Origin of the sequence: Brevibacterium sp. H602 (genome assembly GCF_051172395.1) — a bacterium.
Taxonomy (GTDB): domain Bacteria; phylum Actinomycetota; class Actinomycetes; order Actinomycetales; family Brevibacteriaceae; genus Brevibacterium.
This window is the reverse complement of the sequence record NZ_JBPIZD010000006.1, coordinates 115,343-171,717: the sequence shown is the minus strand read 5'-3', so window position 1 is coordinate 171,717 and position 56,375 is coordinate 115,343. Positions and strand designations below refer to the sequence as shown.

Below are 56,375 nucleotides of genomic sequence, written 5' to 3'. Positions count from 1 at the left end.
TGTCGATGTCGGGTCCAGCGAGCCGGCAAATCCCTCGCCCAGCCCTTCGGATGACCTAGTCCAACCGACGGAGAGTCCGGAAGACCAGCTCGACGCCTATACGAAGGCAGGCACCGAGAAAGCCGCTGACCTCGAAGGTGAGTGGGTGACTCAGGTGAGCGCGAAGAACGTCGGCCTCAAGGCCGACGGTAAGACCTGGTCAGCGCAGGACATCCTCAACGAGTACGAGGCCAACAAGGTCAAGTATCCGGGCGCTATCCTCATCCACAGCGGCGACTGGGCCTCGTACAAGGAGGGCAGCTACTGGGTCACGGTCGTCGACACCGGCTACAGCGATCCGGAGCAGGCCCTGGACCAGTGCCGCTCGTGGGGTCTCGACCGCAACCACTGCATCGCCAAACGACTCGTCAAAGACGGCAGCCCCAAAGACAACAGCGCCTACCTCGACCAATAGAGCGGGCAGTCGGGCCGGCCCTGTGGCAGGCGCGTCTGCTCGTTGACGAGCATCCCGCTCAGTGCTTCAACTGCATCGTCAGCAGGTGGTAGCTCAGCGTCTTCCCATGTCCGTCGAGGTGGCCGACCCCTGTGACACCGCTACCCAGCATTCCCTTGAGCTCGAAGCTCATGGCGTTCAGCCGCGGCAATAGGCTGCGGCGGACTCGCGAGACCGGCAGCCCGAAGTGATTCGCCACTGCCTCCTCGGTGACCGCGCGCCTCAGCTCGGAGAATTGGGCCCCTTCACGAGCGACGACACCGAGGATGAGCGTATCCCCTTTGTCTCCGGTCCTGACTGTGGCCAGGTCATCGACGGTGAGCATCTGCTCAGACTTCGCGGTCATCAGACATCTCCTCATGGTCAATGAGTTCGTCGGCGTGAATGACGGAGACCTTCGTGAGTGCACGCGGCAGCGAACATGACTTGACGCTGAGGCTCTCCCGAACGAATGTCCTTGCGCCGCCTCCTCCCGCTGGTCCGTTGGTATAGAGCGCCTCGACCTCGGCTCCGATCGCGGAGGCGCGTCTGCGGCTCTGAGCAGCTCCTGCCACCCGCAGTCGCACTTCGGGCGGATCTGTCACTTCGCTGAGACCTCTGAAGCTGGCTCCGGCGCCGATGAACTCTACCGAGAGTTCGGATTCTTCATATCCGTGTATGCGCTCCAACCGACGTACGACAATGTCTGCCGCGAGCTGGGCACGCAGCATGGCCCGCGGGCCGGCATAGGTGATCTGTCCTTCTGCTTCCCACCCCCCGAGGTAGCCCAATGTCACCTTGAGATCGACTGGTGCGGCATCTCCTTTTCCACCCGTCACAGCGATCCGATCGGTCCCGTCCTCCCGGAGCACCGTTCCATTGAAGTCTGCGACCACGTCAGGGGTGATGTAAGCGCCTGGGTCGGCCACCTCGTAGAGCAGCTGCTCCGTACAGGTCCGGACAGTGACGGCTCCCCCGGTACCCGCAAGCTTCCCGATCACGGCGTCGCCGTTGCGTGAGACATCGGCGTAGGGGAACCCTAGACGGTCCAGCCCTGCCACGGGCTTCGTCGTCGGGTCAGCGAAGTATCCGCCCGTGACCTGGCCTCCGCATTCGAGGAGGTGGCCGATGACCGTGGCCTGCCCGATGAGGTCGGTGTCCTCGTCCGACCAGGAAAAACTGTGGCTCAGCGGCCCGACATACAGCGAGGGGTCGGCGACTCTGCCGGTGATGACGATGTGGGCACCTTCATCGAGCGCACGTCGGATGCCGGATGCGCCGAGGTAGGCGTTGGCAGAAGCGAGCCGGGGCTCCGAGCTGGCAGCCGGTTGGGAGTCTTCCCACGTAAGGGGATTCGTCGCAAGCACCTGGTCGAGCACCTCGTCACCGGTGACAACTGCCACCGGCATGTCAACACCCATGTCGTCGATAAGCGCAGCGACGGCGCGCCCTGCCGCAAGCGGATTGGCTGCTCCGCCATTGGTGATGATGCGAGTTCCGTTGGCTGAGCAATGCGGTGCGGTGAGCCGGATCCTATCGAGCAGAGTCGGATCGTAGCCCACAGATGGGTCATTCAGCCGGGCCTTCTGAGCGTTCGCGACTGTCCGTTCACCGAGGAGCTCGAAGACGAGGAAATCGAGATGACCGAGCTGTGCAAGCTCAAGGGCCGGGTCGAGACGGTCTCCGGCGAACCCTGCCCCCGACCCGATGCGCACCGCCCCGGGCGGTGGCGGGTCAGCCTCTCTGGCCGTTGAACCCAGATCCTGTGCTTTTACGATACCCACAGCGGAATCACTCCTAGTGCGATGGCGACGATGGTGACGACGATGCTGACAAGCCACAGCCAGCCGGTCGCGCGGATGATGTGCTTGCCGATTGGGACCCCGGCCAAGCCGACAAGCAGATAGAAGGAACCAGTCAACGGGCTGATGGGGAAGCCCAAAGTCTCCTGCCCGATGATCGATGCCTGTCCGAGGACCACGGGATCGATGCCGTAGGTGCTGCCGACGCTCGCCAGCACGGGCAAGAGCCCGAAATAGTAAGCGTCCGGGCCGAACAGCAGACTCATAGGCACGCCGAGCACAGCGACGATGATCGGCAACATCGGCATCACGCCGGCAGGAAGCACAGCGGTCGCCGACTTGGCCATCGCCTCGATCATTCCGCTTTCGTCGAGCACTCCCAAGAGCACACCTGCTGCCAACAGAGTGCTGGCCATGAGCATGCATGATTTGGCGTTGAGGTCGAACTGTTCGGACTGCCCCGCCATTCCGCGATGGTTGATCAGCAGAGCGAGGATCGTTGCAGCCATAAAGGTCAGTGCGGGAGAGATCACGCCAGTCATCATCGTCGCCAAGGCAGCGACGAGCACGACGCCGTTGAGGATGAGAGACAGCACTTTCGGACCCGCCTCCGCTGGACCACGGATGGAGTCCGAATCACCCGAAGCATCGATTCCGTCGGGTGAGCCCGATCCCGGCTTCTGTTCGGTTCCGGCCGGTTCCTCCGAACCCTGTGCCGATCGGATTGTGCTGGATGCCTCCGCCGAACGGCCAGCTTCTGCGGCCGACGTCGCTGCGACCATCACCGAATCGGCAGAGTCATCGGCAGACACTCGGTCGAGCCGCTTTGCTTCACGGTGCCCGAGGTACCAAGCCACTGCCAGAGCCGCAATGATCCCAGCGATCTGGGCCGGAATGAGAGGGACCCACAAATCGTTCGCATCGACCTTGATCGTTGCCGCAGCACGGGCCGTCGGACCTCCCCAGGGCAGCATGTTCATGACGCCGGCGCCCAGCGCCACGCAGGTCGACAGAGTCAACCGGCTCATCCCGAGACGCTGGTAGAGCGGCAGCATGGCCGGGATCGTGACCAGGAACGTCGTCGCACCTGCACCGTCAAGGTGAACGACACATGCCAGAAGTGTGGTCGCAACGGCTACGTTGCGCGGTGAGGATCCGCCGAACTTGATGATCCGATCGATGATCGGGTCGAAGAACTTCGCATGGCGCAGGATTCCGAAGAAGACGATGGCGAAGATGAACATGACGACGACGTCGGCTACTCCGGCGATTCCGGCTGAGACGAATTCGCTGATGTCGGTCGGCGACTGTCCGGCGATCAGCGCCGCGACGAGCGGCACTCCGGCCAATGCGACGACCGGAGAGACCTTCTGCGTGAGCAACAACGCCAGAATGATGAGCATGGTGACATAGCCGATAAGTGAAAGCACCTTTGATTCCCTTCTCGATGAACGTATTCATCCTCGACGAACATGAGTAGGGTCGTCCAATATCCATTACGGCTAGACTCATGATTCATGGTTATCAATCTGTCAATGCACCACTTGCGAGCGATCGAAGCGGTGCAGCGCACGGAGAGTTTCACCCGCGCGGCCGAGGAGATCGAAGTCAGCCAGCCGGCCCTCAGCCGTACCGTCGCGGAGGCAGAACGACGCATCGGCACGCGATTGTTCGAGCGCACCACCCGGAAGGTCACCGCAACGGTCACCGGCACCGAAGTGGCCCTGTACGCCGCACACGCAGTTCGCTCGTTCGACTCGGCACTGGAACGGATCTCCAGCTTCGTCACCGGCAGTTCGGGGCAGGTGAGAATCGCCTGCCTGCCTTCATTGGCGGCAACCGGTCTGCCCGAGGTCGTTCACGCGTTTCGCCGGGATTTCCCGGAGGTCGAACTCGTCATCCGTGATGCGGCTCAGGATCAGGTCGTGCCGATGGTGACCGACGGGACGGTGGACATCGGCCTCGTCGCCTTCACGGACTCCCTCCCTGCCGATCTGGCAGTGACTCCGTTCCTGTCCGATCCCTTCGTCGCAATCGTTCCACGCGGTCATCGATTGGCCGCACGCGCATCGGTGCGGTGGGAGGACTTCCACGGCGAAGAGTTCGTCGGCTTCAATTCCGTGACGAGCATCGCGCCGATGGTGCGGCGAGCTCTGCTCAAGGCAGCAGCAGAACCCCATGAAGTGCAGACGGCGGATACGATTCCCGCGGTCGGCGGCATGGTGGCAGCAGGTATGGGCATCACCGCAGTGCCGAGGCTGGTCGTCCCGCTGATGAACTTCAGCGATCTCGTCAGCATTCCGATCACGCCCGCGACCGAACGCAGGTTGGTACTGACCTATCTTGCCGAGGCCCCGCTTCCTCGCCCGGTCTTCAACTTCAAACAGCGGCTGATTGCCGCAGCCGCCGACTGACTGGCGAAATGCTCTCGCACCCCACGCCCGCTGCCGGGCCAGCCCTGCCATCCGCGCACGGCCCAGTCGGAGGCAGATAGCCCCGATTTGAACAGGTGCTGTCTGCCTTGGACTGGGCCGCGACCATCCAAGAGAACAGAACGCCCCGGCCTCGCACTGTGCGAAACCGGGGCGTTCAAGCTTCCAGAGCCGGTCAGAAGCCGGCGCCAGGGCGTGAATCAGGCCAACATCAGGGTCGGGTCCTCCAGGCCCCGTCCGACGTCGGCGAGGAACTTCGAGATGATCTCGCCGTCGACGACACGATGGTCGGCGCTGACCGACAGCGTAGTGATCTCGCGCGGAACGATCTCGTCGTCCACCACCCACGGCTTCTTCCGGACCTGCCCGAACGCGAGGATCGCGGCCTCACCCGGATTGATGATCGGCGTACCGGCATCCACTCCGAAGACGCCGACATTCGTGATCGTGATCGTGCCCCCGGCCTGATCGGCCGGCGGCGTCTTGCCCGACCGCGCCAGAGCAGTGAGATCCTGAATGCCCTGCGCCAGTTCGCCCAGACCCATGGCCTGCGCGTTCTTGATGTTCGGCACGATCAGTCCGCGCGGAGTAGCGGCCGCGATGCCGAGGTTGACGTACTTCTTCACGACGATCTCGTCGCCGGAGAGGCACGAGTTGATCCGCGGATTGCGTCCCACGGCCCACGCCACGGCCTTGGCGACGATGAGCAGCGGCGAGACCTTGACGTCCTCGCCCAGGAACTTCGTCGACTTCAACCGGCGGACCATCGCCATCGTCTCGGTGACATCGACATCGAGGAACTCGGTGACGTGCGGCATCGTGAATGCCGAATCGACCATGGCCTTGGCCATCATCTTCGTCACGCCCTTGAACGGGATCCGCTCTTCGAGCGCTCCCTGATCACTCGCCGAGGCGGCCGCCGGTGCCGTCGCACCCGACGTGGGAGCGGCGGTCTGATTGGCGGCGGCGTGCACATCGTCGCGCGTGACGTCCCCGCGGGGACCGGTCGGTGTCACTTGGGAGAGGTCAACGCCCAGATCCTTCGCGAGCTTCCGCACAGGCGGCTTCGCCAGCGGTTTGCTCGGCGAGGCGGGAGCCGAAGCGGACTGCGACTGCGCTGCCGAAGCGGACTGTGCTTGAGCCGCCGGAGCTGTTGCCGGTGCAGGTGCGGCCGCCTCCGCAGCTGGGGCAACCGACGCTGCCGGAGCAACCGATGCTGCGGGAGCCGGGACAGGAGCACCCTTGCGCGGACGCCGCTTCGACGACGACTCCTTCGCACCATAACCGACGAGAGTGGCCCCTCCGTCGGCATCACCGGACGCATCGGTCGACTTCTCAGCCGAACCGGGAGCCGGCGCACCAGCAGGGGCGGGGGCCTCCTCGGCGTTGGAATCATCTCCGCCGAACCGGATGATCGGGGTGCCGACCTCGATGGTCTGGCCCTCCTCGACAAGGAGCGCACCGACGGTGCCGGCCTGCGGACTGGGCAGCTCGACGAGCGATTTCGCGGTCTCGATCTCGACGAGGATCTGGTTGACGGTGACAGTGTCGCCGGGGGCGACCTTCCACGCGACGATGTCGGCCTCGGTCAGGCCCTCACCGACGTCGGGAAGAGGAAATTCGAAAGACATTCTTGACTCTCCTCGAAATCAGTAGGACAGGGCCCGATCGACACCATCGAAGATGCGATCGAGGTCGGGCAGGTAGTGCTCTTCCATCCGCGAACCGGGGTACGGGGTGTGGTACCCGCCGACCCGGATGACCGGGGCTTCGAGATTGAAGAAACAGCGTTCGGTGATGCGCGCGGCGATCTCCGAACCCAGCCCCAGGAAGGTCGGAGCCTCGTGGGCAACAACCAGACGGCCGGTCTTCGTCACGGACTTCTCGATCGTGGTGAAGTCGATCGGATTGAGGCTGCGCAGGTCGATGAGTTCGACGCTCTTGCCTTCCTCGGCGGCCGCGGTGACCACGTCCTGCGCCGTCGGCACCAGCGGGCCGTAGGCGACGAGGGTGACATCGGTGCCTTCGGACACGACGCGGGCGTCGTTCATGCCCAGCTCGCCTCGGGCCGACGTGTCGACATCCCCGCGCATCCAATAGCGACGCTTGGGTTCGAAGAACATCACCGGATCCTCGCTCTTGATCGCGTCCTGGATCATCCAGTACGCGTCATGAGCGTTCGACGGAGAGATGAGTCGCAGTCCCGCATGGTGGGCGAACACGGTCTCGGGGCTCTCCGAATGGTGCTCGGGTGAGCCGATGCCGCCGCCGTAGGGCACGCGGATGACCAACGGGATGTTCTCTTTGCCCAGGGTGCGGTTGTACAGCTTCGCCACCTGGGTGACGATCTGGTCGTAGGCCGGGAAGATGAACGCGTCGAACTGTATCTCGATGACGGGACGGTAGCCGCGGATGGCCATGCCGATCGAGGTGCCGACGATGCCGGACTCGGCCAGCGGGGCATCGATGACGCGCTGCGGACCGAAGTCCTTCTGGAGACCCTCGGTGACGCGGAAGACGCCGCCGAGTTTGCCGATGTCCTCACCGATGAGGACGACCTTCGGGTCGTCCTCCATGGCCTTGCGCATTCCGGCGGTGATCGCCTTAGAAAGGGGGAGTTTCTCCATCAGGCCTCACCCGCATCGGCGAACGAGGCCTGGTATGCCAGGAATTCGGCACGTTCCTCGTCGACGAGGGAGTGGGGTTCCGCGGTGACATGGGCGAACATCTCGACCGCGTCGGGGTTCTCCATGGTCATGCAGTTGTGGCGGATGCGTGCGGCGAGGGTGTCGGCCTCGGCGTCCACCTCGGCGAAGAATTCGTCGCTGGTCTCGGTGTGCTTGTCCAGGTAGGCCTTGAGGCGGGCGATCGGGTCGCGATCCTCCCAGATCTCCTCTTCAGCTTTGTCGCGGTACTTCGTCGGATCGTCGGCGGTGGTGTGGGCGCCGCGACGGTAGGTGAAGGCTTCGATGAGCATCGGGCCGTGGCCGGCGCGCACGGAGTCGAGGCTGGCACGGGCGACGGAGTACATCGCGATGATGTCGTTGCCGTCGACGCGGATGCCCGGGACTCCGAATCCTTCGCCGCGGGTCGACAGCGGGGCTGCGGTCTGGACGTGAGTGGGTTCGGAGATGGCCCACTGGTTGTTCTGGCAGAAGAACAGGACCGGGGCGTGGAATGCTCCGGCGAAGGTCAGCGCCTCGGAGACATCGCCCTGCGAGGTCGCGCCGTCGCCGAAGCAGGCGATGGCGACCGTATCGCGTTCGATGTCGCCGGTGCCGACGTCGCCGTCCATGGAGATGCCCATGGCGTAGCCGGTGGCGTGCAGAGTCTGCGAGCCGATGACGATGGTGTAGGTGTGGAACCGGTGCTCCTGCGGATCCCAGCCGCCGTGGTTCTGACCGCGGAAGATGCTGAGCAGGGTTTCGGGTTCGACACCGCGGGTGTAGGCGAGGCCGTGTTCGCGGTACGTGGGGAAGACGAAGTCTTGGGGGCGAGCGGCCCGTCCCATGCCGATCTGGGCTGCTTCCTGTCCGAACAGAGGTGCCCACAGGCCCAACTGTCCCTGACGCTGCAGGGCAGCTCCTTCGGCGTCGATGCGGCGGACCAGGACCATGTCCCGGTAGAAGCCGCGCAGATCCTCATCGGTGAGTTCTGCTGCGAAGGCATCGTACTCACCGGATTCGACGCGGTTTCCGTCTTCGGTGAGCATCTGGATCATTCTGGGCTCCGAGGACTGACTGTGGGCAGCGCCGGTTCCCACTGAAATGTTGGAGGTCATTTCAGTTCTCCTTTGTTCGAGGTCCATCTTCACCGGAGGTGACCAGTGGTGGACCGTGTCCGTCGGGCAGGCCCTCGGATGTGAGAACTCGCCCTCGAGTGATCTGATTCACAGGTGATATCACAATACCGAATCCACTCACTGCTTGCCACTCTCCCCATGCGGTTCGAGTATCAAAAGTGCAGGTCAGGAACAGACTATGGCCCGAGCTCGACACATGTGGCCGAGTTCCAAAGCCTTCCGTGGACAATTGTCGATCACGGCAGAGATGCTCCATCGTCCGACCAATGCACATCCGAGCACCGAGGCGGCCCATTCGTTTCGATGCCGAGGGCCGTTCCGCGCGACCGAGTTCAGTGACGTTTGCGCTTGCCCTGGTAGTCGCGCGTCTTCGCGAGGTCTCCGGTGAAGAAGCCTGAGTTCTTCGAGGTGAAGCGGTCGATTGCGGGGTTCCCTCCCTTCAGAAGCAGACCGATCGAGGCCGCGTAGGCGACGGAGGAGTGCGCCGCCCCGGCCGAGGCGAACATCTCATCGAGTTCGGCATCGGTCTTGTCCGCCAGTTCGGGAACTTTGCGCAGTTCGTCGGGGTCGTAGTCGACGGTGATCGTCGACCAGTTCTTCGTCGCCGGGTTCTCATTGCCGTCGAGATCGGGGACGAGGTCCTGTTCGTGCTCGATCGAGAGCACGTCGATTCCCGAATCGATGGCGAAGTCGGAGATCGGAGCACCGACCGTCATCAGGGCCGTGACATTGACATCGTCGAGGAACGCCGGGTCCGCGGCCAGAGAGCCTGCGGTGATTCCTCCCTGCGAATAGCCGACGAGCATGACCTCGTCGCCGCGGCCAATCCCGGCATCGGCGATCGCCTGGCGCACCATTTCGCGCATCACGGTGTCATTGCCGGCCATGCCCTGCACGTTCGTCGTCAGGTCCGTCGTATTGTCACCCGACTTCGGAGACCAGTCGGTGGTGGCGGGGACGTAGACGACATAGCGGGTCGTCCCATCGGGTCCGACGACCTCCTCGATGCGAACCTGCCCGGAATCGGCTCCGCGATGGCAGTTCGCTTCGCGGATGAAGAGGTCTTCGACGTCACGCGGCGGCTCTTTGTGCGGAGCAGTCAGGCCCTTCGCCCTCCAGACTTCGACATCGGAGGGCAGCAGCAGTCCGAACGCGTTCGCACCTGCCAGGACCCAGATTGTCATCGACGTCGAATCGTGCGGCCAGAACGCGTGATCGCCTTCGGAGTCGAGGATGAACGGAGGCAGCCCGAGGAATCCGACGACGAAGCCCGGCAGCACATGCTCGATGACGGCCCCGGTGACGTCGGACTGTTCGAACGCGAACGTGATCAGCGCTTCCTTCGCTTTCGCCTTCGTCTTGCCCAGGTCGATGCCGAACTGCTTGGTGATGACATCGTCGAGACCGGTGACGTCGAGGATCTTCGTGACCACGACGACCTGGGCGCCGACGACGAGCGCTGCGGGAATGATGACGGGCAGGCTGAGCGCGATGATGCGGCCGGTCGCGTACCCGAGTGCGTCGAGCAGTCCGCCGAAGACTTCGCTGATGCCCTTCTCCGCCTGCCGGTAGGCGAAGGCAGCGGCTCGAACGGCGAGCAATGTGGCCTCGAGCTCGAGCAACGAGGCGGTCAGCTGGGCGTGGAACCGGATCCGGCAGGCATCGAGGTTGAGCGCCGTCACCGGGGCGGGGACCTGAGTGAGCAGCGTCGCGAGGTCGAAGTCTCCGACAGCGGCTTCGATGGACAGTTCGCCGATGTCGGCGATGACGGTCTGCAGTGCGTCTCCGCTGCCGTCGGCGCGTTCGTCGACGGTGATCCGCCCGCCTCCGCGGGTGGTCGCACCGATCATCGCGGGTCTCCTCTCATGTCTCGCTCCCGGCCGGCCTCAGTCCTGGGTCCCCGCCGGCTAGGAAGGCCACGAGTTCCCAACGGTCAGAAGCTGCCGCCGTCAACTCGGAGCTCCTGCCGTCAGCGTCCGTGTGAGCACGGCGCCCAGCAGCTTTCGCACCGCTGATTCGCCGGCGACGACGTCATCGTCGACGGTGACGGAATCGCCGGCGCGCTCGATGACCGGCCGGAACCATGTCCCGCCCTCTCGGCGGAGGAACTCCAGTCCGGTCGCATCCCTTCCGGACGCCCAGCTGAGTGTGAGCACACAGTCCCGGTCGACGAGTTCGGTGAGATCCTCGACGACGTGCCCGATCCGTCCGGGTTCGATCCGGCGCAGCAGCTGGTGCCGCGCGAAGTCCTCAAGCCCCTCCCCTTGCAGCGCGAGGATCGCATGCCCGACGCCCGGCCCCAGGCACAGTGCCAAGTGGACGGTTTCGACTCCCGACGACACGACGACGCTGATGCGCGTTCTCACCCGGTTGAGTTCGGAGGCGAAGCCGCGCAGCCATGCGGTGAGCACATCGAGGTCCCGCTTCGCGCCCCCGTCGCCCTCGCCCAATCCCGAAGGTACGGCCACGGTCGCCGAGGGTGCGGCCGCGGGCGCCGAGCCTGCGCTGGATCTCTCCTCCTCCGCCGAGGCGGCTCGGGAGTCCCGGTCGGCCCGGCGAGGGAGCAGATCGGGCGGCCAGAGACGACGCAGCCGTTCGGGCAGTCTGCTGATCCGGTCGAGGTCGACGACGATCCAACTCTCGATGCCGGCGCCCTCACGTTCGGCGGGGTGAGTGTTCACAGCTGGATCCGCCCGCCCACCGACACGACCTGCAGGTGGAGGTCATACGCCTCGGCGAGCTTCTCCGCCCTCTCACCCAACTTGTCGATCGATTCTGCGCACGAGGCCACCCGGTCATCGAGCAGCGCTCCCGCCGGGGAATCCCATCCGTCGATCTGTCGGCAGTTCTGTGCCAGGGAGTGCAGCACCTCCGCTCGCCGTCTCCACTGTTCGCGATTGCGCTCCAATTCGTCAGTGATCATGCCTCTGCCCTCCGCCTGCCTGTTCGGCATCCGTGCCCGAATCACTCGACCGTAGGAGGCAGCGGTTCGAGCACGGAAGCCTCGATTTCAGGGCTGGGGAAGAGACCTGAGCGTCCACAGCGCACAGATGTCGAAGTCGCCACCGAATCCACAAGGTGGGGTGCTTGAGTCCCGTCCGCCGCCGGCGTCTGGCGATCGGTCGGCGCGGACGGGTGCCGCCCCAATGTGCCGCTCATGAGAAAATAAGGGCATGCCGACTGTTTCCCTTGCCGAAATCTCGCCCGCCATCGCTCTCGGACCTCTTGATGGTCGCTACCGCAAAGACACCGCTGACCTCGTCGATCACCTCTCCGAGGCGGCCCTCAACCGCAATCGCATCATCGTTGAGATCGAATGGTTCATCCACCTCGCACAGAACTCGGTGATCGAGGGCGTTCGCACTCTCACCCCCGATGAGGTCGACGGACTGCGTACCTTCGCCGCCGACTTCGACGCCGACACCATCGCCACGCTGGCCGCTCATGAAGCCGTCACCGTCCATGACGTCAAGGCCGTCGAATACACAATCAAAGAAGCCCTAGTGACGATCGGCGCCGAGGACCTCGGCGAGCTCGTCCACTTCTGCTGCACGTCCGAAGACATCAACAACCTGTCCTGGGCGCTGGGCATCAAGGGTGCCACCGAACAGGTGTGGCTGCCGCGAGCGAAGGCCCTCATCGACGCTCTCGCCGAGTCCGCCGCGGAACTGGCCGACGTTCCGATGCTCGCCCACACGCACGGGCAGCCGGCCACCCCGACGACGATGGGCAAGGAGCTCGCGGTCTTCATCCACCGCCTGCGCCGTCAGTACGAACGCATCGCCGCCACAGAGTTCCTCGGCAAGATCAACGGCGCCACGGGCACCTATTCGGCCCATCTGGCTGCTGTGCCGGGAGCGGATTGGCCGCAGATCGCCCGCACCTTCGTCGAAGATCGTCTCGGGCTGACCTTCAACTCGCTGACCACGCAGATCGAATCCCACGACTGGAACTCCGAGCTGTTCGCCGATGTCGCTCGGTTCAACCGGATCGCACACAACCTGGCCACCGATATGTGGACCTACATCTCGATGAACTACTTCAAGCAGATCCCCGTCGCCGGTGCGACCGGTTCGTCGACGATGCCGCACAAGGTCAATCCGATCCGCTTCGAGAACGCCGAAGCGAACCTCGAACTCTCCTGCGCCCTGCTCGATTCCCTCGGCTCGACGCTGATCACCTCGCGGATGCAGCGCGACCTCACCGACTCGACCTCGCAGCGCAACATCGGTGTCGCCTACGGCCATTCGGTGCTCGCACTCAACAACCTGGTCAAGGGCCTCGGTGCCCTTGCCATCAACGAGGAGGCTCTGGCCGCCGACCTCGACGGCAACTGGGAGGTCCTAGGTGAAGCCGTCCAGTCGGTCATGCGTGCCGCCGGACTGCAGGGCGTGCCGGGAATGGACAACCCGTACGAAACGCTCAAGGAACTCACGCGCGGCAAGCGCATCAACCAGGCCGATCTGCAGACGTTCGTCGACGGTCTCGGGCTGCCCGAGGAGCGTGCCGAACTGCTCAAGGCTCTGACACCTGCCACCTACACCGGTGTCGCGGCTCAGCTCGCCGAGTCCGAGGTCTCGGACTGGAAGGCCCTCAGCGAAGGCTGATCACCGACCCTGACAACGCATCGAGGCCGGTCTCCGAATTCGGAGACCGGCCTCGATGTGCAATTCCCTGGTCGGCTGATGGCGTCCAGCGGCAGACCTTGCTGATCGGTTGACACCTCCCCGCTGCCGACCTCGCGGGTCGCAGGCACGTGACTCGCGGTTCGCAGTCGCCGCCCGCGCGAGTCAGCCTCGGGAGTCAGACGGAGGGGATGTCGAAGGTCGTCGTGAACTCCGGGACCTTCTCGTCGGTTCCCAGCACCTTGCCGGGTCCGCGTTCGTAGCGGATCGTGTAGGCATCCTGCTTCTCGTTCGGAACATACGCGAGCCAGCCCTGGTGGGTTCCGCCGTCACGGCGTCTGACGTCCTCGAAGGGTTCATAGCCGGCAGCTCGCATCTCGGCTTCGAGGCCGTCCGTCTGGTCGTATCGGTAGTCCGCCCCGCCGCCTTCGGAGATCTTGAAGGCTCCGGACTGGATGAGTCCGCTGTATTTCTGCCCCGGGGTGATCTTGACTTCGAGGAGGACGACTTCGCCGCCGAGTTCGATCGCCGATGCCCTCTTGGACGACTCGAAGTTCCGCACCGCAGAGAGCACCTCGATCTTGTCCTGCATCTCCGGATCCTCGAAGCTTTCGCCGATGCTGACCTGCCCCTGGCTGCCGGACGACGCGCCCGAACCCGAACCGGTGGCCCCGTCAGAAGACGAGGTCGACGACGAGGAGCCCGACGTCGACTGATCGGAACTCGAATCCTGACCACCGGTCTGGTCCTGTCCGGTCTGGTCCTGGCCGTTCTGGTCGGCGTTCGACTCTTGGCCGTTCTGGTCGCCCTGATCCTGACCGTTCTGATCCTGGCTGCCCTGATCCTGAGCGTCGGCGTTCGACTGTTCTCCGGTCTGGCCCTGTTCGGGCTGGACGGCCTGGCTGATGAGCGAGCAGCCCGAGAAGGCGAGTGTGCAGCTGAGCACGGCCGCAGCGGTGAAGGTGGCACGCTTCATGCGTTTCATGATGACTCCTTGATCGGTCTCTCGCACTCGGGAGCAGGTCGCCCGAATGCGTGTTCTGAAACCAACTTATGAGTTCATCGCGCTCGAGATGTGCGCAGAGTGTGGCAGAACGGCAACGTCTGTCACCGATCGGCCGCAGCCCTCGAACGGGCACCGCGCCACAGCGAACAGACAGCGCCGACCCCGCCCGAATGCCCCGAACCAGTGCTCTCACGCAGGCACGAGATGCTTGTCCGCGTCCACCTCGGCGAGAGTCTTCTTGCCCATGCTGCGGGCGAGGATGAGGGTCGGGACTCCGGCGACGACGATGACGACGGTGGCGTAGATCGCCGGCGCCAGAGTGATTCCCGTCGACGACATGAGTGCCGTGGCGATGAGCGGCGAGAGCCCGCCGAAGAGGACGGTGGCGACGTTGTAGCCGATCGCCATGCCGGAGAAGCGGCTCGTGCCGGTGAACTGCTCGGGCACCATGGCGGCGGCCACGGCGCTCCACCCGGCCGCGGGAATTGCGAGGAACGCAACACCGAAGACCGCCCCACTCGAGGAGCTGCCGCCAAGCAGAGCGTATGCGGGAATGATCGTGAACACGAAGACAGCCATGAGAACGGCCAGGGCGGGCTTGCGCCCGAATCTGTCGGAGGCGAGGCCGAAGAAGGGCGTGACGACGATGGCGACGACGGCAGCGACCGTGCCCAGGGCCAGGGAACCGGAGTTCGGGACCTTCGCCACCTCTTCGATGTACGTGGGCACATAGGTGATGTTGAGGAAGTAGCTGACCGAACCGATCGAGGAGATGAGGAAGGCCACGAGGATCGCCCGCGGCTGTTCGAGGATCGCAGTGATGAGCGGCGAGCGCTCGAGGGCAGTGTCCTTCGTGCCCTTCTTCTCCTTCTCCGCCTGCTGCAGCCGTTTGAAGGTCTCGGTCTCCTCCATCATCGACCGCAGCGGAACCATGAGGATGGCGAGCACGGCACCGAGGACGAACAGCAGCCGCCAACCCCAGGAATCCATCGCCTCGGGACTGAGCGTATTCGCCAGCAGCGCACCGGATCCCACGGCCAGAAGCGCGCCGACCTCGCTGTTGGCCGCGGCCCAGCTGGCAGCCAATCCGCGCTTTCCCGGTCCCGCCGATTCCATGAGGAAGACCATGATGCCGGTGTACTCGGCACCGACGGAGAATCCGGACAGGCAGCGAAGGGCGACCATGAGGACGCCGGCCCAGATGCCGATCGTGTCGTAGTTCGGAATCACCGCGATCCCGAGCATGGAGATCGCCATGAGGACCGCGGAGATGATGAGCGTCGAACGACGCCCGATCCGATCACCGAGGTGACCGAAGACCATCGCGCCCAAGGGCCGGAAGAGGAATCCCGCCGCACCGACCCCGAGGGTGAGCAGCAGGGAATCCGTCTGGTCGCCGAAGAATTCCTTGGTCAGGGTCGTGGCGACATAGAAGAAGATCGAGAAGTCGTACCATTCGACGACGGTGCCGAAGGCGGCGACGAACATCGACCTGCGCCGGCCTCTCTCCCGCTCTCGACTGCCTGCTTGGGCGGGTGATACGGGATGGTTCCGATCCGACGCTGTCATTCCCCGAGCGTACCAGCACGTTCGGACATGGGATACCGCCGAGGATGTCGGCAGTGATTGCGCCGCACATGTCGGCAGTCGACGCCAACCGGAATTATATTACTGACTGGTAGCATATTGGGGCAGTGATGATTACCCTGAAAAATATGGACTCACTTCTCAAGCAGGACGTGCGCATCCCGGTGTCGAGCCGGTCCGGTTCCAGCGATCTCGAGGGACATCTCTTCCTCCCCTCGGCCGACCCGCACGCGGTGCTGACGATCCACCCGGCCACCGCGACTCCCGAACGCTTCTACTTCTCCTTCGCCGAGGCGGCGGCTGCCCGTGGGTTCGCCGTGGTCACCTACGGCTTCCGCGGTGTCGGTGACCGGAGGGCGGCTCGCACCCATCGGCATCTGCGCATGCGCGACTGGATCTGCGAAGATGTGGCGGCCGCGGGCGCCTGGGCCGAGAAGAGGTTCCCTGATCTGCCGCATACGGCGTTGGGCCACAGCCTCGGCGGGCACGCTCTGCTCCTGGGCAGCGGCGGACAGCGGCTGTGCGGAATCGTCACAATCGCCACAGCGATGGTGGCGGCCCGCAGCATCGCACCCCGCAGCGAGCGCTTGCGAGTGGAAGTCGGCCTCGGAGTCTTCGGCAGGGTGGCCACACGTGTGTTCGGATATATGCCCGGCAGCCGAGTGGGACTCGGCGAGGACATCCCCGCCGCCGCCCTCTACGAATGGACGGACTGGCTGCGCCGCCCCCACTTCTTCTTCGACGACCCGAGTTTCGACGCCGAGGCCCGCGCCGCCCGACTGCGCACACCTGTCCTCGCCGTCGGCACCTCGGACGATCCCTGGGCGACCGGTGCGTTCATCGATGCGCTCACCGACCGCCTGCGGCTGGCTCCGGTGACGCGGCGCACCTTCGTCCCGGAGGAGCTCGGGGTGAAGAGCATCGGACATCACGGCCTCATGCGCCGATCCATCGCCGACGACGCCTGGCCGGAGATCCTCGACTGGCTCGAGACAAGAGCAGCGGAAGAATAGGTCACTATCGGAGATTCGCCGCGCCCAGAAGTATCCGTTTGCGACCACTTCTCGACCGCCGCGCGGCCAAAAGTGTCTGTTTGCGACCACTTCTCGGCTGACGCTGCGCCCTCAGATACGGCTGAGACCGAACAGCGAGTCGGTGAAGCGGTTGCCGAACATGGCAGCCGGGTCCAGACGGGCCCGCAGCTCGCAGAAGTCCGCGAATCGCGGATAGAGCTCGTTCAGGTCGGCGGCCGTGCGGGTGTGGATCTTGCCCCAGTGCGGTCGGCCGCCGTGCCGGCTCAGGATCTCCTCGACCACGCGGAAGTACTCGGCGAAGTCCTCCTTGATGAAGCGGTGGACGGCGATGTACATCGTCTCCCGCCCCGTCGCCGTCGACAGCGGCACATCATCGGCGGCGGCGCACCTGACCTCGAGGGGGAATGAGATCGCCCACCCCTTGGCCTCGATGACGTCTCTGATCTCCCGAATCGCCTCGGACCCGGAGTCGAAGGGCAGCGCGTACTCCATCTCGTTGAACCGCACCCGCCGTGGGGTGACGAACACATCGTGACCCGGCGCCCGGTACGTCCGGTCTGCCACGACGGACTGAGCGATGCGATTGATCGAGGGCACCACGAACGGGACCTTGGCACCGAGCTCGACGGCCAGCCGCAGCGCCCCGTTCTCCACCACCTCTTTGTCGAGGAGGTTGAGCCACCGGTTGCGCACCCCCGCCTCGGCGAGGTGACCCGGCCCGGCCTGCCCGGGCTCGACCCGGGTGTTCGTCTTCGTCAGCACCGAATCGGTGTGCGGGAACCAGTAGAACTCGAAATGGTCGGCCCCGCGCATCCGCTCGGTCAGTCCGTCGAGGAGTTCGTCGAATCCGGCGACCTTCTCCTCGGCGATGAGGTCGAAGGCCGGCACGCACTGGAGTTCGACCTCGGTGATGATGCCGAGGACGCCGAGGCTGACCCGAGCGAGGTCGAAGATCTCCGGTTCCGCTGCGGCCGACAGTTCCCGCACGTTGCCGTCGGGGCCCATCAGGCTCAACCCCGTGACGGTCCCGGCGAACCCGGTGAACCCGATCCCCGTGCCGTGCGTGCTCGTCGAGATCGCCCCGGCCAGTGCCTGCGGATTGACGTCCCCCTGGTTCTCCAGGGCCAGACCGAAGGGTGCGAGGAGTGCGGGAATGTCCCGCAGCCGGGTGCCGGCGTGGAAGCGGACCCGGCCGGCCGCCTCGTCGACGGCGACGATCCCCGACAGTCCGTCGAGGCTGACCATGACGTCATCGCCAGCGGCCACGGGAGTGAAGGAATGCCCGGCTCCGACGACCCGCAGACGGTCCCCGGCCGCTGCTGCGGTCGTGACGATTCCCGACAGCTCCTCCGCCGAGGCGGGGCCCGAGAATGTGTGCGGATGTGCGTGGACGTGACCGGCCCAGTTCCGGAACGCATGCCGGCCATTCACTGCAGATCGGCCCGATGCACGGCCCGCAACCGTCTCCGCCACACGTTTCGCACCGCGACCGATCCGTTCGCCGCGCCCTGACTGCACTTCTCTCACAGCACCAGTCCCTCTCCCCGGTATGTCGACCAGGTGTCGATGATCGTCGACCCCGAGACGACAAGGAATTCGTTGAAATGTTCGGCCAGTTCGCCTGCTTTGGCGTGCCGGAACCACACGAGATCGCCGATGCGCAGCGATTCCGTGCCGGGCCCGGTCAGCGGAGTCTGCACCTCCCCGGGACCCTCGAGACCGGAGTATTCGAGACTCGGCGGCCAGGCGATGGTCGGCAGCCGGTCGGCACCAGGGACTCCCGAGGCGATGAATCCGCCCTTGAAGACCGTCACCCAACCAGGTGCAGGGCGTCTGACGACAGGGGTGACGAAGTACGCGGCGGGCCGATGCCGGAAGTGCGTATAGCCGTCGAAGAGTCCTGGGGAGAAGAGGCCGGATCCGGCAGCGAGTTCGGTCAGAGTGCCTTCGACGGAGCTGGATTCGAACGAGCCGGTTCCGCCGCCGTTGATGAATTCGAGGTCGGCGACCTCACGGACCGCGGCGATGACGGCAGCTCGTCGTTCGGCGAGTTCGGCGATCGAGGCCTTCTGCATGGCGCGCACGATCGTCTGCCGCACGGTTCGTCCGGCATCGGCGGTGCCGGCGATCTGCCCTTCGTAGAACATCAACCCGACGAGGTCGATACCGAACCGCGCGGCGACCTGCCGTGCGAGCGCGACGGCCGATCGCCCGTCACGGATCGGTGAGCGCCTGGCTCCGATATGGACGCGGTCGCCCAACCAGGATTCGGCCGGTCGATAGGAGGAGTCGACGTCGATGCACACCCGCACCGAGGCGGCTTCCGCCTCGGCGAGGTTCGTCGCGTCCTCCCCCGGAGCGGTCACGTCCGGGACAGTGCCGTCTGGAACGGTCACTTCCGGGGCGGAGCCCGGCCCCGCCTCGGCGAGGGATCTCCGGACGTCGTCGATGATGTCGAGGTGGTCCACGGAATCGATCATCACGGTGATGTTCGAGAGCGCATCCGCCTCGGCGATCATCCGCGCCAGGGCGGGACGGTCGAGGCTGGGATAGCCGATGACGATATCGCGGATGCCGCGGGCGTGGAGGAACAGTGCCTCGGGGACGGAATACGCGAGCACACCGGAATAGCCGGGATGGGCGAGCGCCCGGTCGATGGCGGCGGGCACGCGCAGGGACTTCGTGGCCAGGCGGATCGGCAGTCCGCGAGCGCGCTCGGTAAGGGCGTCGAGGTTCGCATCGAAGGCGTCGAGATCGAGGACGGCGGTGGGTGCACAGGTTCCTTTCAGCGCACCCCGGAGACCACTCGACACCATATTGGGTAGTCTAGCCTGCGATGACCTACGTCACATGAATTAGGAAGCCGATGACCACAGACACCACCGCCCACGTCTCCGAAGCAGGCACCGCCGGGACCGCATCCTCGCATGTCACCGCGGCGCTGCGGGACTTCCTCGACACCGATCCGTACGCGGATGCCTCCGGTTCGGGCGAGGTGATGCGCGGCGTCGAACCGTTCACCGGCCGAGAGGTCGACCGGTTCACTCGGAACACTCCTGCCGACATCGAAGCCGCCTACGCCACGGCCCGCATCGCCGGCCCCACGTGGGCTGCCCAGTCGGTGGAGCACCGGGCGAAGGTGCTCACTCGACTGCACGCCGCACTGGCTCGGAACGAGGATCTGCTCCTCGACATCATCCAGTACGAGACCGGCAAGGCTCGCATCCACGCCTATGACGAGATCCTCGATACCTTCAATGTGCTCCGCCACTATGGGGTGATGGCCGCCCGCTATCTGCGGCCCGAACGTCGACGCGGAGCCATCCCCGTGCTCACCCGCACCGAGATCACGCACACCCCGCTGGGTGTGATCGGTTTCATCACGCCGTGGAACTACCCGCTGACCCTGGGTGCGACCGACCTGTTCGCGGCCCTGACCGCCGGCAACGCCGTTGTCCACAAACCCGATTCGACGACGACGCTGACCTCGGTGTTCATGCGCAGGCTGGCGATCGCCGCCGGCCTGCCCGCCGAGGTCTGGCAGCTCGTGCCCGGACCCTCGTCCGAGGTCGGGCCTGCGCTCATGGCCGGTGCCGACGGAATCTCATTCACCGGGTCGACGGCCGCTGGGCGGTCGATCGCCGCCGAGGCGGGGCAGCGTCTGCTCCCAGCCGCACTCGAGCTCGGAGGCAAGAATCCCCTGATCGTCGCCGCCGATGCGGATCTGGAGAAGGCCGTCGAGGGTGCCGTGCGCGGATCGTTCTCCTCGGCCGGGCAGCTGTGCATCTCCATCGAGCGCATCTACGTCCACGAGGACCTCTATGAGACCTTCTGCGCCCATTTCGCCGAGGCGGCCCGCGCCTACCGCCTCAGCGCCGCGTTCGAGTACGGCCCGGACATGGGCACCCTGGCGGGACCGAAGCAGCTCGAGACGATCACCAACCATGTCGAGCAGGCACGCAGCGCCGGTGCCACGGTCCTCGCCGGCGGACGCCCGGTGCCCGATCTCGGCCCCTACTTCTACGCCCCGACAGTGCTCACGGATGTTCCTCCTGAAGCGGAGCTGCATCGGGAGGAGACCTTCGGCCCCGTCGTCTCCGTCTATTCGGTGCCGTCGGATGCCGCGGCGATCGCTGCCGCCAATGACAGCGACTACGGACTCTCGGCATCGGTGTACTCGCGCTCCCACGGGCGTGAGATCGCGCGGCAGGTCGAGGCCGGAATGGTCAACGTCAATGAGGTCTACCCGGCCAGCTGGGGATCCATCGACGCTCCGGCCGGCGGAGTCAAGGCCTCGGGCATGGGCCACCGGCACGGCCCCGAGGGCCTCCACCAGTTCATGCACTCGCACACGATTGCGGAGCAGCGCCTCCACCCGATCGCGCCGGCCGGCCCCCTTGATCAGGCGAAGTTCGCGAAGGCGATGACCGGGGCTCTGCAGGCCATGCGGTCCCTGCGCATGAAGTAGGGAGCGCGGCACCGTCGGGCACGGCCCAGTTGATGGGTGAAACTGAATTGGGCGTTGGTGGGTCTCAGTTGACGTTGTCGAAGAATTCGTGCGCCACCGGCACGGCCGCCTCGGCGCCGAATCCGCCGTCTTCGATGAGCACGGCCACGGCCAGGTCGCCCTGGAAGCCGGCGAACCACGAATGGGTTCGCGGCGGGGAGTCATTGCCGTATTCGGCCGTGCCGGTCTTGCCGTGGACCGGGTCGCCTGGAACATCTTTGAGGTCGGTCGCGGTGCCCTCGGTGACGACTGCGCGCATCATCACCGAGATCTCCTTCGCTGCGTCCGCGTCGAGCGTCGGGGCATCGCCCTGGCCGGTGCCCTGACCTGCAGCCTGGCTGCCGTCGCCGCTCTTCGCCTCGTCGAGCGCCTCACCGACAACGAGCTGCGGGGTGACGGTCTCCCCCGCCTCCACCGAGGCGGCCATCGTCGCCACGGCCAGCGGGCTCGACTGCACCTTGCCCTGACCGATCATCTGAGCTGCGTGGGTGACCTCGTCATCGTCGGTCGGCACCGAGGCCATCTTCGCGCCGATGGCCGAGGCGTCGCCGAGCATGCCGAGTTGGGCGGCGGCATCGGCCACCTCGCTGCCTGAGACCTTGTCGCCGGAGGAGACGAATGCGGTGTTGCAGGAGTGGGCGAAGTCGTCGGCGAAGCTGACGGTGCCGAGCACTTCGTCTTCGGCGTTCTTGAAGCTCTTGCCGCCGATGTTCGCGGTCTTCGGGCAGTCGATGTCGTCGTCGGGACTCACCCCGGCGTCGAGCAGCGCCAGCCCCGAGGCGATCTTGAACACCGAGCCGGGAGCGTACTGGCCGCTCAGCGCTCGGTCCCAGGCCGCTCCTTCCGGGTCCTGGTTGGCCACGGCGAGCACGTGGCCGTCGCTGGGGCGGATCGCGACGACGGCGGCCGGCTTCTTCGCCGTCGCTGCCGCCTTGTCGGCGGCGGTCTGGATATCGACGTCGAGGGTGGTCTCGACGTCTTCGCCGTCTTTCGCTTCGAAGGCATGCAGGCTCGTCAGCTTCGTCTTTCCGCCTTTGTCGTTCGTCGAATCGCCCTTGGCGAAGACTTCGACGCTGCCCGGTCCGCTGAGACGGGAGTTGAAGGTCTTCTGCAGACCGGTGCGACCGACGATGTCGCCGGCGATGATCTCACCCTTGGACTTCTCGATGTCATCGGCGCTGGCAGGACCGGCCGAACCGAGGGTGGCCTGAGCGAACCCGCGGGAGCGTGTCAGGGTCTGGGTATCCTCGGTGAAGAGGATTCCCGGCAGATCGTGGATGGCGCTCTTGACCTCTTTGTAGTCGTCTTCGCGCAGTGTCACGACGGGGACGAGCTGGTTGCCTTCGGCGTCATCGACCGACTTCTCGAGGTCATCGGCGTCGAGGTCGAGGGAGTCGACACCGTCGTTGAGTCCGCTGACGAGTCGGCCGATGGTGTCGGGTTCGAGCCGGTTCGGGTGGACGCCGATGTCGACGACCTTCCCCTCCTCCATAAGCACTTCATCATCGGCGCCGAGGATCTTCCCTCGCCCGCCGGGATTCGCGCGCAGAGCGAAGCTGCCGCCCTTGCCGAGCTTCGGGTGGATGGCCTTCTCAGTGAGATCCGCCCACCAGAAGAGCCCGTTCTTCTCCAGCGGCAGCTGGGAACTGTACTCCCAGGACTCTCCGTCGTTGTTCGCCCACGTCCAATCGAGGGTGGCCACGGTCCGACCGTCCGCCTCGGTGATGTCGTCGACGGTGACCGACCGCAGGTCGACTCTCGTGCCCAATGCCTTCGTGACCCGGTCGAACAGGCCCTGAGCGAGGTCCTTCTCATGCCAGATGTCCGAGCTCAGCTGTTCTTCGGCGAGGTCGTGGGCGGCCGCCTTCGCAGCGGAGGACTTCGTCATCGGCAGACGGAAGAGAGCGAAGACTCCGGCTCCGGCGAGCAGCACGAGGACGAGAGCGACGGCCAGCCAGACCCGGGACTTCTTCGACATGGGACCATCCTCTAACGAGGCCCCCTCGATGTCCATTGCTCTGTGCCGAGACCGGCGTTACGTCGGTCCATGGCCGATTGCTGGGTCGGTCACGGGCGCTGCCACAGCACGATCAGCCCGCGGCGTCGGTCGCGGGCGGCTGCTCGCGCACGTAATCCGCGGTCAGCCTGCGTCGGGGACGACGGTGTATTCGAGGACGGGACGACCGGCCGAACCGTATCGGGGACGACGTTCGAGCATCCCGGCGTCGGCCATGGATTCGAGGTAGCGGCGAGCGGTGACTCGCGAGACCCCGAGCCCTTCGGCCAGCTCTGCGGCGGACTGGCCCGGATTCTCATTGAGCAGGCTCTTCACCTCGGCCTGGACCGCATCGGGCACGCCCTTCGCGGTCGCCGCCACGGTGTGCGTGCGCAGAGCCGAAATCGCCTTGTCGACCTCGGTCTGGGTGACCTCGCCGTCGTTCGAATCCCCGCCGAGGCGGTTGCGGAAGGACGAATACGCCTCGAGTTTGGATTTGAAGACGGGGAAGGTGAAGGGCTTGATGATGTACTGGGCGACCCCGTAGGACAGGGCCTCCTGCACGATCTGCATGTCCCGGGCGGCGGTGACGGCGATGATGTCGACGTCGACGCGTTGGCCGCGGATGGCGCGGCAGACCTGGAGTCCGTGCCCGTCGGGCAGGTTCATGTCGAGGAGGACGAGGTGGACGCCGGAGGGATCGAGGCCGTAGATCTGACCCGTGAGAGCAGCCATCGCCTGAGTGGCGTTCTTCGCCACTCCCGCGACGTGATAGCCGTCGATGCGGTCGATGTACTTCGCGTGAGCACGGGCGGCGACCACCTCATCCTCGACGACGAGCACACCGATGCTCGATTCAGGCGCAGTTGTGTCCGACATGCCGCCAGTCTATCTTCACCCGTTTGACAGCGTCCCGGATCGTGTTGCAGTCCCGACACATCGAGCCGAGCCCGCACCTACCGGCACCGAGCCCGCCGGCGACGGTCCAGCCCTATCCGGTCTGACCCGCCCCGGTCTGACCGGCCCCATTTTGCCCCGCACCGTTCGGGTCGGGCAGCCACACCGTGAGCACTGCACCCTTGAACCGGTCGCAGTCCTCCCCGTGGCCCTGCACATCGACGGCTCCCCCGAGTCGGCGGATCGCCTGCACGACCAAGGACAGCCCGACCCCGCGGGTGCCCGTCTGCTGGCGCCCCTGCCCCTGGTCGGTCTCGACACCGTCGTGCTTCGTCGACCACCCGCGTTCGAAGATCGCGTCGAGGTATTCCTCGTCGATGCCCGGACCGTCGTCGCTGACCTCGATCGTGAATCCGCCGGGACCGCCTGAACCGGAGAGTTCGACGTGGACCCTCTTGTCCTCGGCCAGAACGTCCTGCCTGCTCAGGGCGTCGAAGGCATTGTCGACGAGGTTGCCGAGGATCGTTGCGAGGTCGCGATCATCCCCGCCGAGGTTGCCCGTGAGGTCCGCGGTGTCCACCGTCATCTCGATGCCCACCTCGGCGGCTTGGGCGATCTTCGACAGCAGCAGCGCCGAGAGGACGGGGTGGTCGAAGGTCATCGACCCGTCCCCGTTGACCCGGTTGAGATCGTCGATGTCCTTGGCCGCGAAGTCGATGGCCTCGTCGACGTGCCCGGTCTCGAGCAGGGACACGACCATGTGCAGCCGGTTCGCGTATTCGTGGGTCTGCGCGCGCAGGGAATCGGAGAAGGACCGCACGGAGACGAGTTCGCCGGAGAGCTCGGCCAGCTCCGTGTGATCGCGCATGGTCACGACCCAGGTGTCACTGGCCGCCTCGGTGGGCTGCTGATTGACGACGAGGACGCGGTCGTCGGTGTAGTGGATCTCGTCACGAGCCCACCGGCCGGAGGCGAGCAGATCGTGCAGCGCCTCGGGCAGGTCGAGTTCGCGCAGCGGCATCTCCTCCGCCGAGGTGGGGCCCGGGTCCGCATCGTCACCGGCGGGCGGCATGCCCAACAGTTCCCGGGCCTCGGTGTTGATGAGCACGATTCCGCGGGCACGGTCAACGAGCAGCAGTCCTTCGGAGACGGCCGTGAGCACGGAGGAGTAGAAGTCGAGCATGCTGCGCAGCTCGTCGGCACCGTAGTCACCGGTGACCCTGCGCAGTCCCCGCGATGTCACCCAGGACGAGCCGATGCCGAGGATGAGGGTGAGGACAGCGATGCCGATGAGCCATTTGCCCTGTGCCAGGAAGCCTTCGCGGACCGAATCGGCGGAGCTGCCGACGATGACGGCGCCGACGACGGTGTCCGATCTCAGTCCGTCGACGCCGACGTGTTCGGCATAGACCGGGGTGACGACGTACATGGTGCCGTCGGCCGGGCCGCCGTCGTTGATGAAGCGCACGGTCGACCTGCCCTCCTGCAGGGCCTGTCCGTCGACGGCCTGGGCCAGCTGGTCGATGGAGTCCTCGGGAATCTTCCCGGAATCCGCCGAGGCGGTCTTCGCTTCCAGCGCCTGTTGGCGTCCGGGTGAGCCCAGGGTCGGCGGGGTGAGGAGGAAGTCGATGGGCACGACCGCGGCGATGTCGAAGCCGTATTGGCTGATGACGTTGTCCAGCAGCGTCTGGACGTCGTCGCGGGACTCGGAGTCGAGATAGTCGTCTTGGCCGACGTCACCGGTGCCGACGAGGCCCAGCGACATCGAGATGTTGTCCGCGGCCGACCGCAGCAGGTCCTGTTCGCGCTTCGTGTTGAGCTGGGAGAGCTGGAGGTAGAGCAGACTCGTCGTGAGCACCATGATTCCCACGAGCATGATCGAGTTCGCGAACATGATCCGACCGGCTGCGGAGAGGCGGACCCACCGACTCAGGCGACCCACCGGTCCGGCGGGCCCCTTCGACAGCACGGTGCGCTTCTTCTTCGGCATGGAATCCATTGTGCCACCCACGCTGAGGCCGTCTGCCTGGTCAGGCGGGCAGGCCATGCGGCCGGTTCAGAGGGCCTGCCGAGTCAGTCAGACGGATCAGTCCGGCAGGGTCAGTCAGCCGAGTCAGTCAGGCAGGGTCAGCCTGCCTGTGTTCAGAGCGCCAGACTGATGGGCCCGGCGGGTACCGCGGAGCACACGAGCACTTCGTCGCCCTCGACTCGGGCAGCCGGTTCGATCGGGTAGAGCACGGACCCGGCGGCCAGGGACACCGAGCAGGTTCCGCAGGATCCGCCTCGGCAGGAGCTCGGTGACCGGAATCCGCGCGCTTCCAAGGATTCGAGCAGGGTGCCTTCCTGCGGCTGCCAGACGAAGCTCGTGCCCGATTCCTCCAGGGTCACCTCGGCGGGCGAGCATGCGGCGATGGCCTCGCTCATTCCCGTGTTCGGAGAGGCGAAGGTCTCCTGGTGGACGGCGGGAACGCCGGCCTCGTCAGCGGCGGCGAGCACGGCCGCCGTGAAGTCGCGGGGTCCGCAGACCATGACGTTGTCGCAGCCGGCCACCCAGTCGACGAGTTCCCGGTGGCCGGGTCGGCCGACCGTCGCGGTGTCGCGGTGGTGAGTCTCGACGGGCACGGCTCCCGAGTGGGCGCGGTCCTGCAGCCGGTTCCACAGGCAGGCGGTGCGGTGGTCGCGGTCGACGTGGAAGAGCCGGATCCGGTCGGTGGCGGGCAGGTCGGCCAGCCCATCGCTGCGCAGCAGTCCGAGGCTCGGGGTGATGCCGATTCCCGCGGTGATCAGGGACGTTGTGCCGCCGAAGACGCGGGAGGCGGTCATAGTTCCGTGCGGGCCGGAGGTGAGGATCCGCTGTCCTTCGTCCAGCGACGCCACCGCGCGGGAGCCCTTGCCCTGGGTGCGCACGGCGATGCGGACGATGTCGTCGTCGACGTCGGTGATCGTATAGGTCCGCCAGAACGGTGCACCGAGGTCGAGGTGGACGCGCAGGTTCGTGCCAGGTTCGTCGAGTTCGCGGATCCAGCCGAGATCGTCGCGCAGAGCCACCTCGACGATGTCGTTGCAGATCTGCTGACGGCCAACGACGGTCATGAACCGCGGAGTCCGCGCGACCTTGACCAGTTCGCGCGGTGCCGGACCTTCGACGGTGATCTCGTCGCCGGCCATGACAACGCCGGTCTCGAGGATCTGCCCGTAGATTCCGCAGTGCAGATGCCCGCAGGCGGAGTTGAGCAGACGCGGGACGTTGACGTCGACCTCGGTAGTCGTCGGGTTGACGGTCGTCGCCGGGCAGCGTTCGATCGTCGAGCGGATCGCCAGGCGCACGCCGCCGAGGCGGATGATCGAACCGATGAGCGCGAACTCTTCGAACGGGGCGAGCCCGTCGACGAGGATGTTGCCGCGGAACCGCAGCGGGTCGAGCTCGGCTGCGGGAGTGGCCGGGTCGCCGTTGCCGGACCCTGTGCGTTCCGCCTCCTGCGCGCTCAGCCCGAGGGCGGCGCGGCCCTCGTCGGTATCGGCGATCGCGGCGACCGTGGCGGGATTGATGAGCGAGATTCCCGAGCGCTGCGAGTCGAACATCCCCTGATCCGCGACGGCGAGGCAGCGCGGGAATGTACCCTGAGGGGGTATCCGTTCGGAGAGGAATCTCGCCGAGGCGGCCCTGCCCTCTTCGTCGTCCGTGGAGAAGGTCGTCGATTCCCCCGTCGGGGCCGTGAGGGTCACGGTCGCGGAATCATCGTCGGCCGCCTCGGCGGGGGCACTCCGCTCGTCAGGATCGGTCTCGGTCGCGGAATCGGCATCGGCGTCGGCGCCGACCGCCTCGGGGAGGGTCGCTGCGACCTGCCATTTCTGCAGGTCGGTGTCGTTCTTGAGCACGGTGAAGGCGGAGTACGAGTGCCACGCGTCGGCGGGAACGTCGAGGCTGCCGTTCGTGAACGCCGCGATCCGGTCGCCGCGGATTCCGCGGTCCTTGACCACTCGGGCCTCGGTGAGCTCCTCGGCGGGGAATCCCTTGACCGGGAACCGGAACAGTCTGGCAGCACGCATAATTCGATTGTAGGAGCCGGAGAACACGTCAGGGTCAGGGTGAGAGCAAACGCACAGCCGCCTCGGCGAGGATCGATCTTGATTTATACCCTGTAGGGGTATACGGTGTGAGTATGACTGAGCAACATGGATACACCCCGCAGAAGGACGCTCTCGCACGGAGGATGAAGCGGATCGAAGGTCAGGTCCGCGGAATCGGGAAGATGATCGATGAGGACAAGTACTGCATCGACATCCTCACCCAGGTCTCCGCCGCGACAGCCGCGCTGCACGCGGTCTCCATCAACCTCCTCGAAGAGCACATCGCTCACTGCGTGGTCGACGCCGCCTCATCGGGCGACGACGAAGAAGCGCGGAAGAAGGTCGAAGAGGCATCAGCCGCCATCTCCCGACTCATCAAGAGCTGAGCGGAGGGCTGCGTCCACCCGGTCGGGGTGCGACGACGCCCGAGGCTCTGACATCGGGAAACACTCACCGCTGATTGGAGAACACAATGACGACCACCACCATCACCGTTTCGGGAATGACCTGCGGACACTGCGAAGCCGCGGTGAAGGAAGAGCTCGGGTCACTCGCGGGCGTCTCGGACGTCGCGGTCGACCTCAACGCCGGGGGCGATTCCCCGGTCACGATCACCTCGTCGGACGCACTCGACGATGCGGCGATCCGTGCCGCCGTCGATGAGGCCGGCTACGAGGTGAAGTGATGCCTCGCGAGCTCGAGCTCGACATCACGGGCATGACCTGCGCGTCGTGCTCGGCACGGATCGAGAAGAAGCTCACCCGCCTCGACGGGGTCACGGCGGAGGTCAACCTGCCGCTGGAGACCGCGCACGTGGTCATCGACTCCGAACTCAGCGACGACGACATCACCGCCGCCGTCGAGAAGGCCGGCTACGGTGCCACGGTGCGCAGCCCCGGCGCGGGCGGCGCCGGTCCGGAGATCGTCGACTACGATCCCCGCCATCTGCGGCCGCGCTTCGCAGGCGCCCTCATCCTGGCCGTGCCGATCGTTGCGATCTCGATGGTCATGAGCTGGCACTTCACCGGGTGGCAGTGGATCGTCGCGATCCTCGCCCTGCCCGTCGTCACCTGGGGTGCGTGGCCGTTCCACTCGGCGGCGTACAAGGCCGCCCGCGGTGGATCGACGACCATGGACACCCTGGTCAGCGTCGGCATCACCGTCGCGAGCCTGTACTCGTACTTCACGCTGGGTCGGGCCGTCGCCGACGGTCACGGCTGGGCGATTCCCGCCGAGTACCACGTGTGGTTCGAAGCGGCCGCGGCGATCACGGTGTTCCTGCTCATCGGCAAGCTCACCGAGGACCGGGCGAAGAACCGGGCGACGGCTGCGCTCAAGGCGCTGCTCGACCTCGGCGCGAAGTCCGCGACCGTGCTGCGCGAGGGCGCCTCCCCGAATGGTGCCGCCGCTTCGGACGGTGCCGCCGCGAATGACGGCCGTGTCGAGGTGCAGGTGCCGATCGATGAGCTGACCATCGGCGATGTCTTCCTCGTCCGTCCCGGCGAGAAGATCGCCACCGACGGTGAGGTGCTGAACGGTCATTCGGCCATCGATGAGGCAATGCTCACCGGCGAATCCGTTCCGGTCGAGGTCGGCCCCGGAGATTCCGTCACCGGCGCCACGATCAACACCTCCGGTGTGCTCGAGGTCCGTGCCACCCGTGTGGGTGCGGACACGACGCTGGCAGCCATGGCCGATCTCGTCTCCCGTGCGCAGAACGGCAAACCTGCCGTGCAGCGACTGGCCGATCGGATCTCGGCGGTGTTCGTGCCGATCGTCTTCGGCATCGCCATCCTCACCCTGCTCGTCTGGGGCTTCGCCACCGGCGACTGGGCGGCGGGACTGCATGCGGCACTCACCGTGCTCATCATCGCCTGCCCCTGCGCCCTTGGCCTGGCCACGCCCACGGCTCTCGCAGTCTCGTCGGGGCGCGGATTCCAGCTGGGCATCCTCGTCTCCGGTCCCGAGGCGCTGGAGTCGACGCGGTCGATCGATACGGTCGTCCTCGACAAGACCGGCACCCTGACCACCGGCGTGATGAGCCTGACCGGAACCGAGCTCTCGCCCGCTGACTTCGATGTCCTGGCCCGATTGGAATCGCGCAGCGAACACCCGATCGCCCGCGCCATCGTCGACGCCGCGCCCGAGATCGTCGGGACGGGGTCAGCTGGAGCCGCCTCGGCGAGGTCGGTCAAAACCGCGGCCGGGTCATCGGTCACGGATTTCGAGAACATCGCCGGCGGCGGACTGCGGGCCACGATCGACGGCGCCGAGGTTCTCGCCGGTCGTCCTGATCTGCTCCGCGAGCGCGGAATCGCGGTCAACTACCCGACCGATTCGGTTCCGCGTGGGGCCACGATCGTCGCACTGGCGATCGACGGTCAGTTCCGCGGGCTTGGCTTCGTCTCCGATGAAGCCAAGCCGACGGCCAAGGCAGCGATCGACGAACTGCATTCGCTGGGACTGAGCACCGTGCTGCTGACCGGGGACAACGCCCAAGCCGCCGAGGTGGTCGCCGAGGCTCTCGGAATCACCGAAGTCCGTGCGGATGTCCGTCCGGAAGGCAAGGTCTCCGTGGTCAGCGAACTGCAGGGGCAGGGCCGGGCCGTGGCCATGGTGGGCGACGGGGTCAACGACGCCGCCGCTCTGGCCGGTGCCGACCTCGGCATCGCGATGGGGTCGGGCACGGACGCGGCGATGGCGGCTTCGGATGTCACCATGGTCAAGTCCGATCCTCAGCAGATCCCGCAGGCGATCAGGCTCTCGCGCCGGACCTTGGGGCTCATCAAGGGCAACCTGTTCTGGGCCTTCGCCTACAACACGGCAGCGATCCCGATCGCGGCGTTCGGTCTGCTCGACCCGATGATCGCCGGGGCTGCGATGGCGTTCTCGTCGGTGTTCGTCATCCTCAACAGCCTCCGCCTACTGCGGTTCAAGTAGGCGCGGCGGGGCGGACGAGCATCCACCCCCGACCTCGAGCATCCCCCACTGAAAGCGCCATAACCCCCTGCTCCTGCAGGGCGTTATGGCGCTTTCGGTGTCTGATGCCTCAGCAGGTGTAGGAAGGGACATTCCCGCGAGGGTGTGCCGCAAACGGTGAGGTCGGCCGATGGTGGCTCGACAGCGGCAGGAGTTGTCTTACCGCATGACCGGGTAAGACTGGTTCTGGTTCTGCGTATCCTTGCGCATCACCCAGTTGAGGTAGCTCGTGAAGCCCGACACCAGCACAAATGCCGCTCCGGCGTAGATGAATGCGTAGCCGAAGGCGCGGCCGTCCTGCCATGCTCGGGTGACGATGATCGCGAGGACGAGAGTGACGATTCCGCAGACGGCGCCGACTTTGATCGCGTCCTTGTAGGACACCGTGCTGGTGGGCTTGCCGCCTGTGGACTTCTTCTTCGGGGTGTTCGTGGGCGCCATGCCGCTCATTCTACCGGTCCGACCTGAGAGCCGACTCGCCCCCACACGCACACCGAGGCGGCCGCAAGCCCCCTTGTGGCCGAACTCTGACGCCGGAACCTTTGACCGGTGCGGGCGGATTCTGCTCACCTGAACTGATGATCAGGTGGACTACAGGCTCGGAACAGGCAAAAATGAGGGTGTGCCCGTCACTGTCAGACGCGCCTCCGGGGAGGCGCTGTGCTCATTTCACTCCAGCCAGGCCCCGCCTGGCCGTGAATCATGTGCGGACACCACTGCACCGACGACCACCGCCGCAGACATCGCAGCCGTCGGCCCCGGCCCCCTCGACATTCCCCACTCGTCATCCCCCCGTCACACCCTCCGTACTGTCACTGCACTCATCCTCGCGGCGGTCATGACTCTCACCGTCACGGCATGCGGACCCGATCGCGGGCTCAAGGTCTCCCCCGAGGGCAACCCCTCCCCCTCTCTCTTCGCCCCCAATACCGAGGCGGCCGGCCAGGCGAACGAACCGTTCTCGCTCGACGAGGTCCGCAAGGCCATCGAATCGTCCTCGGGAATCGCCGTCACCGGCAGCGCCACGGAGACCGCCAAGGTCGTCGCCGACTGCGAGGACTGCCTGAAGTTCGCGTCGCCGTTCCTCAGCGGTGAACAGAAGTTCCAGCTGGTCACGGTGGCCAACCCCAAACAGCGGAATGAGATCATCGCCGGCGCCGTCATCAGCGAACAGAGGGGCGAGCCCCGCCTCGAGCTCATCGCCACAGGCAATCAGCTCAAGGTCAGTCCCGGCAGAAATGGGACACTGGTGGTGCAGGAGGCCATGTTCGCTGACGGGGACAAAGCATGCTGCCCCTCCGGCTGGTCGGTGCAGGTGTTCCGCCTGCACGACGGTAGGTTTGAACCAGGTCAACGCTTCACGCGGCTTAATGGAGAAACGTAATGCACATAGTTCTGGTCGAGGATGACGAGGTCATCCGCGAAACGACGCAGATCGGACTCGAACGCTTCGATTACACAGTCTCGGCCTTTGCCGACGGCCGCGAGGGGTACGAGTTCGTCTCCGCCAACGGCGCCGACGTCCTGCTTCTGGATCTCATGCTGCCGACGATGAACGGCGCGTCCATCTGCCGTGCCGTGCGGGAGCGTTCGACGATCCCGATCATCATCATCTCCGCCCGCTCGGACGCCATCGACATCGTCCAGGCGCTCGAGGCGGGAGCCGATGACTACCTCACCAAGCCCTTCGACATGCAGGTGCTCAACGCCCGCATCCGTGCGGTCGTCCGCCGCTTCATCACCACCGGCACCGACCGGTTCGGCTACTCCCCCGCCCCCGAAGCGGATGAGCATCACGAAACCGTCATCGGTCCCGGCGGCATGGTCACCGGCGACGGCATTCCCGAGGTCCTCGGCGCCAGCCCCGGAATGGACACCCGGGATCGACTGCGAGCGCAGCTCGAATCCGATGACACCTACCTCGGTGCCGGTGGGAAATTCACCACCGCCCCCGAGGCGGACGACGACGAAGAGGCGATCGGCGGCACCGGGGTTCCCCCTCGCCCGAACGGCTCGCCCACGGTGGCCCAGGAATCGTCCGGCTCCGACGGCGGGTTGGGTCCGTTCCGCACACGACTGGGCTCCCTCGTCCTCGACACCGGCCGACTGACCGTCGAGGTCGACGGAGAGGAAGTCCATCTCACCCCGACCGAACTGCGCGTCCTCCTGCTGCTGACCGAGCAGCCCGAGCACGTGTACTCGCGGGAGAAGATCGCGTTCACGGTATGGGGATACGAATGGGCCGGCGACTCCCGCGTCGTCGACGTCCACATCCAGCGCCTGCGGAAGAAGATCGGGGCGAACATGATCGAAACCGTTCGCGGATTCGGTTACCGCTTCGCAGGCTGATCGCATGTCGCTGCGCTGGAAGATCTCTCTGCTCATCGTCGCCTCGGTGATCATCGCCGTGCTGTCGTGCTCGATCGTGCTGCGCCAATCCGCGGCACGGGCCGAGGACGACCGGATGCGTTCGACCGTGACGGAGCAGCTGACGAACGCAACGGCCATCTTCTCCGAAACCGGGGTGCTCACCCTCAACGCCCGCATCGACGATCCCGAACTGCCCAAGGAAGCGCGCAAGTCCGCGCTCAAGGGGCAGAGCGTGACGATCCGGTCCGAGGTCGACGGCGAGGAGATCGTGTGGGCAGCCGCCCCGATCGAGGTCGGTTCGCACACCCAGGTGATCTCCGTGCGCGCTTCGACGAAGGACAGCCAGGAGCTCATCGGCCAGATCGACCAGGCGCTGCTGGTGGGCATGATCGGCTCCGCCCTCGTCGTCGGCGGTGTCGGATCGATCGTCGCCGGCCGCATCTCCCGCAGGCTCACCCTCGGCGCTCAGGCCGCCAGGAAGATCGCCGCCGGGGACACGACCACGCGCATCGCCGATGTCATCGACGAATCCGATCAGGAGGTGTGGGCCTTCGCCACGGCCGTCGACACCGCGGTGGCCCGCCTGACCGAACGGATCGACTCCGAGCAGCGCTTCACCGCCGACCTCGCGCACGAGATGCGCACACCGCTGACCGGTCTGGTCAACGCCGCGAACCTGCTCGAAGAGGATTCCCGCCCCGCCGAACTCGTCAAGGACCGGGTCGTGCGCATGCAGGTCCTCGTCGAGGATCTCCTCGAGGTCTCCCGCCTCGACGCCGGCCGCGCCAACCCCGAGTTCACCCGCGTCGACGTCGATCAGGCGATCCGGTCCCTGCTGGGCACGATGGAAGCTTCGGGCGCCCTCGCCGGCCATCAGATCGACACGCATCTGGCGGCGCTGAATTCGACGCTGGTCACCGATGTCCGCCGTTTCGAGCGCATCGTGTCGAACCTGCTCGTCAACGCGATCAAACACGGCGGAGATCCCATCCGTTTGGAGACGAGCACGCGCAGCATCGTCGTCACCGACTCCGGTTCCGGCTATCCGCCGGACATCGTCAACACCGGCCCGACCCGCTTCGTCTCCGCAGGCGGCGGCGGAATGGGCCTCGGTCTCGTCATCGCGCAGGGGCAGGCTCGCCTGCTCGGCATCACGCTGATCTTCAGTAACGACCCCGTAACGGGAGGCGCCCGAACCGAGGTGATCTTCCCCGACGAGGAAGCCCAGGAACGCGCGCTCCGACAGTACATCGAGAGCCGATCCGAATAATTTCGCCGAGGCGGCCCCTGAACGTCGTCCACGGCGCTGACCTGGCCTGATACCGGGATTCCGGGGTTTCGCTGAACCCGGCCTGAACATCGGCTGACCGCCCGCGGGTGCGACTCGTCACCAAAATATGACAGGTTCTATATATTCCCGTTACACTTTTGTGATGTTGTATTGAAGTCGTCGAAACCTCGGCGGTCTTCGACGAGTCACAGTCACACGGAGAGTTATGTCAGAGTCATCATCGACCACAGAACCAACGGTGCGTCGACGGGATCTGCACAGGCGTCGCTCATCGTCCCCGTTCTCACGCGCACGCACTTCGTCGCGCAGCACCGGGACACCGGCCGCGCCTGCATCCACTGCATCCGCTGACTCCTCTGCCGAGTCACTGTCGCCGAGGCGCGCAGCGATGGCCGCCGAGGCGCAGGCGGCTCAGCCGTCTCCACGCCGGGCCGCAATGGCTCGTGAAGCCGCTGCGGTCCCGACGACCTTCGGCTCACCGCCTGCCTCGTCGGCCCGTCGGGTCAGCGCAGGAGCCGCCGAGAGCCGCGGGTCCGATGGCGCGCTGCTCAAGTCCGTGCGCAAAAGGAAGGTGCGGACCGTATCGACTCTGGCTGCCGTCTCAGTGGCCGGTGCCGCAACTGCAGTGACCATGCTGGTCAACAACCTCAGCGGCGGTGCCGAGGTCAAGACCGACCCGACCGCCGCCGGTGAGCCCGCCGCCATCAATGCCGAGAAGGTCAATGCCGACGTCCCCGAGGTCAAGGGGAAGTCGTCGATGGAGATCGGCGTGCCGAGCGCCAAGCAGAAGAAGGTCGAAGCCGCGTCCCGCGCGGTTGAGAAGAGCGCCCTGCCCGGCTGCGATGAGAAGCAGAACTTCGACCAGTCCGCCGGCAACGGCGAGCTGCCCGATGAGTGGCTGTGCGATCTCGGCAAGGAAGATCACCGACTCCGTGCCGACGCCGCTGTCTCCTTCGCGAAGATGAACGCCGCCTACAAGAAGGACACCGGCAAGGAACTCGAGATCACGGATTCCTATCGTGACATGGCCGGACAGCTCTCGGTCGCCGGCCGGAAGCCGGGCCTGGCCGCCAAGCCGGGCACGTCCCTGCACGGTTGGGGCATCGCCCTCGACCTCGGTGGCGGAGTCGCCAACAAGACTGGAGCCTGGAACTGGCTCGTCGAGCACGGAGACGAATACGGCTGGGAGAACCCCGACTGGGCCAAGGCCAGCATGTACGAGCCGTGGCACTGGGAATACACTCCCGCCCGCGACTCGATTCCCGGCAAGTGATCGATCAGCTGCGCAGCGCCCGTCCGTAGCGGCGGCGGTAGATGATCTGAGCGAGCCGGACGAACGGTTCGCCGAGTCTCCAGTTGCCCAGCCCCGCCCGCGAGACCGACCTCAGGAGGAGGAAGACCCGGTCATCGACGGTGCGGATGAGGATGAATGACTCCTCTCCGGTGATCGGATGTCCCGGCTTCGTGCCATAGGTGAAGCCGCACCGGTCCTCCGCTTCGAAGACGTCGATGACCCGTGAGGGCTCAGCCAACCGGAGGGGTCCGAGGCGCACGCGGATCGTCGGCTCCTGGCCCGGCTCCACTCGAGGCGCCCGGCCAGGTCTCACTCCATCCGCGCGAGCGTCGACATCGGCCGTCGACTCCGCTCGACCCGATCGAGCCGCTCGACCCGCTCGACCCGCTCGATCGGCTCGATCCGCTCCGTCCGCGCTCCCATCCACCTCGATGTCGAAGCCGCTGCGGATCTTGACCTCCCAGTGCAGGACCTCCTCGGCGCAGCGGTCGAAGGTCTCTTTCCCGTGCCCGACGAAGTACGCGGATTCGAAGTTCCGGTAGGCGTCGGGACGCTCCAGCCACCTCGGCGAGAGGGGTTGCGTCAGCGTCTCCGGACGGTCCTGTGAGTGTGCGGCCATGCTTCCAACCTCACGGACTCGGCCCGTCAACCTGACGGACTCGGACCGTGGGACTCACAGTCCGGACGGCGGGGTGGCATCGACCGGACGGCCACGTATGATGCCAAGAACAGCGGACCTCAATCGAATGTCCGCTCAGCATCTGAGCCACGATCAAAGGAGAACCACGTGCGCACAATCGACGGCATCGACGAGATCGAATCGCTCATCGGCCAGGAACTCGGCTCCTCCGAGTGGATGACGATGGACCAGGACGCGATCAGCGCCTTCGCCGACGTCACCGGCGACCACCAGTGGATCCACGTCGACGAAGCGCGCGCGGCCGAGGGGCCCTACGGCGCGACGATCGTCCACGGATTCTTCACCCTCTCGCTCATTCCGAAGTTCTCCACCGAGGTCTTCACCATCGAGGGCGTGTCGATCCGCGTCAACTACGGACTCAACAAGGTCCGCTTCCTCCAGCCCGTCGTCGTCGGCTCCCGACTGCGCGGAACCATCAGCGTCAAGAAGGTCATCCGCGGCGACAAGGGCACTCAGGTCATCCTCGAACACACGATCGAGATCGACGGCCAGGATCGCCCCGCATGCGTCGCCGAGGTGGTCACCCTCCTCGTCGAGTGAGCGAGGTGCCAACGAGGAGCCTGCAATCCGGGTTGCAGTGCGGCGACGGTGCTCAACCCCGCCTCAGGTGGGCGAATTGGTCACTCTCCCGACGGTTTTCTGTGACCATTTCGCCCTCTTAAAGCACGTTCGGGCGGTGGGCGTCGAGCTGCTGGGCGACGCGGATGTAGCCGAGGTGTGAGTACGCCTGCGGGTGGTTGCCCAGGTGCATCTCGGCGACGGGGTCGTATTCCTCCGACAGCAGTCCGGTGGGCCCGAGCAGGTTGTCGACCTGCCGGAACAGATCCCAGGCGTCGTCGATGCGGCCGACCTTGATGAAGGCTTCGATGAGCCACGTCGTGCAGATGTGGAATCCGCCCTCGAGCCCGGGCAGCCCGTCGTCATAGCGGTAGCGGAACACCGTCGGGCCGACCCGCAGCTCGCGTTCGATCGCGTCGACGGTGGACACGAACCGCGGATCGTCGGCGTCGAGCAGCCCCGAGAGTCCGACGAACAGGGCCGCCGAATCCAGGTCCGTCTCACCGTACGCGACGGTGAACGCTCCGACCTCCTCGTTGTAGCCGTGCGTGAGCACGTCGTGGGCGATCTCCTCGCGCAGCTGCCGCCACGCACCGGGCGGCTCCCGGTCGAACCGATCCGCGATCCGCAGCGCCCGATCGACCGTCACCCAGCACATCACGCGCGTGTACACGTTGTGCTTCGGCGCGCGCCTGGCCTCCCAGATCCCGTGATCGGCCTCGAACCACCGTTTGCCCACGGCTTCGACCATCTGGCAGGTGAGCGTCCAATAATCCTCGGGCAACTCGCCGAGGTGGTCGCTGAGTTCGTCGAGGAGCTCCGTGACCGGGCCGAACACATCGAGTTGGACCTGATGTTCGGCGGCGTTGCCGACCCGCACCGGCCGTGATCCGGCGTATCCGGGCAGGTGGTTGAGCACCGCCTCAGTGGTCAGGGCCGAGCCGTCGACGGCGTAGAGCGGATGGAGCTGTTCGGGTGAAACCGTGCGCTCGAGGATGCCCGACAGCCATGAGAGGAAACCTTCGGCCTCACCGGTGGAACCGAGGGCGAGCAGGGCGCGGACAGTCATCGACCCGTCGCGCAGCCAGGTATAGCGGTAGTCCCAGTTGCGGACGCCGCCGATGCCCTCCGGCAGGGAGGTCGTGGGGGCGGCGAGGACTCCACCGGTGGGTTCGTGGCACAGGGCGCGCAGGGTGATCGCCGAGCGGATGACCTCTTCGCGGTGGTGACCGGGCAGAGTCAGTGATTCGACCCAGTTCGTCCAGAAGTTCAGGGCGCGTTCGCGCACATGGTGCTCGCCGCCGGTGGCCATGTACCCGGCGTCGCCCGTGCCCGTCCCGCAGGCGAGGACGAGGACGACGGATCCGCCGGGCTGCTGCGAAGGGACGACGGTTGCTTCGGCGGTGTGGGAGTCGCCGTTCTCAATGATGTCGAAGTCGATTCCGGGGGCGTGGAGTTCGATCGGCTCCGCGGTGCCGAGCACCGAAACCCCGTCATCGGTCCTGGTCATCCGGGTGGGAACCGTGGCGTAGTCGAGCCTGGGTGCGAACCGGATGCGGGTCGGGGTGTCGCCGGTGAGTACGCGGACGACGATCGTGTCGTCGCTGTGTCCGTCCACGGGAGCGAGGTAGTCGACGCAGCTCAGTCCAGCCCACCGGGTCTCGAGCAGGGTCGAATTCCCGAGGTAGCGCTGGGTCAGCGGGGCAGCCCCGTTGGCCGGTGCCACGGCGAAGAATCCGGCCGCCTCGGAGCCGAGGATCTCGGAGAACATCGACGCCGAATGCGGCAGCGGGTGCGGCATCCAGCAGATGCTGCCGGTGGGGTCGATGAGCGCGGTCGACTGTCCGTTGCCGACGAGGCTGTGCCGCTGGATCGGGGTGGCGCGGCGGCCGAAGAGCCAGGATTTGCGCAGTTCGAACAGGGCGCTGAGGACGGTGGAGACCTCGGCCGGTGAGTCCAGCCGGAAGTCGGCGTGAGTGGGCGCGGGCTGATCCCCGACCTTGAGCCCGAGGTCGTCGGCGCCGAGGGTTTCGAGAGCGAATTCGTCGGCGGTGTCATCACCGATGAAGACGACGGCCTCCGCCCCTGTCTGGCTGCGCAGACGGGTCAGCGCATCGGCCTTCGACGACGGTACGACGGACAGGTCGATGACCTGTTTTCCGCGGGTGGGATGGATCGGGTGGGCGGCTGCGAGCTTCTCGACGGCGGCTTCGATCTCCCGCCGGTCGGTCTCGTCGAGTCCGCGCAGGTGCACGGCCGCGCCGGTGGTTTTGTGCTCGATGACATCGCGCGGCAGGGCGCGGGTGAGGTCGGCGCGGAAGTCGACGAGGACCGCCCGCTGCGTTTCGGTGAGGGCGTCGATGGTGAAGGTGTCTGTCTCACCGCCGTGAGACCCGAAGAGGTGGACCTCCCGGGGCAGGCGCGACATCGCCGCGAGGTCGCGCAGACTGCGACCGGAGATCACCCCCGCCGAGGTGGACGGCAGCAAGGCGAGCGCGCGCAGTGAGTCGACCGAGCTCTCCAAGGGAAAGGCTTGGCTGGGGACGTCGACGATGGGGGCGATCGTCCCGTCGTAGTCGGTCGCCACCAGCAGGGATGGGGAACGGGAGAGCGCGAAGAGGCGCCGGAAGAGGACGGGATCGAGTGCTCGGCTGGCTTCGGCCAGGTCGCCCAATAGTTCGGAGGACCTCACCGAGGCGGCTATGGTGGCCAATCGGGATTCGGTTGCGCTCTCGTGCTCGACAGTGCTCATCTCACCTCGGGTGTCTCGGTTGGCTCGGGTGCCGGTCAGGGCTCTTTCGTCACGGGGGTGTCGTCGTCCGGATCGTCCGGATCACCGGAATCGGCCGCGCCGTCGGGGTCCGTTGAGTCGGGCGTGTCCGCGGCATCGGACCGGCTCGTATCGTCGGCGGCGTCAGCGGCACCCGCGGGGGCAGCGTCGGCGCGGTCGGTCGCCTCGGCGGGGGTGTCGATCTGTTCGGGCAGGGCACCGAGCTTTGCCAGCTGGCGGCCCTTGCTCAGGCGGGAGTAGCCGCCGATGATGAAGATCACGCCGGCGATGAGGGTCGCCGCTCCCGTGAAGCCGAGGATCGACAGGGCCTCCATGCCGTCGCCGAAGACGAGGATGATGCCGAGCAGGACGTGGACTCCGGAGGCGATGAGGAAGTCCGAGGCCATGGGCTGGGACCGCAGCTGCCGGTAGGCCCAGAATTCGAGTGCGCCGTGCAGCAGGGCCCAGATGCTCACGGCCGCGCGCAGTTCGGCGGGCTGGTCGGCGAGGAAGAGGAAGACGATGGCCGGGATCGCGATGACGGCCTGGCCGAAGATCGCGGTGCGCACGTTCAACGGCGAGCGCACGGCCTGGAAGACCAGGGCCAGGGCGAAGAGGATGAGGTAGCCGATGGCCAAGTGGTCGACGACGTCGGTCGGCAGGCTCAGCTGCGCGGGGTTGACGGCGTCGCGGGGCCAGAAGACGGTGACGATGCCGAAGGCGACGCCGAGGACTCCACGCACGATCATGGGCCAGCCGAGCCGACTCGCTGCGGCAATGGCCTGCGGGGCGGCTTCGTTACGCGGGGGCGTGGATTCGGTGCGCGGTTCTTCGGTACTCATCACGGCACCAGTCTAGGTCGCCTGCCTGAGTCTGTCCGGTCAGCGTCGACTCAGGCGCGGGTGGGCGGCGCTTCGTTGCGTATCATGTCTTTACGTAATTACGTATTGATTGTATTATCGAAGTATGGAATCGACACCGTCGGCAGACGATCGCCTCTCCGCCCTCGAACAACGAGTCGCCGAACTCGAGGCTGCGGCCGCCTCCATCGCGCCACCGCGGCCCGCCGCAGGCGAAGCGGCGACCGCCCTGCCGGGCGACGCGGAGACCTTCTGGGCGCTGCATGGGCTCGTCGACCACCTCGGCGAGGAGGGCGGAGTGACCTACACCGGGTACACGACTCCCCCGGGCGGCAGCGGTCCCGTGGCGTGGCAGATGGGCCTGAGCAGCGCGGGCCTGGCGCAGATCGACTTCGCCGAGGCGGCCGGATCCCTGGCAGCCCTCGGCCACCCGGTCCGCCTGCAGCTGCTCCAGGCGATCTATGAGGGCACGAGCACCGTGGCCGAGCTGGGCAAGGACGAACGCTTCGGCACGTCCGGGCAGATCTATCACCATGTGCATGCCCTCGCTGGCGCCGGTTGGTTAGAGAGCGCCCGCCGCGGACACTGGCGGGTGCCCGCTCAGCGAGTCATTCCACTGCTCACCCTCGTCCTCATCGGCACACACTGACGAACCCTCGCGTCCTTGGGCCATCGCCCACCGCACGACCCGTACCGGACCACCACACTTTCCACCCCTGCTGACCAGGAGGAACGATGACCGTCACCGACGACCACCGCACATCTGCGGCCGCGGGACGGCCGCCTCGGCGACTGGGGATTGCCTTGCTTGCTGCCTCACTCACGGCCGCCGTGCTCGCGGCGATCACCCCGTGGCCGCGCGGTTTCCAGGGCGCGCCTACCGGGGATCCCGAGCTCATTGCTGAGCTCGAGGACGCACTCGGCAGCCGGCATTGGCAGCACGTGGCGGCCGCCCGCGTCGACGGCGACGAAGTGACTTTCGCGGGCACCGGAGCCCATGAGCACACCGAGTTCGAGATCGGATCGATCACGAAGACGTTCACGGCCGCGCTCTTCGCCGAGGCGATCGACCGGGGCGAGGTGAAGGCGGACACCCGCCTCGGCGAAGTCTGGCCGGACCTGGACGGGAAGGTCGCCGAGGTGACGCTCGAGTCGATTGCGATGCAGCGGTCGGGGCTGCCCTCCCAGGAACCCGCTCCGAGCTTCAGTGACGGAGTGATGAGCGTGCTGTCGAATTACATCCACACCGACCCATACCGCGGGGACGCCGCTGACATCGTCGCCAGCCTCAACGACGTGGACGTGGGCGAGCCGGAGCCCGAGTATTCGAACTATGGGTTCGCCGTTCTCGGCCAAGCCCTCGCCGAGGTGGCCGGGCAGGACTATTCCGAACTCGTTCGCGACCGCCTCGCCGAACCCTTGGGGATGAATGAGACATTCGTCCCGGAGTCCGCTGACGGTCTGTCCCATGGGTTCACGGCATCGGGGCTGCCGGCCGCTCCGTGGACTCTCGGCGGCTCGGCGCCAGCCGGCGCGATTCGATCGACGACCCATGACCTGTCGATCTGGCTGCGAGCCGTGAGCGACGGAACCGCGCCCGGCGCCGACGCGGCCGAACCTCGAGCCGACTTCGAGGACGACCGCATCGGCTGGGCGTGGTTCACGACGACGCAAGACGGCTCGACCATCACCTGGCACAACGGCGGCACCGGAGGGTACCGGTCGTACCTCGGATTCGACACAGAGAGCGGTGGCGGCATCATCGTCCTGAACGACTCAGCCAACGACGTCGATGAGGCCGCGAGTCTTGTCTCGACGAAGGGAGAACGCTCATGAGTCCCGAACTCGTCTCTACTGTCATCGGGGCCCTCATCGTGGCCTGGGGTGCCTTCACCGCGTGGCGAGCTCCTCGTGCGGCGTCCCGGATCGGGCTGCTCTCAGGGATGGTCACGGCGGTCGTATTCGTGCTGCTCATCCGCCTCATCACCCCGTTCGGCGGCTGGGAGAGCTGGTTCATCTACGTCTGGCTGGCCGGAATGCTCGCCATCGTCGTCTCCGTCTTCCGAGCCGCGCTCGTCTGGTCGGACCTGCCGTGGCGATCCGACGAGGCGAAGGCACGCAGGAACGAGGCGAGCGGGCTCGGCTTCTCCGCTCTGCTCGCGCTCCTCATCGCTGGCGCACTCGTCCTTCCCGGACTCTTCCTCTGACGGAGAGCGCCCGGCTCCGCGAACAGCCGACCACGGCGGCCTGAGCCGGCCGGCGTCGGGCTCTACTTGCCCTTGACGGTCAGAGTGCCGCCGCTTTCGGAGACCTCGTACTTCGGCAGCGGCTCCTCGGCCGGACCGGAGATCACCTCACCCGTGGTCACCGAGAAGTTCGAGGAATGGCACGGGCAGATGATGGCCTTCTCGGTGATCTGTTTGACCTGGCAGCCCTGGTGGGTGCACACCGATGAGAACGCGAAGAACTCGCCTTCCTTCGGCTGAGTGACGACGTAGGTGTCCTCGATGACGGTGCCGGAACCGACGGGAACGTCGGAGGCCGGCAGACTCGAGTCCTTCGTCGGCTCCGCCTCCTCGTCAGACGAACACGCCGAGGTGGCCGCCACAGAGCCGCCGATGACGGCCACCGTTCCGGCCACGCCCGCTGTCTTCATCACACGTCGTCGGGTCGGATCCGCCGTTGCGGTCGATTCGACTTCGGCGGGGCTGCTCGGGGTCGTCGTCATCGGAATCTGCTCCTTCTCGCGGGTGCGCACAATCCGCCATGCCGCCAACAGACATGGACTCGTAAGTTCCAGCGTACAATCGCAGTCGGTTCACCGCCTGCAGGTACCTGTCAGGATCGAATGGCACCAGACCGGTCCTCGGACGATCGGGGCGATGGGTGCGGTGGGCCGCCTCGGCGAGGGACGATTTCAACCGGAAAAGGGGTGCGGCAGTGGCCGACGAGACGGCAGCACACCAGCGGCGCCCGGATCCGCGCATCGCGACGGGATGGGGCCTGGCCGCCTCGGTGTACGTATTCACCGTCGTCATGATGGGCACCACCCTGCCCACGCCCCTCTACCCGCTCTATGAGGAGCGGTTCGGGTTCGGCACCGCATTCACCACTCAGCTCTTCGCAATCTACGTGGTCGGGGTCATCGGCGCGCTCGTCGTCTTCGGTCGCCTCTCCGACGGACTGGGTCGACGGCCGGTGCTCAGCCTCGGGGTGATCTTCTCGACCGCCTCGGCGGTGCTCTTCCTCATCGGATCCCACATCGGCCTGCTGCTGACCGGCCGAGTTTTGTCCGGTCTGGCCGCGGGGATCTTCACGTCGACCGCCACCGTCACCGTGCTCGAGAACGCGCCCGCCGGGCGCGAACGACTCGCCGGATCCTTGGCCACGGCGGCGAATATGGGCGGCCTCGGACTCGGGATCCTGTCGTCCGGACTGCTCGCCCGCTTCGCCCCCGCTCCCCTGCTCACGCCGTTCCTCGTCAACGCGCTCATGCTCGTCATCGCCGGCTTGGCGCTCATCTTCGTGCGGGACCGGACGCACGGCGGGGCGACGGCTGTGCGGTTGCAGCTGCCGGGGATTCCCGCCTCGGCGAAGCGCATGTTCCTGGCCGCCTCACCTGGGGCGATCACCGGCTTCTCGGTGTGCGGGCTGTATTCGGCGATCGCGCCGAGCTTCATCGGGCAGACCCTGCACGTGACGTCGACCGCGGTCACGGGCGCCGTCGTGTTCCTTCTCTTCGGCGCCTCGGCGACGGCGCAGGTGCTGCTGCGCGGGTTGAACGACCGTCGACTCATCATCGGCGGGACCGTGACCATGATCGTGAGCATGGGTGCTCTCGTCTTCGCGCTCATGGCGGGGTCCCTGCCGGTGCTCATCGCCTCCGCAGCGTTGGCCGGTGCCGGGCAGGGGCTCGTGTTCATGACCGGGATGCGTGCGATCACCGCGGTGACCGCGCCGGAGCACCGCACCGAGGCGACCACCTCGTACTTCATCCTTGCGTACGTGTTCATATCGGTGCCGGCGATCGGTGCCGGATTCCTCGCCGCCGAGGTGGGACTGGCGAACGCGACCGTCGTCTTCGCCGTCGCTGTGGCCGCGGTGTGCGCGTTGGGACTCGTGGCGGCCCGGAGGTTCAGGTCAGTGACGTGAACTAGGGTGGGTGCCATGACCTCCGCAGCCACGACCTCCGCCCTCGATGTCCTTCACGATGTCTTCGGCTATGAGGAGTTCCGGGGTCAACAGGCTGCCATCGTCGACCAGGTTGTCGGCGGCGGGGATGCGGTGGTGCTCATGCCCACCGGCGGCGGAAAATCCCTGTGCTATCAGATTCCCGCCCTGGTCAGGCCCGGTACCGGCGTGGTCATCTCCCCGCTTATCGCGCTCATGGCCGATCAGGTGGCGGCACTGGAGAACCTCGGTGTGCGGGCGGCCTATCTCAACTCGTCCCTCGATTTCGAGACCGCCCAGCAGGTCGAGCAGCAGCTGCTCGCCGGCGAGATCGACCTGCTCTACCTCGCACCCGAACGTCTCGTCCTGCCGCGGACCATGCGACTGCTCGAGCAGGCACAGATCTCCCTGTTCGCCATCGACGAAGCCCACTGCGTGTCCCAATGGGGACATGACTTCCGCAGCGACTATCTGGGACTCGGCGTCCTGGCCGAACGATTCCCCGATGTTCCGCGCATCGCCCTGACAGCCACTGCCACACCGGCCACTCACGCCGAACTCACCGAGCGTCTCCACCTCCAAGATGCCGAGCACTTCGTCGCGAGCTTCGATCGACCCAACATCACCTACCGGATCGAGCCGAAGGCCTCGGCCAGGTCGCAGCTGCTCAACTTCATCACCACCGAACACCCCGGGGATTCCGGCATCGTCTACTGTCTGTCCCGGCGCGGAGTCGACCAACTGGCCGAAGCGCTCGTCGCCCGCGGCCTCACCGCTCTGCCCTATCACGCGGGGCTGCCTTCCGAGGTACGCGCGGAGAACCAGGCGAGATTCCTCCGCGAGGACGGCATCGTCATGGTCGCCACGATCGCCTTCGGCATGGGCATCGACAAACCCGATGTCCGCTTCGTCGCCCACCTCGATCTGCCTCGATCAGTCGAGGGCTACTACCAGGAGACCGGTCGAGCCGGCCGTGACGGACTGCCCGCGGACGCGTGGATGGTCTACGGCCTCGGCGATGTCGTCTCCCAACGTCGACTCATCGAATCCGGCGAGGGCGACCAGGTGTTCAAACGCCGCCAGATGAGCCACCTCGACTCGATGCTCGCACTCTGCGAGACCGTCGACTGCCGACGTGTGCAGCTGCTGCGGTACTTCGATGAGGAATCCGCACCGTGCGGCAACTGCGATACCTGCATGACACCGCCGGTGACCTGGGACGCGACCGTGGCCGTGCAGAAGCTGCTGTCGGCAGTCATCCGCCTCGACCGAGAACGCGGGCAGCGTTTCGGTTCGGGCCAAGTCATCGATGTGCTGCGCGGCAATGACAACGACCGGTCCAGGGCCTCGGACCATGAGAGCCTGAGCGTCTGGGGCGTCGGCGACGACCTGTCCGAGAGCCAGTGGAAGACCGTCATCCGGCAGGTGCTCGCCCGCGGCCTCCTCGAATCCCATGGGGACTACGGTGTGCTTGTGGTCGGCGAGAACGCCGGCCCCGTGCTGCGCGGAGAGGAGGAGATCTCACTGCGCGTCGACCCGGTGAGGAAAGCCGGAGCGAAGAAGGCCGGATCAAGTCGCCGAGGCGGCCTCGAAGTCGAACTCGACCCCGCCGATGCCTCCCTGTTCGAGGCACTGCGCTCCTGGCGAGGAGAGCAGGCGAAGGAGCAGGGCGTGCCCGCCTACGTCGTGTTCCCCGATGCCACGCTCTACGGCATCGTCGAGGTCAAGCCGACGACGATCAGCGAACTCGGTCAGGTCAGCGGAGTGGGGCTGAAGAAGCTCGACCGCTACGGCGATGCCGTGCTCGAAGTGCTCGCCGCCCACGCAGGCTGAGAATCATGCCCCCTGTTACTACCCGACGGCGGCCCAGCAACCTGGCGCGAGGTTGCTGGGCCGCCGTCGGGTAGTCCTGGGAGGTCAGTTGGTCTTCGTGACGGTGACGTCGATCGGGGTCGGGTTAGTGAAGATGTCGAAGAGGGGGCAGTGGGCGTCCACGGTCTCCTGCAGCTTCTGGTAGTCCTCGTTGCTGTCGGGTCCGGCGATGTTGACGCTCACGCGCACGGACGAGAATCCGGGCCGCACGGTCTCATCGGCGCCGAAGAGTCCCCTCACATCCAGGTCGCCTTCAGCGCTGACATCAAGTTCGTCGATGGTCAGTCCGAGGTTCTGGGCGTAGAGGCGGTAGACGACGACCTGGCAGGAGATCAGTGCGCCGAGGGCGTACTCGACAGGATTCGGGGCGGCGTCGTCGCCGGCCAGCGGGGTCGGTTCGTCGACAGTGAAGGTGTGGCGGCCGGCGGTGATGACCGAGGACACCGAACCGCGGGCGGTGCCCGAGGCCGAGAACGTCAGCTGCCCGTTCTTCGCCGACGCGGCCAGCCGTTCGTTCCATGCCTCTCCGGCCGTGGTCAGTCGCGTGGCGCGTTCTTCGTCGCTGATGGCGATGGTCGTGTCGAACTCGGTGGTGGCTGCAGTCATGAGGGTGGACTCCTGATCGAATGGTCGAGCGTGTGGTCGAGATCGTGCGGGTCGGTGCTGATCTCAGACTAGAAACGATCGCCCAGCGGCGTCCTCCCCACCGTCGGCTGCCGTCGTCTGGCGTCATGAGCAGAACACAATTCGTCATCAGCCGACGCACGGTAGCCTGGAAGGCAGACGAACCCACCGGTTCCCCCACCACGCGGAAGGCGACGATGACGACCTCTGACCGGACAGCCACCTCGGCGAACTCAACTGGCTCCCCGAGTTCAATCACCCGCGCGGACTGCGAACAACGCGATGCGAACGATCCTCTGCGTGATTGCCGCGAGGAGTTCCTGCTCCCGGAAGGCACGATCTATCTCGACGGGAACTCTCTCGGCGCGCGCACAAAGGGAGCCGCAGAACGCGCCCAGGAAGTCATCACCGACGAATGGGGCACCGGCCTCATCGGGTCATGGAACACCGCCGGCTGGTGGGATCTGCCGGCAAAGCTGGGTGAGAAGGTCGCCGGGCTCGTCGGCGGCGGGGCCGGGTCGACCGTCGTCACGGACACGACGTCGATCAATCTGTTCAAGGCCGCCTCGGCGGCGCTGAAGATGCAGGCCGAGGACTCCTCGGACCGGCGGGTCATCCTCACCCAGCGGGAGAACTTTCCCTCCGATATCTACATGCTCGAAGGATTGGCCGAGCAGCTCGGCGACGGATACGAGGTCCGCCTCGTCGACGATGAGGAAGTCACCGCAGGGTTCCCGACCACGATGTCCGACGAGGTGGCCCTCGTCGTCCTCACCCATGTGAACTACCGGACCGGTCGGCTCTTCGATATGGGCACGACCACCTCGGCGATCCATTCCGGCGGAGCCATGGTCATCTGGGACCTGTGCCATTCGGCCGGTGCTCTGCCCATCGATCTGGCCGGAGCCGGGGCGGACATGGCGATCGGCTGCACGTACAAGTTCCTCAACGGCGGACCCGGGTCTCCCGCATTCATCTGGGTCGCCGAGGCGCTGCAGAACCGATTCAGCCAACCTCTGTCGGGGTGGTGGTCGCATGCGCAGCCCTTCGAGATGGCCCCGGACTACCGGCCGGCCGACGGTATCCGCCGCTACCTCACCGGAACGCAGGGAATCCTGTCGATGTCCGTGGCAGAGCTCGGCCTCGACATCCACTCGCGGGTGGACATGGAACAGATCCGGGAGAAGTCCCTGGCCCTGTCGGACCTGTTCATCGACCTCGTCGATGAGCGATTGGCCGATCACCCGGTCGAGGTCGTCACCCCACGTGAACACGCCCATCGCGGATCCCAGGTCTCGATCCGGCATCCGGAGGGGTTTGCGGTGATGAGTGCGCTCATCACGCGCGGAGTCATCGGCGACTACCGTGAGCCGGAGGTGCTGCGGTTCGGGCTGACACCGCTCTACATCGGGTTCACCGAGATGTGGGACACCGTCGAGGCCCTGCGCGACATCCTCGACAACCGGCTCTGGGACACCCCCGCGCACAAGGTCCGCGGCGCCGTCACCTAATTGCTACCCGACGGGGGCGCAGCAACCTGGCGCCAGGTATCTGGGCCGCCGTCACCTGCGTTGGGACGTGGCCGCTCAGGCGTCCGAAGCCGCAGAAGTTTCGATGACATCGGCGTTGACGCCGAAGTACGGTTCACCCGCCTCATTTCGCGGGCGGCTGGCGGCAAGAGTCTTGAGCAGATTGCTGCCCCGCTCCCCGGTGATCGGGTCGAGATCGAGGATGGCACACCGCGCAATCGGATCCCCGATCCGCACACGCAGAGCGCCGACGTCCAGCACGTTCACCGTCACATCCCGGCCTCGCCAGGTTTCTTCGATGAAAGGTTCGTCCGTGCCGAGGACGAGGGTGGCACGGAAGCGGGCGGCCTCATCAAGCAGATCGTGGTGACCGGACTGTTCGGCGAGTTCCCTCATCGACGCGGTCGTGACGATCGACAGGCCAGCTCCGTAGATCACGTCTCCACGATATGCGCGGGCCAGCCGCACCGGCTTTCCCAGCCACTCGGAGGCGAGTGCCGAATGCGGGCCGTCAGTGAGTTCGAGGTCGATCGGTCGCTTCCAGTAATTGCAGGTCAGGCGCTGACCCGAGCCGGCTGGCACCCCGGTGGCAGAGCGCCCGTCGGGCAGGGTGATCGTCAAAATGTCGTCGACGAGTGAGGTGGTCATGCGGATGAGCCGAGGATTCTGCACGGTCTTGAGCACCTGTCGTCGTTCGACATCGACGAAGCAGAACTCACGATCGCCGACCGGTCCGTGAACGTCGACGGCTGCGCTCGGTCGAGCCTCGTGTCGTGTGCCTTTGACGTGGGCGAACCCGAGCGATGGCACTCCGAATTCCCGCGCAGAAGCAGGTGACGGCGGCCCAGATACCTGGCGCCAGGTTGCTGCGCCGCCGTCAGGTAGTAATTGGGGCATGGGGGTTGCGCCTTCCTGTGATGGCGTAGGTGCCGATGGCCACCGCTCCGATGGCCAGGACCGTGCCGCCGATGATGACGGCTCCGGGGATCGTGGCGATCGTGCCGAGCACTCCCACGGTGACTCCGGAGAAGGTCTGCATCCCGGGGCCGAACGTCGCATAGGAGCCGATGACGCGGCCGCGGATCTCCGGCGGCGCTTCGAGTTGGATGATCGCCATCTCGGTCGACTCGGCGGTGATCTTCGAGACTCCGGCGATGACGAGCATGATGACGGCCACCCACAGGTGCGAGGTCAGGGCGAAGAACAGAGAGCTGATGCCCATCGCCGCGGCGGCCAGTGCCGCGGCAGCCGGAACGGCCTTGATCCACCCGGTCGCCTCAAGCCCGAAGCCCCCGAGCACCCCTCCTGCACCCATGGCGAAGAGCAGCACGCCATAGGTGAAGTCACTGTCCCCGCCGACCGGATTGAGGATGTCGCCGAACACCGGCATCGCCGTCTGCAGCACCGCCCCGATCGTCGTCGAGGCGAGCGCGGCCAGCAACAGCATGCCGACGATCGCGCGATTGTGGCGAACGTCGATGAGCACCCGCAGCGACTGGATGAGAGTCGTCCGCGCGGTGCGCACTCCTCCGCTGCGCAGATGCCCGGTGAAGGGGGTGCGAATGAGGAAGATCGTCAGCGGCAGATAGAAGACGATGTTGATGAAGATGCCCCACGTGGCACCGACCCCGAGCAGCAGAGCGGAACCGACGACGGGACCGAAGAGGATGCCGAGGCTGCGGAACGTCGCATTGAGCCGGACAGCGCTCGGCAGCTCCTTCCGATCGACGAAGTCATGGAGCATCATCTGCTCGGCAGGACCCCACAGACATCCGGCAAGGCCATGGATGACGAGCAGCACGCAGGCCTGCCACAGCTGCAGAGAGTCCGTGAGGAAGAGGATCCCCCAACACAGGGACACGACCATGAACATGATCTGTCCGATCTGGATGAGGCGGCGGCAGTCGAAGCGTTCGGCCAGAGACCCGGCATAGACGGACAGGAGCAGGAAGGGCAGCCAGTGGCTGATGAGCTGGAATCCGACGAGCGCCGGGGATTCGAACTTCTGCCACAGCACCCAATAGGTGATGACGTGCTCGATATTGTCGCCCATCATCGCCGTGCCCGATCCGATCAGATAGGGCGCAGTCTTCCAATTGCGAAGCACGCTAAAACGGCGCGGACCGGCGGCACCGCCGTTGTCCTCGGAGAAATCGCTCACTCCCCCATTCTCACACCGGCGGAACGGACCGGCACCGACCTCTTGTCTGCTGGGATCGAGGCGAGGACAATGATCCTTGATCAAGGAGGATCTTATGTCCACAGCTCAACCGCCGACGTCCACCCGCCCGAACTCCGCCCTTGTCGTCATCGACGTCCAAAACGGCGTCATGCAAGCCAGTTGGAACTCCGAATCGGTCATTTCCACGATCTCCCATCTCGTCGACCGTGCCCGGAACACCGGCACTGAGGTGGTCTGGGTCCGGCACAGCTCCGGTGAGCTGCCGATCGATTCCCCGCAATGGCAGATCGTCGACACGCTCTCCCCCGCTGAGGGCGAAGCGATCATCGAGAAGACCCACGGCAATACATTCGAGGGCACGGACTTCGAGGAGGTGCTCGCCGGAAAGAACGTCGGCCACCTCATCGTCACCGGTGCCCAATCTGATGCCTGCGTGCGCTCGACCATCCACGGCGGATTCGCCCGCGGCTACGACGTCACGCTGGTCTCCGACGCCCACACCACCGAGGATCTCACCGAATGGGGTGCTCCCCCACCGGAGCAGGTGGTCTCACACACGAACCTCTATTGGCAGTTCGAATCCGGTCCCGGCCGGCAGGCTCGCGTTCAGGAATCGAGCGAGGTCGACTTCACCAAACCCTGATCGTCCCAGCTCTTGCCACCCCGGAGTCTGCCATCATTAGTCCATGAGTGAAGACATCCGCAGCATCGAACTGACCCGCATCGCCGAAAACCACTACCGCGCCACCGCCCCGAGCGGAGCAAGCATCGAATTCGGCCGCGGCGAAGGCCTCATGACCCCCGTCGAACTGCTGCTGGCCGCCGTTGCCGGCTGCTCGTCGATCGACGTCGACACCGTCACCAGCCGTCACACCGAACCCACGAAGTTCGACGTCTCCGCGACCGCGGACAAGATCGACGAAGACGGAGCCTCTCGTGTGGACAACGTCCACCTCGACTTCGACCTCGCGTTCCCCGACGACGAGGAGGGCCGGAAGGCCGATGCCCGCATCGAACGCCTCGTCGGGCTCTCCCATGACAAGTACTGCACTGTCTCCCGCACCGTCGAACACCCCACGAAGGTCGACTTCAGCATCCGTCGCGACTGACGTCGCGATTCGTCACGGCAGATCCTTCGCCGAGGCGGACCGCCGTTCCGTACGGACGTGATCCTCAGCTTTCGGCGAGCCGCTTCTTCTCGACCTCGACGTCGAAATCGGCTGCCGGCCACTGCGGGTCGATGTCGACCAGGGCATCGAGCAGCAGCCGCTGCACGGCCAGCCGGGCGTACCATTTCCGGTTCGCGGGCACGACGAACCACGGGGTCTCCTCGGTGGAGGTGCGGTCGAAAACGGCCTGATAGGCGTCCATGTAATCCGGCCACAGGAGTCGTTCGTCGACGTCACCCGGGTTGTACTTCCAGTACTTGTCCGGCCGTTCGAGGCGTTCGGCCAGACGCTCTTTCTGCTCGTCCGGAGAGATGTGGAGCATGACCTTGACGATCCGCACTCCCGCCGCGATCAGTTCAGCTTCGAAGTCGTTGATGGCGGTGTAGCGGCGCTCGATCTCGGTCTCGTCGGCGAGTTCACGAACGCGGCCGATGAGCACATCCTCGTAGTGTGAGCGGTCGAAGACTCCGATCATGCCGGGCCCGGGCACGCGCGGTCGGATGCGCCAAAGGAAGTCGTGGGCTAGTTCCTCTTCAGTCGGTTTCTTGAAGGCGGCGAGCTCGACACCCTGCGGATCGACGGCTCCGACGACGTGGCGGACGATTCCGCCTTTGCCCGCCGTGTCCATGGCTTGCAGGACGAGGAGGACGGCGGGACCGCAGTCCTCGTCGTGGTGGGCGGCGAAGAGGCGCTCCTGCAGGTCGTTGAGCTCAGCAGACAGCGCTTCGAGATCTTTCTTCCCGCTCTTCTTGTCCCCGTCGTAGCCGGGGGTGGATTCGGGATCGACCTCGCCGAGGCGGAATCCCTCCCCAGCGCGCAGTAGTGGTGCAGGATCGGTCGTCCAGTTGCTCGTCGGCTCACACATGCGTTCATCTTTCCAGGTGGGAAGGGCCGCGTCTATACCGACAACTCACCGCCGAGGCGGCTGCTGAGGTCCGTCGATACCCGGCAGCGGATTCTCATTCGTCAGTCCGCGCCGACGCCTGTCCGCAAGGTACCCCTGGTAGGCCGCATCGCGTTCGCTCGCAGTCATCTGCGGCTTCGGCTTGTCAATGACATTGCGCAGAGCCGCGAGCGCCGTCAGCACCGCCAGACCGGACAGCGCCACGGCCACCCAGATCATCGTGACAAGCAGGCTCGGCGGGTTCTCAAAGACGTGCACACCGGCGAAGAAGATGAGGAAGGCAAATCCGAGATACGGCAGCAGCAGCCACAGCGCGACTTTGTAGCCGCCGATCATCATCGGCATCATCATGCACGTGCTCCACGCCATGCCGCCGATGAAGAAGAGCAGAACGAGGAAGAAGCTCGCCGGATCGGCATTGAGTTCCGCGGCAACCGTTCCGGGAACGGCCCGCACGCCGAGAAAGAACGGCCAGACCAGCGCCACCAGGGAGACGATCACTGCGGAGGCGACCACGCCGAGGAGAATCAGCGGAATGAGACCCTCACGCCGGAACCCGTCATCCGGTCGTTTGTGCTCCATGAACAGGAACGGGAAGAAGAAGGCGAGGCCTGCGGCACAGATTCCCATCCACATCGCATCCGCTTCGATGATGTCGAAGTTGTTGCTGACCATCAGCCCCGTCGAGGCGAGCCAGATGAAGAAGGTGAAGAACAGTGCCCCGAACAACGAGACCCCGAGGACGCGCACAAAGTCACGCGTCCATGTCGGAACCGGTTTCTCCTCATGCAACGGAAGTGGCCCCGGTGGCGGCGGTCCGGGCGGTGTCTCACTCATGATTTCATCGTCGCACACCCACAGGCGCCCCATACAGGCAGCGATGTGTCAGCCTCGACACCGCTGATTTCGACGAAGCGAGACACCGACGTCCTCAATCCGGTTTCCGGAACACCGACGGCAGCTTCTTCTTCACGCGCTGTCCGGTGTCCCGGTACGACCATTGCCGCATCGGCTGCGGCACCCGCCACTGCAGCTTCCACGCGAGCATGCGGAAGCCGAAAGCGGCGGCCGCGATGATGAGTGAGGCGATGGCACCCAACAGTCCGGTCACCTCGGCGATGATCGTCAGCCCCGAACCGAACAGGGCGGGGATGAGGTAGAGGTCGGTGCCGCGGAAGATCGCCGGATCCTCACTGGCCACGGCATCGCGCATGAGCCCTCCGCCGCACGCGGTCAGCGCACCCATGAGCAGCGCCGCCGGATAGTTCGTCCCGGCCGCGAGCGCGATCGTCGTGCCGGTGACGCTGAAGAGGCCGAGGCCCATCGCGTCGAAGGCGACGATCCAGATCCGTGCGCGGGAGATGTGGGAGCCGATGATGTAGATGAGCAGGGTCGCGATCACCGGTGGGGCGAGGTAGATCGGTTGGCCGATGGCGTTGGGCACCCGGTCGAGGAGCACATCGCGGATCATGCCTCCGCCGATGCCCGTCATCGTGCCCAGCACCAACCCGCCGGTGATGTCGAAATTGCGTCGCGCGGCCAGCAGCACTCCGGAGACTGCGAAGACGAAAGTGCCGGTGAGGTCGAGGGCGAGGAACAGGAACTCCTGCAAGTTCATCTCCACCTCGGCTCCTCTCGTCGCTCCGTGCCCGGCCCGGTGCCGAGCGTCCTACCAGCCACTGTAATCCGCTTCGACATCCAGTGAGCCATTTGTCTGGTGTTCCGTTCCCCATCGCCGAGGCGGCCGCTAGGCTGAGGAGATGACGCAGCCGACGCTCATCCTCGTCCACGGCGCTTTCGCCACTTCCTTCTCTTTCGCCCCGCTGCAGGCCGAACTCGCCTTCCACGGAGTGCGCTCGGCTGCGGTCGACCTGCCGGGTCACGGTTTCGCCGCCACCTTCCCGCTCGGGTATCAGGCGCCTCAGGACCTTGCCCAGTTCACCTCGGAGTCGGGATCGATCAGGGGTGTGACCGTCGACGACAATGTCCGGGCTCTCACCGAGGAGGCCGCCCGCGCCAAGGAGCACGGACCGGTGGTCATCGTCGCTCACAGCCGCGGCGGGGCCACGCTGACAGCCTTGGCGAATGCGCATCCGGAGCTGATCGACCACATGGTCTATGTCTCCGCATGGGCACCGGTGGACCTTCCAGCCGCTGAATACAATGCCGAACCCGAGATGGAGACCGTCGACGCTGCGGCTCTCGCCCGGGCCCTGGCCGGTGACCCCGGGCAGCTGGGTCTGCTGCGCTGCAATTTCCGCCAGGCGGACCCGGAGGTCCTCGACGGGTTGAAAGCACTCTTCTGCGCCGACGTCAGCGATGACGAATTCCGCGTCTTCTTGGGCTCACTCCAGCCGGATGAAAACCTCGACGTGGGAGGTCCCGAACATCGGGCGCAGGCGGGCACGTGGGGGACGATCCCGCGCACGTTCGTCCGCCTCGGCGAGGATCGGAGCCTGCCGGCCGCGATGCAGGATCGCCTCATCTGCGAAGGCGATGCGCTCACCCCGGACAATCCCTACCGGGTGCGCACGCTCGCGTCGTCCCATGTGGGATGGCTGATCCATCCCGCCGAGGCGGCCGTACAGTTGGCGCAGATCGCCGCCGAGGTTGCCGCGGAGTCCGACAGGTAAAGCGCGAGTGCGAACTGACGGGGCCCCGACCGTGACGGTCGGGGCCTCTTCCTCCGCCGAGGCGGGTGGCGAACTCAGCTGAGCTGGAAGTTGTCCGGGTTCTTGTAGGGTTCGATCTCGACGACCGGGGTGCCCTTGCCCATGAGCAGTTTGGAGATGGGGCAGCGAGCGTGGGCACGGGCAGCGTACTTCTCGGCGTCGGTGTCCGAGACCCCTTCGATGGAGATGAAGGCTTTCGG

The 56,375-nt window shown here is 66.0% G+C and carries 51 protein-coding genes (2 of these 51 running past the window's edge); 22 read left to right on the top strand and 29 right to left on the bottom strand.

Annotation, left to right across the window (positions count from 1 at the left end):
- A protein-coding gene (locus ACSBQT_RS06595) for a protein kinase (RefSeq protein WP_410709131.1) crosses the window boundary here: on the top strand, window positions 1-454 show its 3' portion. Its footprint begins 506 nt before the window's first position; the window shows 454 of its 960 coding nt (coding positions 507-960); its start codon lies beyond the left edge, outside the window; its stop codon occupies window positions 452-454.
- A gap of 58 nt (window positions 455-512) precedes the next feature.
- Here ACSBQT_RS06595 and ACSBQT_RS06590 read toward each other — a convergent pair whose 3' ends face one another.
- Genes ACSBQT_RS06590 through ACSBQT_RS06580 form a run of 3 tightly spaced genes read right to left on the bottom strand, consistent with a single transcriptional unit; the run spans window position 513 to window position 3,704 of the window.
- Entirely contained in the window at window positions 513-839 is a 327-nt protein-coding gene (locus ACSBQT_RS06590) for an AtuA-related protein (RefSeq protein ID WP_410709132.1), read from the bottom strand.
- The gene (locus ACSBQT_RS06585; protein ID WP_435001167.1) at window positions 823-2,256 is read right to left on the bottom strand and encodes an acyclic terpene utilization AtuA family protein; all 1,434 of its coding nucleotides are present in this window, start codon (window positions 2,254-2,256) and stop codon (window positions 823-825) included. Before ACSBQT_RS06585 ends, ACSBQT_RS06590 begins: the two co-directional genes overlap by 17 nt.
- Window positions 2,244-3,704 carry a CitMHS family transporter gene (locus ACSBQT_RS06580; RefSeq protein ID WP_410709134.1) on the bottom strand — a complete coding sequence of 487 codons (1,461 nt, stop codon included), beginning with the start codon at window positions 3,702-3,704 and terminating at the stop codon, window positions 2,244-2,246. Before ACSBQT_RS06580 ends, ACSBQT_RS06585 begins: the two co-directional genes overlap by 13 nt.
- A gap of 105 nt (window positions 3,705-3,809) precedes the next feature.
- On the opposite strand from ACSBQT_RS06580, the gene ACSBQT_RS06575 reads away from it, so the two are divergent.
- On the top strand, window positions 3,810-4,688 hold the full coding sequence (locus ACSBQT_RS06575; RefSeq protein WP_410709135.1) for a LysR family transcriptional regulator: 879 nt from the start codon (window positions 3,810-3,812) through the stop codon (window positions 4,686-4,688).
- A 218-nt stretch (window positions 4,689-4,906) separates the two neighbouring features.
- On the opposite strand, the gene ACSBQT_RS06570 is transcribed toward ACSBQT_RS06575, so the two are convergent.
- The 6 genes from ACSBQT_RS06570 to ACSBQT_RS06545 form a co-directional block, all read right to left on the bottom strand.
- A complete protein-coding gene (locus tag ACSBQT_RS06570) occupies window positions 4,907-6,337 on the bottom strand; it encodes a dihydrolipoamide acetyltransferase family protein (RefSeq protein ID WP_435001165.1) in 1,431 nt (476 codons plus the stop codon).
- 18 nt (window positions 6,338-6,355) lie between these two features.
- Window positions 6,356-7,333 (bottom strand): alpha-ketoacid dehydrogenase subunit beta, encoded by a 978-nt coding sequence (locus ACSBQT_RS06565; protein WP_410709137.1) that lies wholly within the window; start codon window positions 7,331-7,333, stop codon window positions 6,356-6,358.
- Window positions 7,333-8,487: a pyruvate dehydrogenase (acetyl-transferring) E1 component subunit alpha gene (gene pdhA / locus ACSBQT_RS06560; protein WP_435001162.1), complete on the bottom strand. Its 1,155-nt coding sequence runs from the start codon at window positions 8,485-8,487 to the stop codon at window positions 7,333-7,335. Before pdhA ends, ACSBQT_RS06565 begins: the two co-directional genes overlap by 1 nt.
- A gap of 353 nt (window positions 8,488-8,840) precedes the next feature.
- The gene (locus ACSBQT_RS06555; RefSeq protein ID WP_435001161.1) at window positions 8,841-10,358 is read right to left on the bottom strand and encodes a hypothetical protein; all 1,518 of its coding nucleotides are present in this window, start codon (window positions 10,356-10,358) and stop codon (window positions 8,841-8,843) included.
- Window positions 10,359-10,457: 99 nt separating this feature from the next.
- Window positions 10,458-11,189 (bottom strand): hypothetical protein, encoded by a 732-nt coding sequence (locus ACSBQT_RS06550; protein WP_435001160.1) that lies wholly within the window; start codon window positions 11,187-11,189, stop codon window positions 10,458-10,460.
- Window positions 11,186-11,431, bottom strand: a complete 246-nt coding sequence (locus ACSBQT_RS06545) for a hypothetical protein (RefSeq protein ID WP_435001159.1) — start codon at window positions 11,429-11,431, stop codon at window positions 11,186-11,188. The genes ACSBQT_RS06550 and ACSBQT_RS06545 overlap by 4 nt, the downstream gene beginning before the upstream one ends.
- A gap of 250 nt (window positions 11,432-11,681) precedes the next feature.
- On the opposite strand from ACSBQT_RS06545, the gene purB reads away from it, so the two are divergent.
- A complete protein-coding gene (gene purB, locus ACSBQT_RS06540) occupies window positions 11,682-13,115 on the top strand; it encodes an adenylosuccinate lyase (protein ID WP_435001158.1) in 1,434 nt (477 codons plus the stop codon).
- A gap of 196 nt (window positions 13,116-13,311) precedes the next feature.
- Here purB and ACSBQT_RS06535 read toward each other — a convergent pair whose 3' ends face one another.
- Both ACSBQT_RS06535 and ACSBQT_RS06530 read right to left on the bottom strand, forming a co-directional pair.
- On the bottom strand, window positions 13,312-14,118 hold the full coding sequence (locus ACSBQT_RS06535; protein ID WP_435001157.1) for a transcriptional regulator: 807 nt from the start codon (window positions 14,116-14,118) through the stop codon (window positions 13,312-13,314).
- A 210-nt stretch (window positions 14,119-14,328) separates the two neighbouring features.
- A complete protein-coding gene (locus ACSBQT_RS06530) occupies window positions 14,329-15,708 on the bottom strand; it encodes an MFS transporter (protein WP_435001156.1) in 1,380 nt (459 codons plus the stop codon).
- Between the two features lie 146 nt (window positions 15,709-15,854).
- Between ACSBQT_RS06530 and ACSBQT_RS06525 the strand changes: the two genes are divergently transcribed.
- Window positions 15,855-16,739 (top strand): alpha/beta hydrolase family protein, encoded by an 885-nt coding sequence (locus ACSBQT_RS06525; protein ID WP_410709149.1) that lies wholly within the window; start codon window positions 15,855-15,857, stop codon window positions 16,737-16,739.
- Window positions 16,740-16,850: 111 nt separating this feature from the next.
- Here ACSBQT_RS06525 and ACSBQT_RS06520 read toward each other — a convergent pair whose 3' ends face one another.
- Together ACSBQT_RS06520 and ACSBQT_RS06515 are read right to left on the bottom strand one after the other, a co-directional pair.
- Window positions 16,851-18,287, bottom strand: coding sequence for a D-arabinono-1,4-lactone oxidase (locus tag ACSBQT_RS06520; protein WP_435001154.1), 1,437 nt, complete (start codon window positions 18,285-18,287; stop codon window positions 16,851-16,853).
- Entirely contained in the window at window positions 18,284-19,576 is a 1,293-nt protein-coding gene (locus tag ACSBQT_RS06515; RefSeq protein WP_435001153.1) for an amino acid deaminase/aldolase, read from the bottom strand. Before ACSBQT_RS06515 ends, ACSBQT_RS06520 begins: the two co-directional genes overlap by 4 nt.
- A gap of 50 nt (window positions 19,577-19,626) precedes the next feature.
- Here ACSBQT_RS06515 and ACSBQT_RS06510 point away from each other — a divergent pair, with 50 nt between their 5' ends.
- Window positions 19,627-21,228: a succinic semialdehyde dehydrogenase gene (locus ACSBQT_RS06510; RefSeq protein WP_435001152.1), complete on the top strand. Its 1,602-nt coding sequence runs from the start codon at window positions 19,627-19,629 to the stop codon at window positions 21,226-21,228.
- Window positions 21,229-21,292: 64 nt separating this feature from the next.
- Here the strand turns inward: ACSBQT_RS06510 and ACSBQT_RS06505 are convergent, their stop codons facing one another.
- From ACSBQT_RS06505 to ACSBQT_RS06490, 4 genes are all read right to left on the bottom strand, one after another.
- Window positions 21,293-23,245, bottom strand: a complete 1,953-nt coding sequence (locus ACSBQT_RS06505) for a penicillin-binding transpeptidase domain-containing protein (RefSeq protein ID WP_410709153.1) — start codon at window positions 23,243-23,245, stop codon at window positions 21,293-21,295.
- Between the two features lie 162 nt (window positions 23,246-23,407).
- A complete protein-coding gene (locus tag ACSBQT_RS06500) occupies window positions 23,408-24,142 on the bottom strand; it encodes a response regulator (protein ID WP_101547022.1) in 735 nt (244 codons plus the stop codon).
- 112 nt (window positions 24,143-24,254) lie between these two features.
- Complete coding sequence (locus ACSBQT_RS06495) at window positions 24,255-26,150, bottom strand: sensor histidine kinase (protein ID WP_410709154.1); 1,896 nt, start codon at window positions 26,148-26,150, stop codon at window positions 24,255-24,257.
- Between the two features lie 152 nt (window positions 26,151-26,302).
- The gene (locus ACSBQT_RS06490) at window positions 26,303-28,210 is read right to left on the bottom strand and encodes an MOSC domain-containing protein (protein WP_435001151.1); all 1,908 of its coding nucleotides are present in this window, start codon (window positions 28,208-28,210) and stop codon (window positions 26,303-26,305) included.
- Window positions 28,211-28,323: 113 nt separating this feature from the next.
- Here ACSBQT_RS06490 and ACSBQT_RS06485 point away from each other — a divergent pair, with 113 nt between their 5' ends.
- From ACSBQT_RS06485 to ACSBQT_RS06475, 3 genes are all read left to right on the top strand, one after another.
- A complete protein-coding gene (locus ACSBQT_RS06485; RefSeq protein WP_062862662.1) occupies window positions 28,324-28,617 on the top strand; it encodes a metal-sensitive transcriptional regulator in 294 nt (97 codons plus the stop codon).
- Window positions 28,618-28,703: 86 nt separating this feature from the next.
- Window positions 28,704-28,916, top strand: a complete 213-nt coding sequence (locus ACSBQT_RS06480) for a heavy-metal-associated domain-containing protein (RefSeq protein WP_435001148.1) — start codon at window positions 28,704-28,706, stop codon at window positions 28,914-28,916.
- A complete protein-coding gene (locus ACSBQT_RS06475; protein ID WP_435001147.1) occupies window positions 28,916-31,171 on the top strand; it encodes a heavy metal translocating P-type ATPase in 2,256 nt (751 codons plus the stop codon). Before ACSBQT_RS06480 ends, ACSBQT_RS06475 begins: the two co-directional genes overlap by 1 nt.
- Window positions 31,172-31,369: 198 nt before the next feature.
- Here the strand turns inward: ACSBQT_RS06475 and ACSBQT_RS06470 are convergent, their stop codons facing one another.
- Window positions 31,370-31,651, bottom strand: coding sequence for a hypothetical protein (locus tag ACSBQT_RS06470; RefSeq protein ID WP_139467472.1), 282 nt, complete (start codon window positions 31,649-31,651; stop codon window positions 31,370-31,372).
- A 397-nt stretch (window positions 31,652-32,048) separates the two neighbouring features.
- Between ACSBQT_RS06470 and ACSBQT_RS06465 the strand changes: the two genes are divergently transcribed.
- The 4 genes from ACSBQT_RS06465 to ACSBQT_RS06450 all read left to right on the top strand — a co-directional run bounded on the left by ACSBQT_RS06465 (window position 32,049) and on the right by ACSBQT_RS06450 (window position 36,144).
- The gene (locus ACSBQT_RS06465) at window positions 32,049-32,594 is read left to right on the top strand and encodes a hypothetical protein (RefSeq protein WP_435001146.1); all 546 of its coding nucleotides are present in this window, start codon (window positions 32,049-32,051) and stop codon (window positions 32,592-32,594) included.
- Entirely contained in the window at window positions 32,594-33,559 is a 966-nt protein-coding gene (locus ACSBQT_RS06460; protein WP_410709159.1) for a response regulator transcription factor, read from the top strand. The genes ACSBQT_RS06465 and ACSBQT_RS06460 overlap by 1 nt, the downstream gene beginning before the upstream one ends.
- 4 nt (window positions 33,560-33,563) lie before the next feature.
- Complete coding sequence (locus tag ACSBQT_RS06455; RefSeq protein ID WP_410709161.1) at window positions 33,564-34,850, top strand: sensor histidine kinase; 1,287 nt, start codon at window positions 33,564-33,566, stop codon at window positions 34,848-34,850.
- Window positions 34,851-35,259: 409 nt separating this feature from the next.
- The gene (locus ACSBQT_RS06450) at window positions 35,260-36,144 is read left to right on the top strand and encodes a M15 family metallopeptidase (RefSeq protein ID WP_435001144.1); all 885 of its coding nucleotides are present in this window, start codon (window positions 35,260-35,262) and stop codon (window positions 36,142-36,144) included.
- A 4-nt stretch (window positions 36,145-36,148) separates the two neighbouring features.
- On the opposite strand, the gene ACSBQT_RS06445 is transcribed toward ACSBQT_RS06450, so the two are convergent.
- Window positions 36,149-36,784 (bottom strand): DUF1990 family protein, encoded by a 636-nt coding sequence (locus ACSBQT_RS06445; RefSeq protein WP_410709164.1) that lies wholly within the window; start codon window positions 36,782-36,784, stop codon window positions 36,149-36,151.
- A 168-nt stretch (window positions 36,785-36,952) separates the two neighbouring features.
- Between ACSBQT_RS06445 and ACSBQT_RS06440 the strand changes: the two genes are divergently transcribed.
- Window positions 36,953-37,405, top strand: a complete 453-nt coding sequence (locus tag ACSBQT_RS06440; protein WP_410709166.1) for a MaoC family dehydratase — start codon at window positions 36,953-36,955, stop codon at window positions 37,403-37,405.
- A 118-nt stretch (window positions 37,406-37,523) separates the two neighbouring features.
- Here ACSBQT_RS06440 and otsB read toward each other — a convergent pair whose 3' ends face one another.
- Together otsB and ACSBQT_RS06430 are read right to left on the bottom strand one after the other, a co-directional pair.
- Complete coding sequence (otsB, locus tag ACSBQT_RS06435) at window positions 37,524-40,175, bottom strand: trehalose-phosphatase (RefSeq protein WP_410709167.1); 2,652 nt, start codon at window positions 40,173-40,175, stop codon at window positions 37,524-37,526.
- Window positions 40,176-40,210: 35 nt separating this feature from the next.
- Complete coding sequence (locus tag ACSBQT_RS06430; protein WP_410709168.1) at window positions 40,211-41,035, bottom strand: HdeD family acid-resistance protein; 825 nt, start codon at window positions 41,033-41,035, stop codon at window positions 40,211-40,213.
- A gap of 124 nt (window positions 41,036-41,159) precedes the next feature.
- Here ACSBQT_RS06430 and ACSBQT_RS06425 point away from each other — a divergent pair, with 124 nt between their 5' ends.
- The 3 genes from ACSBQT_RS06425 (at window position 41,160) to ACSBQT_RS06415 (ending at window position 43,260) form a co-directional block, all read left to right on the top strand.
- A complete protein-coding gene (locus tag ACSBQT_RS06425) occupies window positions 41,160-41,702 on the top strand; it encodes an ArsR/SmtB family transcription factor (protein WP_410709169.1) in 543 nt (180 codons plus the stop codon).
- An 86-nt stretch (window positions 41,703-41,788) separates the two neighbouring features.
- Window positions 41,789-42,889, top strand: a complete 1,101-nt coding sequence (locus ACSBQT_RS06420; protein WP_435001141.1) for a serine hydrolase domain-containing protein — start codon at window positions 41,789-41,791, stop codon at window positions 42,887-42,889.
- Window positions 42,886-43,260 (top strand): hypothetical protein, encoded by a 375-nt coding sequence (locus tag ACSBQT_RS06415; RefSeq protein WP_410709171.1) that lies wholly within the window; start codon window positions 42,886-42,888, stop codon window positions 43,258-43,260. The genes ACSBQT_RS06420 and ACSBQT_RS06415 overlap by 4 nt, the downstream gene beginning before the upstream one ends.
- A gap of 62 nt (window positions 43,261-43,322) precedes the next feature.
- Here the strand turns inward: ACSBQT_RS06415 and ACSBQT_RS06410 are convergent, their stop codons facing one another.
- A complete protein-coding gene (locus tag ACSBQT_RS06410; protein ID WP_410709172.1) occupies window positions 43,323-43,781 on the bottom strand; it encodes a Rieske (2Fe-2S) protein in 459 nt (152 codons plus the stop codon).
- 212 nt (window positions 43,782-43,993) lie between these two features.
- Here ACSBQT_RS06410 and ACSBQT_RS06405 point away from each other — a divergent pair, with 212 nt between their 5' ends.
- Both ACSBQT_RS06405 and recQ read left to right on the top strand, forming a co-directional pair.
- On the top strand, window positions 43,994-45,205 hold the full coding sequence (locus ACSBQT_RS06405; RefSeq protein WP_410709173.1) for an MFS transporter: 1,212 nt from the start codon (window positions 43,994-43,996) through the stop codon (window positions 45,203-45,205).
- 15 nt (window positions 45,206-45,220) lie between these two features.
- Complete coding sequence (gene recQ / locus ACSBQT_RS06400; RefSeq protein WP_410709174.1) at window positions 45,221-47,056, top strand: DNA helicase RecQ; 1,836 nt, start codon at window positions 45,221-45,223, stop codon at window positions 47,054-47,056.
- An 84-nt stretch (window positions 47,057-47,140) separates the two neighbouring features.
- Here recQ and ACSBQT_RS06395 read toward each other — a convergent pair whose 3' ends face one another.
- Window positions 47,141-47,701 carry an OsmC family protein gene (locus ACSBQT_RS06395; RefSeq protein ID WP_410709175.1) on the bottom strand — a complete coding sequence of 187 codons (561 nt, stop codon included), beginning with the start codon at window positions 47,699-47,701 and terminating at the stop codon, window positions 47,141-47,143.
- Between the two features lie 125 nt (window positions 47,702-47,826).
- Between ACSBQT_RS06395 and kynU the strand changes: the two genes are divergently transcribed.
- Window positions 47,827-49,230: a kynureninase gene (gene kynU / locus ACSBQT_RS06390; protein ID WP_410709176.1), complete on the top strand. Its 1,404-nt coding sequence runs from the start codon at window positions 47,827-47,829 to the stop codon at window positions 49,228-49,230.
- 75 nt (window positions 49,231-49,305) lie between these two features.
- Here the strand turns inward: kynU and ACSBQT_RS06385 are convergent, their stop codons facing one another.
- Together ACSBQT_RS06385 and ACSBQT_RS06380 are read right to left on the bottom strand one after the other, a co-directional pair.
- A complete protein-coding gene (locus ACSBQT_RS06385) occupies window positions 49,306-50,058 on the bottom strand; it encodes an MOSC domain-containing protein (protein ID WP_410709177.1) in 753 nt (250 codons plus the stop codon).
- Window positions 50,059-50,125: 67 nt separating this feature from the next.
- The gene (locus tag ACSBQT_RS06380; protein WP_410709179.1) at window positions 50,126-51,409 is read right to left on the bottom strand and encodes an MFS transporter; all 1,284 of its coding nucleotides are present in this window, start codon (window positions 51,407-51,409) and stop codon (window positions 50,126-50,128) included.
- Window positions 51,410-51,503: 94 nt separating this feature from the next.
- Between ACSBQT_RS06380 and ACSBQT_RS06375 the strand changes: the two genes are divergently transcribed.
- Both ACSBQT_RS06375 and ACSBQT_RS06370 read left to right on the top strand, forming a co-directional pair.
- A complete protein-coding gene (locus ACSBQT_RS06375) occupies window positions 51,504-52,073 on the top strand; it encodes a cysteine hydrolase family protein (protein ID WP_410709181.1) in 570 nt (189 codons plus the stop codon).
- 43 nt (window positions 52,074-52,116) lie between these two features.
- Entirely contained in the window at window positions 52,117-52,539 is a 423-nt protein-coding gene (locus tag ACSBQT_RS06370; RefSeq protein ID WP_101547144.1) for an OsmC family protein, read from the top strand.
- A gap of 64 nt (window positions 52,540-52,603) precedes the next feature.
- On the opposite strand, the gene ACSBQT_RS06365 is transcribed toward ACSBQT_RS06370, so the two are convergent.
- From ACSBQT_RS06365 to ACSBQT_RS06355, 3 genes are all read right to left on the bottom strand, one after another.
- Window positions 52,604-53,464 (bottom strand): PPK2 family polyphosphate kinase, encoded by an 861-nt coding sequence (locus ACSBQT_RS06365; RefSeq protein ID WP_410709183.1) that lies wholly within the window; start codon window positions 53,462-53,464, stop codon window positions 52,604-52,606.
- A gap of 45 nt (window positions 53,465-53,509) precedes the next feature.
- A complete protein-coding gene (locus ACSBQT_RS06360; protein WP_410709184.1) occupies window positions 53,510-54,340 on the bottom strand; it encodes a hypothetical protein in 831 nt (276 codons plus the stop codon).
- Between the two features lie 94 nt (window positions 54,341-54,434).
- Window positions 54,435-55,121, bottom strand: a complete 687-nt coding sequence (locus ACSBQT_RS06355; RefSeq protein ID WP_062860326.1) for a trimeric intracellular cation channel family protein — start codon at window positions 55,119-55,121, stop codon at window positions 54,435-54,437.
- 142 nt (window positions 55,122-55,263) lie between these two features.
- Between ACSBQT_RS06355 and ACSBQT_RS06350 the strand changes: the two genes are divergently transcribed.
- Window positions 55,264-56,136 (top strand): alpha/beta hydrolase, encoded by an 873-nt coding sequence (locus tag ACSBQT_RS06350; protein WP_410709185.1) that lies wholly within the window; start codon window positions 55,264-55,266, stop codon window positions 56,134-56,136.
- A 74-nt stretch (window positions 56,137-56,210) separates the two neighbouring features.
- On the opposite strand, the gene ACSBQT_RS06345 is transcribed toward ACSBQT_RS06350, so the two are convergent.
- Window positions 56,211-56,375: the end of an OsmC family protein gene (locus ACSBQT_RS06345; RefSeq protein WP_370034924.1), read on the bottom strand. Its footprint extends 339 nt past the window's final position; only the last 165 of its 504 coding nucleotides appear in the window; the start codon falls outside the window, past its right edge; it ends in the stop codon at window positions 56,211-56,213.

What these genes read in the sequence shown, in the direction of transcription:
- ACSBQT_RS06590 (WP_410709132.1), bottom strand. Translation starts at nt 839, where the DNA reads ATGACCGCGAAGTCTGAGCAGATGCTCACCGTCGATGACCTGGCCACA.
- ACSBQT_RS06575 (WP_410709135.1), top strand. Translation starts at nt 3,810, where the DNA reads ATGCACCACTTGCGAGCGATCGAAGCGGTGCAGCGCACGGAGAGTTTC.
- ACSBQT_RS06570 (WP_435001165.1), bottom strand. Translation starts at nt 6,337, where the DNA reads ATGTCTTTCGAATTTCCTCTTCCCGACGTCGGTGAGGGCCTGACCGAG.
- ACSBQT_RS06565 (WP_410709137.1), bottom strand. Translation starts at nt 7,333, where the DNA reads ATGGAGAAACTCCCCCTTTCTAAGGCGATCACCGCCGGAATGCGCAAG.
- pdhA (WP_435001162.1), bottom strand. Translation starts at nt 8,487, where the DNA reads ATGACCTCCAACATTTCAGTGGGAACCGGCGCTGCCCACAGTCAGTCC.
- ACSBQT_RS06555 (WP_435001161.1), bottom strand. Translation starts at nt 10,358, where the DNA reads ATGATCGGTGCGACCACCCGCGGAGGCGGGCGGATCACCGTCGACGAA.
- ACSBQT_RS06545 (WP_435001159.1), bottom strand. Translation starts at nt 11,431, where the DNA reads ATGATCACTGACGAATTGGAGCGCAATCGCGAACAGTGGAGACGGCGA.
- purB (WP_435001158.1), top strand. Translation starts at nt 11,682, where the DNA reads ATGCCGACTGTTTCCCTTGCCGAAATCTCGCCCGCCATCGCTCTCGGA.
- ACSBQT_RS06535 (WP_435001157.1), bottom strand. Translation starts at nt 14,118, where the DNA reads ATGAAACGCATGAAGCGTGCCACCTTCACCGCTGCGGCCGTGCTCAGC.
- ACSBQT_RS06530 (WP_435001156.1), bottom strand. Translation starts at nt 15,708, where the DNA reads ATGACAGCGTCGGATCGGAACCATCCCGTATCACCCGCCCAAGCAGGC.
- ACSBQT_RS06525 (WP_410709149.1), top strand. Translation starts at nt 15,855, where the DNA reads ATGGACTCACTTCTCAAGCAGGACGTGCGCATCCCGGTGTCGAGCCGG.
- ACSBQT_RS06515 (WP_435001153.1), bottom strand. Translation starts at nt 19,576, where the DNA reads ATGGTGTCGAGTGGTCTCCGGGGTGCGCTGAAAGGAACCTGTGCACCC.
- ACSBQT_RS06510 (WP_435001152.1), top strand. Translation starts at nt 19,627, where the DNA reads ATGACCACAGACACCACCGCCCACGTCTCCGAAGCAGGCACCGCCGGG.
- ACSBQT_RS06505 (WP_410709153.1), bottom strand. Translation starts at nt 23,245, where the DNA reads ATGTCGAAGAAGTCCCGGGTCTGGCTGGCCGTCGCTCTCGTCCTCGTG.
- ACSBQT_RS06500 (WP_101547022.1), bottom strand. Translation starts at nt 24,142, where the DNA reads ATGTCGGACACAACTGCGCCTGAATCGAGCATCGGTGTGCTCGTCGTC.
- ACSBQT_RS06495 (WP_410709154.1), bottom strand. Translation starts at nt 26,150, where the DNA reads ATGCCGAAGAAGAAGCGCACCGTGCTGTCGAAGGGGCCCGCCGGACCG.
- ACSBQT_RS06490 (WP_435001151.1), bottom strand. Translation starts at nt 28,210, where the DNA reads ATGCGTGCTGCCAGACTGTTCCGGTTCCCGGTCAAGGGATTCCCCGCC.
- ACSBQT_RS06485 (WP_062862662.1), top strand. Translation starts at nt 28,324, where the DNA reads ATGACTGAGCAACATGGATACACCCCGCAGAAGGACGCTCTCGCACGG.
- ACSBQT_RS06480 (WP_435001148.1), top strand. Translation starts at nt 28,704, where the DNA reads ATGACGACCACCACCATCACCGTTTCGGGAATGACCTGCGGACACTGC.
- ACSBQT_RS06475 (WP_435001147.1), top strand. Translation starts at nt 28,916, where the DNA reads ATGCCTCGCGAGCTCGAGCTCGACATCACGGGCATGACCTGCGCGTCG.
- ACSBQT_RS06470 (WP_139467472.1), bottom strand. Translation starts at nt 31,651, where the DNA reads ATGGCGCCCACGAACACCCCGAAGAAGAAGTCCACAGGCGGCAAGCCC.
- ACSBQT_RS06465 (WP_435001146.1), top strand. Translation starts at nt 32,049, where the DNA reads ATGACTCTCACCGTCACGGCATGCGGACCCGATCGCGGGCTCAAGGTC.
- ACSBQT_RS06460 (WP_410709159.1), top strand. Translation starts at nt 32,594, where the DNA reads ATGCACATAGTTCTGGTCGAGGATGACGAGGTCATCCGCGAAACGACG.
- ACSBQT_RS06455 (WP_410709161.1), top strand. Translation starts at nt 33,564, where the DNA reads ATGTCGCTGCGCTGGAAGATCTCTCTGCTCATCGTCGCCTCGGTGATC.
- ACSBQT_RS06450 (WP_435001144.1), top strand. Translation starts at nt 35,260, where the DNA reads ATGGCCGCCGAGGCGCAGGCGGCTCAGCCGTCTCCACGCCGGGCCGCA.
- ACSBQT_RS06445 (WP_410709164.1), bottom strand. Translation starts at nt 36,784, where the DNA reads ATGGCCGCACACTCACAGGACCGTCCGGAGACGCTGACGCAACCCCTC.
- otsB (WP_410709167.1), bottom strand. Translation starts at nt 40,175, where the DNA reads ATGAGCACTGTCGAGCACGAGAGCGCAACCGAATCCCGATTGGCCACC.
- ACSBQT_RS06430 (WP_410709168.1), bottom strand. Translation starts at nt 41,035, where the DNA reads ATGAGTACCGAAGAACCGCGCACCGAATCCACGCCCCCGCGTAACGAA.
- ACSBQT_RS06425 (WP_410709169.1), top strand. Translation starts at nt 41,160, where the DNA reads ATGGAATCGACACCGTCGGCAGACGATCGCCTCTCCGCCCTCGAACAA.
- ACSBQT_RS06420 (WP_435001141.1), top strand. Translation starts at nt 41,789, where the DNA reads ATGACCGTCACCGACGACCACCGCACATCTGCGGCCGCGGGACGGCCG.
- ACSBQT_RS06415 (WP_410709171.1), top strand. Translation starts at nt 42,886, where the DNA reads ATGAGTCCCGAACTCGTCTCTACTGTCATCGGGGCCCTCATCGTGGCC.
- ACSBQT_RS06410 (WP_410709172.1), bottom strand. Translation starts at nt 43,781, where the DNA reads ATGACGACGACCCCGAGCAGCCCCGCCGAAGTCGAATCGACCGCAACG.
- recQ (WP_410709174.1), top strand. Translation starts at nt 45,221, where the DNA reads ATGACCTCCGCAGCCACGACCTCCGCCCTCGATGTCCTTCACGATGTC.
- ACSBQT_RS06395 (WP_410709175.1), bottom strand. Translation starts at nt 47,701, where the DNA reads ATGACTGCAGCCACCACCGAGTTCGACACGACCATCGCCATCAGCGAC.
- kynU (WP_410709176.1), top strand. Translation starts at nt 47,827, where the DNA reads ATGAGCAGAACACAATTCGTCATCAGCCGACGCACGGTAGCCTGGAAG.
- ACSBQT_RS06375 (WP_410709181.1), top strand. Translation starts at nt 51,504, where the DNA reads ATGTCCACAGCTCAACCGCCGACGTCCACCCGCCCGAACTCCGCCCTT.
- ACSBQT_RS06370 (WP_101547144.1), top strand. Translation starts at nt 52,117, where the DNA reads ATGAGTGAAGACATCCGCAGCATCGAACTGACCCGCATCGCCGAAAAC.
- ACSBQT_RS06365 (WP_410709183.1), bottom strand. Translation starts at nt 53,464, where the DNA reads ATGTGTGAGCCGACGAGCAACTGGACGACCGATCCTGCACCACTACTG.
- ACSBQT_RS06360 (WP_410709184.1), bottom strand. Translation starts at nt 54,340, where the DNA reads ATGAGTGAGACACCGCCCGGACCGCCGCCACCGGGGCCACTTCCGTTG.
- ACSBQT_RS06355 (WP_062860326.1), bottom strand. Translation starts at nt 55,121, where the DNA reads ATGAACTTGCAGGAGTTCCTGTTCCTCGCCCTCGACCTCACCGGCACT.
- ACSBQT_RS06350 (WP_410709185.1), top strand. Translation starts at nt 55,264, where the DNA reads ATGACGCAGCCGACGCTCATCCTCGTCCACGGCGCTTTCGCCACTTCC.